Annotated in this window: 48 protein-coding genes and 3 pseudogenes (1 of these 51 only partly in view); 15 read left to right on the plus strand and 36 right to left on the minus strand. The window is 60.5% G+C overall.

Annotated features, from left to right (window positions below):
* The 3 genes in view from CXQ88_RS14635 to pdhA are tightly spaced (at most 2 nt apart) and all read right to left on the minus strand, a layout consistent with a single transcriptional unit that may run on beyond the window.
* Positions 1-263, minus strand: partial view of a dihydrolipoamide acetyltransferase family protein gene (locus CXQ88_RS14635; protein WP_104044882.1) — the start only. The gene continues 1,231 nt to the left of window position 1, outside the view; the window shows 263 of its 1,494 coding nt (coding positions 1-263); it begins with the start codon at positions 261-263; its stop codon lies off the left edge, out of view.
* 2 nt (positions 264-265) lie between these two features.
* Positions 266-1,378: an alpha-ketoacid dehydrogenase subunit beta gene (locus CXQ88_RS14640; protein WP_104044883.1), complete on the minus strand. Its 1,113-nt coding sequence runs from the start codon at positions 1,376-1,378 to the stop codon at positions 266-268.
* Positions 1,375-2,598, minus strand: a complete 1,224-nt coding sequence (pdhA, locus tag CXQ88_RS14645) for a pyruvate dehydrogenase (acetyl-transferring) E1 component subunit alpha (RefSeq protein WP_104044884.1) — start codon at positions 2,596-2,598, stop codon at positions 1,375-1,377. Before pdhA ends, CXQ88_RS14640 begins: the two co-directional genes overlap by 4 nt.
* Before the next feature lie 161 nt (positions 2,599-2,759).
* Here pdhA and CXQ88_RS14650 point away from each other — a divergent pair, with 161 nt between their 5' ends.
* Entirely contained in the window at positions 2,760-3,224 is a 465-nt protein-coding gene (locus tag CXQ88_RS14650; RefSeq protein WP_104044939.1) for an Lrp/AsnC family transcriptional regulator, read from the plus strand.
* Between the two features lie 34 nt (positions 3,225-3,258).
* Here CXQ88_RS14650 and CXQ88_RS14655 read toward each other — a convergent pair whose 3' ends face one another.
* From CXQ88_RS14655 to CXQ88_RS22150, 8 genes and pseudogenes are all read right to left on the minus strand, one after another.
* Complete coding sequence (locus tag CXQ88_RS14655; RefSeq protein ID WP_104044885.1) at positions 3,259-3,705, minus strand: hypothetical protein; 447 nt, start codon at positions 3,703-3,705, stop codon at positions 3,259-3,261.
* 110 nt (positions 3,706-3,815) lie between these two features.
* Positions 3,816-4,427 (minus strand): signal peptidase I, encoded by a 612-nt coding sequence (locus CXQ88_RS14660; RefSeq protein WP_104044886.1) that lies wholly within the window; start codon positions 4,425-4,427, stop codon positions 3,816-3,818.
* A 46-nt stretch (positions 4,428-4,473) separates the two neighbouring features.
* Positions 4,474-5,100, minus strand: a complete 627-nt coding sequence (locus CXQ88_RS14665) for a TasA family protein (RefSeq protein WP_104044887.1) — start codon at positions 5,098-5,100, stop codon at positions 4,474-4,476.
* 701 nt (positions 5,101-5,801) lie between these two features.
* On the minus strand, positions 5,802-7,148 hold the full coding sequence (locus CXQ88_RS14670; protein WP_104044888.1) for a MinD/ParA family ATP-binding protein: 1,347 nt from the start codon (positions 7,146-7,148) through the stop codon (positions 5,802-5,804).
* 207 nt (positions 7,149-7,355) lie between these two features.
* Complete coding sequence (locus CXQ88_RS21870; RefSeq protein ID WP_181037538.1) at positions 7,356-7,502, minus strand: hypothetical protein; 147 nt, start codon at positions 7,500-7,502, stop codon at positions 7,356-7,358.
* Positions 7,503-8,002: 500 nt separating this feature from the next.
* Positions 8,003-8,645, minus strand: a pseudogene (locus CXQ88_RS22690) (IS5 family transposase); the annotation flags it as partial.
* Positions 8,646-8,861: 216 nt separating this feature from the next.
* The gene (locus CXQ88_RS22145) at positions 8,862-9,104 is read right to left on the minus strand and encodes a transposase (protein ID WP_219816335.1); all 243 of its coding nucleotides are present in this window, start codon (positions 9,102-9,104) and stop codon (positions 8,862-8,864) included.
* Positions 9,105-9,113: 9 nt separating this feature from the next.
* Positions 9,114-9,659 (minus strand): tyrosine-type recombinase/integrase, encoded by a 546-nt coding sequence (locus CXQ88_RS22150; RefSeq protein WP_219816336.1) that lies wholly within the window; start codon positions 9,657-9,659, stop codon positions 9,114-9,116.
* 175 nt (positions 9,660-9,834) lie between these two features.
* On the opposite strand from CXQ88_RS22150, the gene CXQ88_RS21875 reads away from it, so the two are divergent.
* On the plus strand, positions 9,835-10,017 hold the full coding sequence (locus tag CXQ88_RS21875) for a hypothetical protein (protein WP_181037548.1): 183 nt from the start codon (positions 9,835-9,837) through the stop codon (positions 10,015-10,017).
* 316 nt (positions 10,018-10,333) lie between these two features.
* Here the strand turns inward: CXQ88_RS21875 and galE are convergent, their stop codons facing one another.
* Positions 10,334-11,365 (minus strand): UDP-glucose 4-epimerase GalE, encoded by a 1,032-nt coding sequence (gene galE, locus CXQ88_RS14690; RefSeq protein ID WP_104044889.1) that lies wholly within the window; start codon positions 11,363-11,365, stop codon positions 10,334-10,336.
* 271 nt (positions 11,366-11,636) lie between these two features.
* Between galE and CXQ88_RS14695 the strand changes: the two genes are divergently transcribed.
* The gene (locus tag CXQ88_RS14695; RefSeq protein ID WP_104044890.1) at positions 11,637-13,124 is read left to right on the plus strand and encodes a polysaccharide biosynthesis tyrosine autokinase; all 1,488 of its coding nucleotides are present in this window, start codon (positions 11,637-11,639) and stop codon (positions 13,122-13,124) included.
* Between the two features lie 310 nt (positions 13,125-13,434).
* Here the strand turns inward: CXQ88_RS14695 and CXQ88_RS22400 are convergent.
* Positions 13,435-13,723, minus strand: a pseudogene (locus CXQ88_RS22400) (IS701 family transposase); the annotation flags it as partial.
* A 430-nt stretch (positions 13,724-14,153) separates the two neighbouring features.
* On the opposite strand from CXQ88_RS22400, the gene CXQ88_RS14705 reads away from it, so the two are divergent.
* Positions 14,154-14,612, plus strand: a complete 459-nt coding sequence (locus tag CXQ88_RS14705) for an IS110 family transposase (protein ID WP_219816337.1) — start codon at positions 14,154-14,156, stop codon at positions 14,610-14,612.
* Between the two features lie 58 nt (positions 14,613-14,670).
* Positions 14,671-15,501 carry a transposase gene (locus CXQ88_RS21880; RefSeq protein WP_219816338.1) on the plus strand — a complete coding sequence of 277 codons (831 nt, stop codon included), beginning with the start codon at positions 14,671-14,673 and terminating at the stop codon, positions 15,499-15,501.
* An 817-nt stretch (positions 15,502-16,318) separates the two neighbouring features.
* On the opposite strand, the gene CXQ88_RS14715 is transcribed toward CXQ88_RS21880, so the two are convergent.
* The 8 genes from CXQ88_RS14715 to CXQ88_RS14750 form a co-directional block, all read right to left on the minus strand.
* Complete coding sequence (locus tag CXQ88_RS14715; RefSeq protein ID WP_181037539.1) at positions 16,319-17,608, minus strand: O-antigen ligase family protein; 1,290 nt, start codon at positions 17,606-17,608, stop codon at positions 16,319-16,321.
* A gap of 113 nt (positions 17,609-17,721) precedes the next feature.
* Positions 17,722-18,792, minus strand: a complete 1,071-nt coding sequence (locus CXQ88_RS14720; RefSeq protein WP_146069222.1) for a hypothetical protein — start codon at positions 18,790-18,792, stop codon at positions 17,722-17,724.
* A 123-nt stretch (positions 18,793-18,915) separates the two neighbouring features.
* Positions 18,916-19,428 (minus strand): acyltransferase, encoded by a 513-nt coding sequence (locus CXQ88_RS22695; protein ID WP_104044893.1) that lies wholly within the window; start codon positions 19,426-19,428, stop codon positions 18,916-18,918.
* The gene (locus tag CXQ88_RS14730) at positions 19,421-20,605 is read right to left on the minus strand and encodes a glycosyltransferase (RefSeq protein ID WP_104044894.1); all 1,185 of its coding nucleotides are present in this window, start codon (positions 20,603-20,605) and stop codon (positions 19,421-19,423) included. The genes CXQ88_RS22695 and CXQ88_RS14730 overlap by 8 nt, the downstream gene beginning before the upstream one ends.
* The gene (locus tag CXQ88_RS14735; RefSeq protein ID WP_104044895.1) at positions 20,602-21,789 is read right to left on the minus strand and encodes a glycosyltransferase family 4 protein; all 1,188 of its coding nucleotides are present in this window, start codon (positions 21,787-21,789) and stop codon (positions 20,602-20,604) included. Before CXQ88_RS14735 ends, CXQ88_RS14730 begins: the two co-directional genes overlap by 4 nt.
* 156 nt (positions 21,790-21,945) lie before the next feature.
* Positions 21,946-23,061 carry a glycosyltransferase gene (locus tag CXQ88_RS14740; RefSeq protein WP_104044896.1) on the minus strand — a complete coding sequence of 372 codons (1,116 nt, stop codon included), beginning with the start codon at positions 23,059-23,061 and terminating at the stop codon, positions 21,946-21,948.
* On the minus strand, positions 23,062-24,090 hold the full coding sequence (locus tag CXQ88_RS14745; protein ID WP_258061893.1) for a GDP-mannose 4,6-dehydratase: 1,029 nt from the start codon (positions 24,088-24,090) through the stop codon (positions 23,062-23,064).
* Positions 24,056-25,039 carry a GDP-mannose 4,6-dehydratase gene (locus CXQ88_RS14750; protein ID WP_104044897.1) on the minus strand — a complete coding sequence of 328 codons (984 nt, stop codon included), beginning with the start codon at positions 25,037-25,039 and terminating at the stop codon, positions 24,056-24,058. The genes CXQ88_RS14745 and CXQ88_RS14750 overlap by 35 nt, the downstream gene beginning before the upstream one ends.
* Before the next feature lie 432 nt (positions 25,040-25,471).
* Between CXQ88_RS14750 and CXQ88_RS14755 the strand changes: the two genes are divergently transcribed.
* The 5 genes from CXQ88_RS14755 (at position 25,472) to CXQ88_RS14775 (ending at position 31,500) form a co-directional block, all read left to right on the plus strand.
* Positions 25,472-26,857 carry a sugar transferase gene (locus CXQ88_RS14755; protein ID WP_258061904.1) on the plus strand — a complete coding sequence of 462 codons (1,386 nt, stop codon included), beginning with the start codon at positions 25,472-25,474 and terminating at the stop codon, positions 26,855-26,857.
* Positions 26,858-26,911: 54 nt separating this feature from the next.
* A complete protein-coding gene (locus CXQ88_RS14760; RefSeq protein WP_104044899.1) occupies positions 26,912-28,225 on the plus strand; it encodes a UDP-glucose dehydrogenase family protein in 1,314 nt (437 codons plus the stop codon).
* A 689-nt stretch (positions 28,226-28,914) separates the two neighbouring features.
* On the plus strand, positions 28,915-30,102 hold the full coding sequence (locus CXQ88_RS14765; RefSeq protein WP_258061905.1) for a DUF4012 domain-containing protein: 1,188 nt from the start codon (positions 28,915-28,917) through the stop codon (positions 30,100-30,102).
* Between the two features lie 176 nt (positions 30,103-30,278).
* Positions 30,279-30,890, plus strand: coding sequence for an LPXTG cell wall anchor domain-containing protein (locus CXQ88_RS14770; RefSeq protein ID WP_104044901.1), 612 nt, complete (start codon positions 30,279-30,281; stop codon positions 30,888-30,890).
* 211 nt (positions 30,891-31,101) lie between these two features.
* Entirely contained in the window at positions 31,102-31,500 is a 399-nt protein-coding gene (locus tag CXQ88_RS14775; protein ID WP_104044942.1) for a VanZ family protein, read from the plus strand.
* 16 nt (positions 31,501-31,516) lie between these two features.
* Here the strand turns inward: CXQ88_RS14775 and galU are convergent, their stop codons facing one another.
* The 14 genes and pseudogenes from galU to CXQ88_RS14840 all read right to left on the minus strand — a co-directional run bounded on the left by galU (position 31,517) and on the right by CXQ88_RS14840 (position 41,396).
* Positions 31,517-32,407 carry a UTP--glucose-1-phosphate uridylyltransferase GalU gene (gene galU / locus CXQ88_RS14780; protein ID WP_104044902.1) on the minus strand — a complete coding sequence of 297 codons (891 nt, stop codon included), beginning with the start codon at positions 32,405-32,407 and terminating at the stop codon, positions 31,517-31,519.
* 84 nt (positions 32,408-32,491) lie between these two features.
* Positions 32,492-33,403 carry a nucleotidyltransferase family protein gene (locus CXQ88_RS14785; protein ID WP_104044903.1) on the minus strand — a complete coding sequence of 304 codons (912 nt, stop codon included), beginning with the start codon at positions 33,401-33,403 and terminating at the stop codon, positions 32,492-32,494.
* Positions 33,404-33,406: 3 nt separating this feature from the next.
* The gene (locus tag CXQ88_RS14790) at positions 33,407-34,987 is read right to left on the minus strand and encodes a polysaccharide biosynthesis tyrosine autokinase (RefSeq protein WP_104044904.1); all 1,581 of its coding nucleotides are present in this window, start codon (positions 34,985-34,987) and stop codon (positions 33,407-33,409) included.
* An 89-nt stretch (positions 34,988-35,076) separates the two neighbouring features.
* Positions 35,077-36,282 (minus strand): hypothetical protein, encoded by a 1,206-nt coding sequence (locus tag CXQ88_RS14795; protein ID WP_258061895.1) that lies wholly within the window; start codon positions 36,280-36,282, stop codon positions 35,077-35,079.
* 37 nt (positions 36,283-36,319) lie between these two features.
* Positions 36,320-36,541: a PqqD family protein gene (locus tag CXQ88_RS14800; RefSeq protein ID WP_258061896.1), complete on the minus strand. Its 222-nt coding sequence runs from the start codon at positions 36,539-36,541 to the stop codon at positions 36,320-36,322.
* Between the two features lie 53 nt (positions 36,542-36,594).
* A complete protein-coding gene (locus CXQ88_RS14805; protein WP_104044906.1) occupies positions 36,595-37,152 on the minus strand; it encodes a hypothetical protein in 558 nt (185 codons plus the stop codon).
* Between the two features lie 291 nt (positions 37,153-37,443).
* Positions 37,444-37,608 (minus strand): hypothetical protein, encoded by a 165-nt coding sequence (locus tag CXQ88_RS21885; protein WP_181037542.1) that lies wholly within the window; start codon positions 37,606-37,608, stop codon positions 37,444-37,446.
* Positions 37,609-37,859: 251 nt separating this feature from the next.
* Complete coding sequence (locus CXQ88_RS14810; protein WP_104044907.1) at positions 37,860-38,639, minus strand: enoyl-CoA hydratase/isomerase family protein; 780 nt, start codon at positions 38,637-38,639, stop codon at positions 37,860-37,862.
* 14 nt (positions 38,640-38,653) lie between these two features.
* A pseudogene (locus CXQ88_RS14815) lies at positions 38,654-38,890 on the minus strand (2Fe-2S iron-sulfur cluster-binding protein); the annotation flags it as partial.
* Positions 38,891-39,024: 134 nt separating this feature from the next.
* Positions 39,025-39,645 (minus strand): hypothetical protein, encoded by a 621-nt coding sequence (locus CXQ88_RS14820; RefSeq protein ID WP_104044908.1) that lies wholly within the window; start codon positions 39,643-39,645, stop codon positions 39,025-39,027.
* Positions 39,646-39,675: 30 nt separating this feature from the next.
* Positions 39,676-40,257 (minus strand): DUF6286 domain-containing protein, encoded by a 582-nt coding sequence (locus CXQ88_RS14825; RefSeq protein WP_104044909.1) that lies wholly within the window; start codon positions 40,255-40,257, stop codon positions 39,676-39,678.
* Positions 40,254-40,649, minus strand: a complete 396-nt coding sequence (locus tag CXQ88_RS14830; RefSeq protein ID WP_104044910.1) for an Asp23/Gls24 family envelope stress response protein — start codon at positions 40,647-40,649, stop codon at positions 40,254-40,256. Before CXQ88_RS14830 ends, CXQ88_RS14825 begins: the two co-directional genes overlap by 4 nt.
* Positions 40,646-40,825, minus strand: a complete 180-nt coding sequence (locus CXQ88_RS14835) for a hypothetical protein (RefSeq protein ID WP_104044911.1) — start codon at positions 40,823-40,825, stop codon at positions 40,646-40,648. Before CXQ88_RS14835 ends, CXQ88_RS14830 begins: the two co-directional genes overlap by 4 nt.
* Positions 40,826-40,883: 58 nt before the next feature.
* Positions 40,884-41,396 carry an Asp23/Gls24 family envelope stress response protein gene (locus CXQ88_RS14840; RefSeq protein ID WP_104044944.1) on the minus strand — a complete coding sequence of 171 codons (513 nt, stop codon included), beginning with the start codon at positions 41,394-41,396 and terminating at the stop codon, positions 40,884-40,886.
* Positions 41,397-41,595: 199 nt separating this feature from the next.
* Between CXQ88_RS14840 and CXQ88_RS14845 the strand changes: the two genes are divergently transcribed.
* The 5 genes from CXQ88_RS14845 to CXQ88_RS14865 all read left to right on the plus strand — a co-directional run bounded on the left by CXQ88_RS14845 (position 41,596) and on the right by CXQ88_RS14865 (position 44,334).
* Positions 41,596-42,198 carry an RNA polymerase sigma factor gene (locus tag CXQ88_RS14845; RefSeq protein ID WP_104044945.1) on the plus strand — a complete coding sequence of 201 codons (603 nt, stop codon included), beginning with the start codon at positions 41,596-41,598 and terminating at the stop codon, positions 42,196-42,198.
* Complete coding sequence (locus CXQ88_RS14850; RefSeq protein ID WP_104044912.1) at positions 42,189-42,773, plus strand: hypothetical protein; 585 nt, start codon at positions 42,189-42,191, stop codon at positions 42,771-42,773. Before CXQ88_RS14845 ends, CXQ88_RS14850 begins: the two co-directional genes overlap by 10 nt.
* Positions 42,766-43,179: a hypothetical protein gene (locus CXQ88_RS14855; RefSeq protein WP_104044913.1), complete on the plus strand. Its 414-nt coding sequence runs from the start codon at positions 42,766-42,768 to the stop codon at positions 43,177-43,179. The genes CXQ88_RS14850 and CXQ88_RS14855 overlap by 8 nt, the downstream gene beginning before the upstream one ends.
* A gap of 20 nt (positions 43,180-43,199) precedes the next feature.
* Complete coding sequence (locus CXQ88_RS14860) at positions 43,200-43,625, plus strand: hypothetical protein (RefSeq protein ID WP_104044914.1); 426 nt, start codon at positions 43,200-43,202, stop codon at positions 43,623-43,625.
* 217 nt (positions 43,626-43,842) lie between these two features.
* Complete coding sequence (locus CXQ88_RS14865; protein ID WP_258061898.1) at positions 43,843-44,334, plus strand: LmeA family phospholipid-binding protein; 492 nt, start codon at positions 43,843-43,845, stop codon at positions 44,332-44,334.
* An 831-nt stretch (positions 44,335-45,165) separates the two neighbouring features.
* Here CXQ88_RS14865 and CXQ88_RS14870 read toward each other — a convergent pair.
* Positions 45,166-45,921, minus strand: a 756-nt coding sequence (locus tag CXQ88_RS14870; protein WP_104044915.1) for an enoyl-CoA hydratase/isomerase family protein, incomplete at its 5' end; no start/stop codon positions are given.

Below are 45,921 nucleotides of genomic sequence, written 5' to 3' on the forward strand. Positions count from 1 at the left end.
ACCGGAGCGGCAGGAACACCAGCCGGCGTCACCGAAATCAACGGCTTCCCCACGTCCAGCGTCTCGCCCGGCTGCCCGTGCAGCTCGGCCACAATGCCGGCATAAGGAGAAGGCACCTCAACAGTGGACTTCGCGGTCTCCACCTCGGCAATCGGCTGGTCAACAGAAATCTCGTCCCCCACCGAAACGTGCCAGGACACCAGTTCGGCTTCGGTCAGGCCCTCGCCCAAGTCCGGCAACAAAAACACACGCGTTTCACTCATGGTCAGTTCTCCCACTGAAGGTCGTCGACGGCGTCGAGGATGCGGTCCACGCCGGGCAGGTAGTACTTTTCAAGCTTCGGCGCCGGGTACGGGATGTCGAATCCGGTGACGCGGCGGATGGGCGCGGCCAGGTGGTGGAAGCAGCGCTCCTGCACCCGGGCCACGATCTCGGAGGACACGGAGGCGAACCCGTGTGCTTCGGCAATCACCACGGCCCGGCCGGTCTTGCGCACGGACGCGGCGACCGTCTCGTCGTCGAACGGCACAATGGTGCGCACGTCGATGACTTCCAGCGAGCGCCCCTCCAGCGCAGCCGCCTCGGCGGCGGCAAGGGCGGTGGGGACGGAGGGCCCGTAGGCGATCAGCGTGGCGTCGGTTCCGGGACGGGCGACGGCGGCACGGCCCTCCGAGGACGTCCCCGCCTGGGCAGCGGCGGAGTGAGCGGTACGGAGCTCGGCCAGGTCAACCAGGTCCTTGGACCAGTAGAGCTTCTTCGGCTCCATAAACACCACGGGGTCATCCGAATCGATGGCTTCGCGGAGCATCCGGTACCCGTCCGCCACGGTGGCCGGGGTGAAGACCTTCAGGCCGGCGGTGTGGGCGTAGTAGGCCTCGGAGGAGTCGCAGTGGTGCTCCACTCCCCCGATGCCGCCGCCGTAGGGAACCCGGATCACCATGGGCAGTTTCACGGCGCCCTTGGTGCGGTTGTGCATCTTGGCCACGTGGCTGATGATCTGCTCGAACGCCGGGTAGGCGAACGCGTCGAACTGCATCTCGATCACCGGGCGCATCCCGTTGATGGCCATGCCCACGGCCATGCCCACGATGCCGGACTCGGCCAGCGGGGTGTCGAAGCAGCGCTGCTCCCCGAATGTGGCGGTGAGCCCGTCGGTGATGCGGAAGACCCCGCCGAGCGTGCCCACGTCCTCGCCGAAGACCAGGACGGAGGAATCAGCATGCATGGCGTCGGCCAGTGCGGTGTTGAGGGCCTTGGCCATGGTGACCGGCTGGGGGCCGGTGGCTTCCGCGCTGGCGGCGGCCGAGGCGGCTGCCCGGGCGGTGGCGGCGCTGACGTTGCCGTTGGCCTCGGACGATGTGGTGATGGTGGGGCTCACTTGCCGGCCTCCTGGGATGCGGATGCTGCGTCGCGGGCGAGTTCGTCGGCGAGCAGGGCGGACTGTTCCTTCAGCTGGGGTGTGGGCGCGGAGAAGACGTGGCGGAAGAGTTCCTGCGGGTCCACCGGCACGTCCTCGCTGAGCCCCTCGCGCAGCTGGGTGGCCACGGCTTCGGCATGCTCGACGATCCGCGTCTCGACGGCGTCGTCCAGCAGGCCGCGATCTGTCAGGTAGGCACGCATCCGGTTCACCGGGTCTTTGGCCCGCCACTCCGCAACCTCGCTGTTCTCGCGGTAGCGGGTGTCGTCGTCGGCATTGGTGTGGGCCTGCATGCGGTAGGTGTTGGCTTCGATGAGCAGGGGGCCGGAGCCTTCCCTGGCCAGTTTCACGGCCCGGTCCAGCACCGCGAGGAGCGCCACGACGTCGTTCCCGTCCACGCGTTCACCGGCCATCCCGTAGCCCACGGCCTTGTGCGCGAGCGACGGCGCCACGGACTGGTGTGCCAGTGGCACCGAGATGGCGTACTTGTTGTTCTGGACGAAGAAGATGACGGGCAGGTGGAAGACGGCGGCGAAGTTCAGGGCCTCGTGGAAGTCGCCTTCGCTGGTGGCGCCGTCGCCGCACATGGCCAGCACCACGGTGTCCTCGCCGCGGAGCTTGGCAGCGTGGGCGACGCCGACGGCGTGCAGCAGCTGGGTGGTCAGCGGCGTGCACTGGATCCCCACTTTGTGCTTGAGGGGATCGAACCCGCCGTGCCAGTCGCCGCGGAAGATGGTCATCACCTGCACGGGATCAACGCCGCGGGTCATCACGGCCACGGCGTCGCGGTAGGTGGGGAACATCCAGTCGCCGTCGGAGAGGCACAGCGCGGCGGCCACCTGGCAGGCTTCCTGGCCGTGGCTGGACGGGTACACGGCCATGCGGCCCTGGCGGACCAGTGCCGAGTTCTGGTCATTGACGCGGCGGCCGACGACGAGCTGCTCGTAAGCTGCCAGGAGTTCGGCATCGCCGGGCAAGGGGTACTCGTGGCCGGGTTCGGTGCCCTGCTCGCCTTCGGGCTTGAGCCGGCCGTCCGGGTCCACCATTTCGATCTGGTGCCGGGCCGGGAGCATGTAGTCCTCAGCGGAGATGCCGAACTTTTTGGCAGTCTCCGAGAGGGCGTTCCCGGTAGGCGCCATGCTGGCCTGTTGCGGTGCGGTGTGGTTCGCGGAGATCGTCATCGGTTCCGTCCTTCTGTTGCCACTATTACTCCCCAGTATCCGCCCGGAGCAGGTTTCGTATCCAGCACCTCGAGGAATCGTGGAGAAGCTGCACGGTTCTGCCTACACTGGGAGACGAATTGTAAGTGTGAGGCAGGTTACTGACAGGGGCCGTGGACAAATTGGCAACCAGGGATGCGTCGACAGAACCCGTCCCGCTGGACGACATCGATCGCCGGATCATTTCAGAGCTCACCCGGGACGGGCGGATGTCCGTCACGCAGGTGGCCGAGAACGTTCATATCTCCCGGGCGCACGCGTACACCAGGATCGGCAGGCTCACGAGCGAGGGGGTGCTGTCCAGGTTCACGGCGCTGGTGGACCCGATCAAGGCCGGGCTCCGGTCCTCCGCCTACGTGACGTTGAAGCTAAAGCAGGACGCCTGGCGTGAACTGCGCGACCAGCTCGCAGTGATCCCCGAGGTGCACCACGTGGCCCTGGTGGGCGGCGACTTCGACGTGATCCTTCTGGTCCGGGCCGTGGACAACATCGACCTGCGGCGGGTCATCTTCGACCAGTTGCAGTCCATGCCGGGAGTGCTGGATACGCAGACGTTCCTGGTGTTCGAGGATCTGGATACTCGCTGAACATTGGAGAATTCATCGTGCCGGCATCATATGGTCAACGATCACATTTCAATGTGCCGGGAATTGCGTTTCCGGTCCAGACGTTCGTGGGGTTAGTGGGCACCGTGTATTTAGCGCGAAGTTCGTATCGCCAACCGGCCGCCGGCTTCCTCTCGGACCAGATCGTCAGATTCATGGTGTCGCCTTGGGCCTGAAGCTGGCCGCCGCCGTCGAAGATTCGGATCTCGTAGGAGGTGGCTCTTGGTACCTTGCCGAACGAATTGACGGTAACCACATTGTTCCACCCGAAAATCCCCAACAGCAGGTGGTTGCACTCCATGGTGACGTTGGCCGTGGCAGGGGTAGCGAGGCCGGTGGTAATCAGGGTTGAGGCCTGTTTGGTGTCCGTGAACTTGGCAAAAGCGGGAGACGGGGTGGTGATCAGTGCCAGGATGACGGCCACGCCGGTGGCGAGAGCACGCAGGGTGCTGACGTGGGACACGGTGTCTTCCTTCCTCCTAAGTTTCGTGCGGGACTGACTCCATTTTCACGAACGCTGCCAAAGCTCAAGCTCCAGGAGGATCAAGGTCGGGCAGTTGGCGCTGAGGGCATTCAGGCATGCGCCTCTGTGCGGCCACCCCTCGTTGCTTCCACCGGGGTTTCCGGATCTTTGCGCCAAATGGAGAACAACATGCCGATGACCAGGACGGCAGGAGCGCCGTACATCAGAGTATTCATCACCAGAGGCTGGCGCAGCGTGCGGATAACGGTCCCGAGGTAGGGAACAGTTGCGGCGTGCCGGTCCACCGTATGGCCGTCGAGCGTGGCGATCCAAGGATCCCTGCCGTTGTTGGCGTCGCCCTTGGTCTGCACCGCGACTTTGCCCTCGGAGGTGGTATCCATGTCGATGATGCGGTGGGTTTCCACACGATGGTCCTCGACCGGGATGTGGTACGTGATGATGTCGCCGACCTTCACGTCATCCACAGGGACGGGGATCGTCACCACAACATCACCCGGATTGATCAGTGGTGACATGGACCCGGTGAGCATCGTTGAGGTCTGATAACCCATGAACCGGGGTCCGATGGCCAGAAGCAGGAAGACAGCCACGGCGAGGACGAAAAACGCCGTGGCGAAGCCCTTTAGGATCCGTCGGACGGGCCCCGTGCGCGACTCGGTCTTACGGGCCGCGGCCCGGGCCGGTTCCTGTGCGCTGGTCACGGTTGTTGTCCTCTGTCTTGTTAGGGGCCGGGGCGGTGCCGGTTAGCTACTGGGTGACTGCGGCGCGCTGGGTGCCGGTGAAGCTGAACTTGATGGTGCTCGTCGGGTTGCCCGGAAATTCTGTCTGAAGTGCAGCTGTGGGGAAGCTGGTAGTGATCTTGAGGTGATCAATTCCGCCAGCAGTGAGGGAGGACGGAACGCCACCCAGAGCCGTGCTAGCCGTGCCCGTCGGAATCATCGGTTGCACGGGCACTACGGTCGTGGCGCCCCCTTTGCAGTCGTACGTGCCGGCAGTAGCACCGGGGGTCCAGGCTGCGGGGCAGCTCTCAATGGTGAGCTTCAGTCCATTCGTCTGGTTTGTGGTGAGCGCAGAGGGGTTGGCAGTCGAGGTGGTCAGCGTGACATTGTTCAGGGCCGAGGTTCCCGAGTTGGTCAGCGTAACGAACTTCGCCACGCTGTCCCCGGGCAGCATGTCCGTGATGGCCGTTTCCAGGGTGTTGGGCGCGCCCTTACCCAGGTCGATCGCCACGCTGCCGGCGGTGACGGCCTGGTCCGCCTGCGTCGTGGAAGTGAAGGCACCGTAGGTTCCCAGGCCGGCGACGGCGGCTGCGGTGCCCACCAGTGCAACGGAGGCGAGGATCTTGCCGGAAGTGGTCTTCATGCTGATGCCCATGTGACATTCCCTTTCGTGAAGGCCCACCCCCAGTGGGCCGGCCGAAGCTTTGGGTCAGACGCTCCCGGCCTGACTTGAATGACTATTCCGGTCGTCCCTCAAGGAGCGCACACAGAGCGGATCAAGAATGACTCAAGTTTGTTATCGACGCAGGTCAATGCCGTTTTGGGCCGATTATCACTGGGAATAGGAGCAGCTCAACGCGGACTGCGATCGCGTCTGCGAGAACAGGACGAGCCGCACTGGGGTGGCTGCCCCAGCCTCGCCCGTGCACTGAACAGTGTGGCAGACGGGGCGATACGGGGGCGTTACAAGCAAGCCCAGTTGCTCGCCGCACGTGTGCGGGCAGGGAGTTATTGCAGGAAACGGCAGCGGCTGCCGGGCTGGGGTGCAGCCCGGCAGCCGCGTGCCGCAAGGTTCCCAATCCAGCTAGTGGCGGGCCTTTGCCCGGATCAGTCCTGCCGCCAGGAGGCCTGCCGCGCCGAGTGAAGCCAGCATGCCGCCAAGAGCCACGGCGTAGTCAGTGATTGTCATGTCCTGCTCCCTCCGTACTGCCTGGTATTGCCTGATGGGCTCAAGCTACGCCCGGAAGGTTGGGAGTTTGTTGAGGATCGCCAGCACGTCGGGTCACGATTCGGGCACAGCAGAATCGGCGGTCATTCTTCGGAGCTGTCATGGGTAACCGTTAACGACGACAGGTTTTAGCGGTACCCGTCCACAATCGCGGCAGCAATTTCCTTGTAAGCCCGCCGGGTCTCGGGCTTCAGCACATCCAGGGTCACCAGGTCACCGTCGGCCACGCCGCGGTCGTGAGGCACGGCGATGAGCTCGCGGCAGATGCCGGAGAGGTGTTCCTCGATGGCGTCCTTGTCCACCCGGGAGGACACCTCGTCCTTGTCGGTGATGACCACGATGGCGTTCCGGGCCAGGTCCTCGTACCCGTGGCTGGCCAACCACTGCAAAGTGCTGCGGGCACGCTTGGCGCCGCTTACTGCGTAGCCGGCGGCGATTACGAGGTTGTCCGCCGACTGCAGGATCCCGCTCATGGCGTTGTGGGTGACACCGGTGCCGCAGTCCGTCAGAGCCACAGAGTAGTAGGCGGCGATGAGCTTGCGGATCCGCAGGTACTCCTCCGCAGTCAGCGAGTCCGAGACCTCGGGGTCCTGCTCCCCCGCAATGAGGTGCAGGCGGCCAGCGTGGTGCATGTACCGGGCAAGGGCGGTGAGCGAGTCAACGGACTCGATGTTCCGAAGCAGGTCCGTGATGGTCCGGGGACTTGACTGCTGGTAAATCCCCTCCCCCAATGCGCGCTCCACGAGGTCGCCGGAGTCGGGGTTCGCGTCGATGGCGCAGGGCGCGTCGCCGCGGTACTCGGCCAGGGTCAGGCCCACGCCCACCGTGGTGGAGGTCTTGCCGATGCCACCCTTGAGGCTGAGCACCGCTGTGTTGTAGCTGCCCTGCAACTGTCTGGAGATGCGGCGGCCGAGTTCTTCTTCCTGGCGCTGCTTCTGTCCGGGGCCCATGTTCCAGGCCCCGCCGGTCATGTTGAAGATGGCCCCACGGACACCGCCCACCGGCCGCGGTTTCTGTTCCTTTACAAACAGGCCGGGTGAGCTGGTGAAGTCCGGCATGGGCTTGTCTGCGATGGTGTCGGCAACAGTGGGCCGGGCACGCCGAAAGGCGGGTGCTTCAGAAGGAGCACCCGACGGCGCCTGCTCGGCATCTGCAGCAGCGGCATCGGGGAGTGAGGTGATGGTGTCAGTCATCGCGGGCTGCGCTGACGCCGGCGCCCGGGTGGGCGCCGGAACGGACGCGGCGGGCTTTACTGCATCCGCTGCAGCCGCCGCCTCCGCCCAGGAGGTCCGGCGCGTCAACGGCCTCCCGGCATCGGGCTGAGTCGAGGGGTTCGGTGTTACGGCTGGCATGGTTCCTGTCCGGGCATCCGTCAGCTCACCGTCGCCGTGACGGTTGTCACGGCGACGGCGCAGCTCAGGCTGCCCTGCATCCTCTGCATGGGCGCGTGCGTTCTGATCCGCCGGATCGGGCATGTATGTCCCCCCAGGACGTTCGGCAAACTGTTTTTGCAGCACTGGTTCAAACAGTAAGTCTAGGGGCTTTGCCTGGTAGGCCTGTTCAGATGCGGACGAGGGCAGCGCCCACCACGGCCGCGGTGAGGACAAGGAGGACGGCCAGGAGGGCGTAGGCCTGCCATTTGGGACGGGTTTTATGGGGATTAATGTCGACGTACGGCATGACTAGCGGCGGTTACCTCGGGGTGCGGCGGGAGCAGTGACCCTGATGGCTCGGCGCTTGAGCCGGAGCATCTGGTGCAGGACAAAGAAGGGAACCAGCAGGGTGCCCAGCAGCGCGCTCAGTGCAAAGGCGTACTCGGATATAGCCACAACAGCCTCCATCGGTCAGGTGATCCCCATTCATCCTGACCTAACCACGTGACAGGTCCTATGACAAGTCACGTCATCAACAGGCGCGCCGCCTGCAGAAGCTATCCGCGTAGAGCCATCAGCACGACGGGCACCGTCGCGACGGCTAAAGCGCTGATCAGGAAATAGGAAAGTACCCTTACATTCCGCTGCCTCAGCTCCCGCCGAGAGTACCGCGCGTGATAGGCGCCCCCGTATCTACCCATGCCGCGATGCTACAAAACACACCCTCAAGATTTGATCAAGTCACCTTAACTGTTACGAAAATCTTGGTGGGCACTGACGGGGCCAGCAGGGGCCAGCGGAACCGCTTCCATGCCTTGGCGGGGTATGCCAAAGCACCGCATCGTCCAGGTAATGCGCACATGGCCGCGCCAATGAGGCCCGAAAGGCTGGCTGCCACCCCGCATGAGCGGTGGCCTCGGGGCCATCGGGCCGGATCAGGGCTGTGCAGGCGAGCACTAAGGCGTGTCTCCTAAAGCTGGCAGCCCAGATTCTGACTGCGCGGAGAACTGCTCCTCCGCGGTACGTGAGTGCGAGTTTGTCGTAACGCGTTGCCAGGGCACGCCATTGCTCGATGATATTGAAGTTCCGTTCGACGACATTCCGGCCCTTGTAGTCCTCTTTGTCGAAGGCCGGAGGTCTGCCGCCAGTGATCCACGCCGTTCACGGGTGACCGACCTGATCGGCCGGCTGTGGGGTGACAGCCGCAATGCCGCGGTCGCGAATATGGGTCCGGATCGCCCTCGACGAGTATGCCTTGTCACCGCGGACACGGTCGGGGCGGGTGCGTGGCCTGCCCGGCCGGCTCGATTGATCTTCAACTGGTTCATCAGGTGGCTGAACATTGGAGCATCTCCACCCTGGCCAGGGGCCACCAGCACCACTAAGGGTCTGCCTTTGCCGTCGACCAGGGCGAGACTTTTGGTGCTTAGCCCGCCGCGGGAACAGCTAATTGCAGGATCGTCGGGTTCAGCAAACAGATTCATGTAGTTCGACGGGGCACCCTGTGGTGCGGGGAAGGTTGGTGCCATGCTCGTGGGCCCGGTTGACCGTTGAGGCAACCGAAACCGACCAGCCCACCTCACCACGGGCATCAGTTGCGCGAAGAGTGGCGATCTCGTCGGTGAGGCCGGTGAGAGTGCCGCTGGCGGTGGCGCAGTGACGGTTCTCCTCGATGATGGCCCGGATTATTGGGCCGGTAGAGAGCGGTCCTGCCCAGGCCTGTGCGGGCGGCAACGGCGGTGAATGTCACTGCCTGTCCGTTCCGGAGGAGCTCGGCACAGGCGCGCTCGAAGCTGTTGAGGGTGTTCGTGTTCGTCATCCTGCGGTGGCCTCGTTGATCAGGTTGTCGAGTCGTGTGATGAGCTGTTTGTGTCTGGCGGCTTCGGTGATCCAGCCCCGTTGTTCGGCGTCGCGGGCGAGTGCGTCTGCATCAACGCGTTGGGCGGCAAGGATCGGCAGTGAACTGCGCTCCGCGTTGAAGCTGGAGCAGTGCTCACAGATATTTGCGTAGGTGCAGGCGCCCTGGGCGGGTGCCCGCAGGCAGTACCCTCCGGCCATGCGGGGACTTCAGCAGCGGGGTGTCCTTCCAGTCTTTTCCGCCGTGATGTCTCTGAGCGGCAGGCTGGCTCTGCCGGTCGGGGGTGTGAGTGCCTGTTGTTTGGCCAGATCAGGGGCCCGTTCGTACTCAGTGCGCACGGTGGCCTCGAACAGCCGTCCGTAGCGAAGGCTCATCTCTGCGGACATGTGGCCGAGCAGCGCCATTAGGGCCTGCAGCGAGACACCGGCGTTGACCAAGGCGGTGGCGTAGGTATGCCGTAGCTGGTGCGGGGTGATGTGTGCGATTCCGGCGAGACCTGCGGCGCAGTCGAGTTCGGCGCGGACGGTTTGTTGCCCGAGGTGAACTCGACCGCAGTGGGTGAACAGGAACTGGGCAGGGCATCGGTAACGCGGGTGTGGCAGTGGCCGGCCGTGCGATCTCGTGTGGGTTATGTGGTCGATCAGTTCCAGGATCTCTTCATCGAGAGGAACCATCCGCTCGGTGTCCAGTTTGCCGAGGGGGACCTTCAGCCAGCTGCCGTGGCCGGGGACTTCGTGGACGCAGTCCAGTTTCAAGATCGAACAGTTCCCCGATACGCAGCCCGCAGGAACGTTGCAGCCGCAAGGCGGCCGCGGCCAGTGCGTTTCCCGGGGAATCGGTGAGGATCTGGGTGAGCCGGCGGTCGATGTCGATGGGCAGGTAGCGGGGCAGTGTTTGAGGGAGCTAGGGATGTCGTCACGGAACAGCAGCTTGCAAGCTGATGCTTCGGGCCAGTCCCACTCGGTGATGTCGGTCAGGAACCCCATCAGCGCGAAAAAGGCGTGTACTGACGGATTCGGGCCGCTCGGCAAGCAGATACACCTGGATGATGGAAGCAACGTCCGCGTCAAGCAGCACCCGCCGCTCACGCTGTCCCTTGCCGAGCACCCGTAACCAACACCCGACGGAATCAAAGTAAATTCCGCAGGCCCCGACCCGCCATGAATGCCAGCGCAACCAGCACCGAGCGTGGGATTGAGGGTCGCTCGCTGACGCGGCCGTAAAAACTTCACTGCGGCCAACACCGGGTCGCCAAACGGCAAAAAGACCTCTTGAGGTGAATGTGTCTTGTGGTACGTGTGACTCACCGCGCGATAGCGGAAGGCAAGAGCTCTCACAACATCCACACCCGAGCCAGTCGCAACCAATCAGCCATGAAGTGTGGACGTCGGGAAACGTAATCCCAAAATCACCAGCAAAGGTTGGGTGCCTAATCCTTTGCTCTCGCATCGGCTGAATAGCCGCCCGGGTTTGCGCTCTGCCAACCCCAGTGATCTGCACACATGCTTGCGAGGTCGCGTTGAGCCGACCACCCAAGGTCAGCCAGAGCCGCCGATGGATCAGCATAGCTCACGGCCGAGTCTCCGGGACGTCGAGGTCCAATTTCAAAGGGAACTAGACGTCCAGCAGCAGCGCTGAAGGCGTGAATGACTTCCAACACCGATGATCCCCGGCCCGTGCCCAAGTTCCACCGAAACGTTCCTGTCTTATTTGCGAGAAATCGTAGGGCAGATAAATGGCCGCCCGCTAGGTCGATCACATGGATGTAGTCCCTCACTCCTGTGCCGTCAGCCGTCGGGTAATCGCTGCCAAATATAGTGACTTTTTCCCTCCTTCCCACAGCCACCTGCGCCACAAACGGCAACAGATTGTTCGGCACTCCCTGCGGGTCCTCCCCAATCCGACCTGACTCGTGGGCGCCCACCGGATTGAAGTACCTGAGCAGCGCAATGCTCCACCTCGCGTCCGCATGGCCAACGTCGGACAAAATGTCCTCAATCTGCTCCTTGGTTCGACCGTAAGGGTTGGTCGCGTCCAAAGGCGTCTCTTCCGTGAGAGGCACGTTTTCCGATGCGCCATAGACGGTAGCTGACGAGCTGAAGACTAAGCGGCGAACTTCGGCCTTCTCCATGCTCTCAACAAGATTGAGCGTGCCCACAACGTTGTTACGATAGTAGGAAAGAGGCTTAGTGACGGACTCGCCGACAGCCTTTAAACCGGCGAAGTGAATAACCGCATCAAACCCTCCTCCAGCAAACACGTCGTCCAGAGCACGAGCATCCAGCAAGTCCACCTGAAGAAAGTCAACACTCCGACCTGTCAACTCTTCTACCCGACGCAGCGACTCCGCGTCCGAATTCGCAAGATTGTCGACCACCACAACCTCATGGCCCGCTTCAAGCAGGCAAAGTACAGTGTGCGATCCGATATAGCCGGCTCCCCCGGTGACCAAGACTTTCATACGACAATCTTAGAAGCCGAGTGACTGCGTCGATAATCTCGTGAACGACCTGTGACTTTCTTGTTCTTAGTAGCTACACCCTCAGAACTATTCATACTATGGATGCTCAGAGCCCACGTTTCAGGACGAGAACTTCGATTCCGTGCGATAACAACGAACGGTGCGGTCGGGAGAGAAATAAAGGCCGGTAGACTGGTCCCGATTGCAAAATTGACTCACATCGCAGCCCGACTGGTGCGCATTGACAAGACTTCTACAGGGGGACCCAAGGTTGGACCTACGCGATTACATGCGTGTACTGAGGCGCTACTGGATTTTGATCGTTGCCGCGACGCTGGCAGGCCTACTCATTGGCGCAGGAGTATCCGTGCTTGCGAAACCGACATACACCGCGCAAACCCAACTCTTCGTCGCCATCCAGAATTCGGGCTCCGTTCAAGAAATGCAGCAGGGTAACACATTCAGTCAAGCGCGGGTGCAGTCTTATGTTAAGGCGGTCAACTCGCCTATGGTTCTCCAACCGGTCATAGACACGCTTGGCCTGGGGGTATCGGCAGAACAACTCTCCGAATCCGTTAGGGCCACGACAGATCTCAATACGGTACTTATCAACATCGAAGTTACTGATGCCTCAGCTGTGAGTTCAGCAGCCATAGCCCAGGCCGTGGCAGACAGCTTGGTCAACGCAATCGAGAATCTAGAGCAGCCCAAGGCCGGGGGCGGGTCCCCATTCAATGTCTCGATCATCACGCCGGCAACGGCTCCATCCTCTCCGACTTCTCCAAACACACGATTGAATTTGGTGCTTGGTCTCATAATCGGGGCTGCAGCGGGTTTCGCCGCTGCAGTGTTGAGGAACCGACTCGATAACAAGATCCGCGGAGAAAGTGACCTGCGCGAAGTTACAGATGCCCCCATCCTCGGCGGCATTTCCTTTGATGCAGATGCCACTCGCAAGCCGCTCCTAACTCAAACCGGCCCCCAGAGCCCACGAGCCGAGTCGTTCCGACAACTGCGCACCAACTTGCAGTTTGCCAACGTCACCCAAGGCGCGAAAACAGTGCTGGTGACTTCCTCAGTTCCTGGTGAAGGCAAAAGTACTACTGCGACGAACCTCGCGATTGCTTTGGCCGAAGCGGGCCAGTCCGTCTGCTTGATCGATGCCGATCTTCGCCGGCCTATGGTAAACGAATACTTAGGGCTGGACCGCAGCGCAGGCTTGACCACCGCGCTTGTTGGATCTGCAGACGTCAACGAGCTCCTACAACCTTGGGGAGAGGGTCGGCTCTACGTACTGGCGTCTGGCCAAATACCGCCGAATCCGAGCGAGCTACTTGGGTCGGTCGCAATGAAGCAATTGCTCGAGGTCTTAGAGGACATCTTCGACTCAATCGTTATTGATGCTCCGCCCTTGCTTCCCGTAACCGATGCAGCAGTCCTGTCTCAGCACGTCGGCGGGGTAATTGTGGTCGTAGGGTCACAGAAGCTGCGTCAGCAGGAGCTTGAGAAGTCACTAAACGCTTTGAAGATGGTCGGTTCCAATATTCTCGGCATTGTCCTCAACGGATTGCCAGCGAAGGGTCCAGACGCGTACACGTACAGCTATTACCGAAACGATCAGCACAAATCGCCCAGCCATGTGAATGGGACCAGCGGTAGGCCTACGGACGGAACAGCTGACGTTGAATTTCCATCACCTCAACTAGGGACTTCCGACAGTCCTCCAAAGAATTTTCCCGCTGATCGTATAAGCCGGTAGCCAAAGCTCTATGCCGTGCCTCTCGATCAGGGGCGGCATCGGGACTAGGAGTCGATGCACTCCACCACCACGGTTCTGGCCGCCATTTGGGAGGGAACATCGTGGTGGTGGTGCCGCGTTGCCGGTATTCAGCCCTAGCACTACAGTCGCGTTTATGGGGTGTGTCCGCGGGCCTAGTAATGACAATATCGGGCGCTGTGTTGGTGTTTTCGTCGCCAGGTTGAGTGTTTCAGGACGTGCTTTGGGTTGGCGGTGCGGTGCCAGACCAGTCGGACGAGCAGGCGCCTGATTTCGGGCAGTGAGAGCCGGATCAGTTCCCCGCTTCCTGCGGAAGGGCCCCTTTTTCTGAGCGGATCACGGTCAGGAATGCCTGAGGCGAACATGGAGGGGGTGATGTGGCGGTACCAGCCGGTGTATTGGCGGACCTGGTAGTGGTTAAGTCCAGTTTCTCCCTTGGAGGTCTGGAAGGTTTCCTCGATCGCCCAGCGGGCGCCGGCGATCCGGACCAGTTCGGCCAGCGGGACCCGGTTCGGGCCGTGGCAAATGAAGTAAGCCAGTTCGATCGGGTCTTTCAGGGACCGGCGGGCCAGCAGCCAGTGTTCTCCGCTTTCGGGGCTTGTATCTCTTAAGTACCCCCTGTTGAGGTGGGGTGGTCGTCGTTTACGGTGGCCTTGGGAGGGGCGGGGGTGGTTCCGGTTTTCGGCTGGGCGTCATGGCCCGTGAAAGAGATCGTCGCCCCCGGCCTGTCTTCCAAGCGGACCCGATTTGAGGGAATTGGTGGCCGGAAGAGAACGGTGCACAGCACCGGGTTTCGTCCGGGCGGGCACCGGATGACTCACAAGCGCGGGAACTGTATCCGACGCTTCCTCAGCAGTTGCGGGCGTGTGAGGGAGGCCGCCGCCGGCGCTCAGAACAGTGCATGACGGTTCTCCCCAAGGATGGGTCAAGCCCGGCCTGGTGACTCGGCTGGTGGACCGGCAAAGACGGGTTGTCCCATCGCACGTATTCGATGCGAGGAGGAGAACCATCATGCAAAATCAGGATGAACCCGCTGAAGTCGTGCGCGCAGTGGCGGGTATCGACGCGGCCATCACGGCACGCCACCATATCGCGGTGCGGGAGTTTTTCGACGACGGAACAGAACACCTGAGCCGTTTCACGGTCGACCCCACACTGGCCGGGCTGGAGAGACTTTCGGCGCGGCTGGCCGCCGTTCCGGTACCTGTGACAGCGGTCGTGGAACCGACCTCGATGACCTGGCTGGCGCTGGCCCTCGCAGTCGAACGGGCCGGCGGCAAGATGGAAATGATCCGTGCCCGTCACTCCGCTCGGCTGCGCGGGGCCATCATGGGCAAGAACAAGTCCGATGTCACAGACTCCGAAGTCCTCACCCATGCCGGGAGATCTTCGACCCCCCACCCCTGGTCCTGGCATCTCCGGGACAGGTGGCGTTGCGGCGGGCCGTGGTCCGCCAGGCCGGCGCCGTGATTGACGGGAACCGTTACTGGCGGGGCTGCTGTCGCTGGCGAGGTGGGCCTTTCCCGATGTGTGGACCGCGTTCGCCGGATCCGAATCAACAGCCCTCGCCGTGCTGGGCCGCTGGCCCCACCTCCGTTCCCTGGCATCGGCACGCACTGCGACCCTGACGGCTGTGATCGCCGAGCACACCCGCGATGTCGCCGACACACCCGCCCGCGCCACGGCGATCAAGACCGCAGCCCGGGGATGGGCAGACTTCTGGGACGGTCATCTAGACCTGGACGCGCTGGCCGTCGACGTCACCGAACACCTCACCGACCTGCAGGAATCCAGGGCAAGGGTGGAGCGCTTCACTTCCCATGCCCGTCAGTGGTGGGAGCAGCTCTACGGCGACGACCCGCTGATCCTGTCCCTGCTCGGCGTGGGCCCGGCAACCGGTCCCTGCATCCGCGCCTACTTCGGTGACAGATCCGGGTTCGACAGTGCCAAGAAGGCCGCGAACTATGTCGGCATCACCCCTTCAAACTGGTCCTCTGGGACGATGAACCAGTCCCGTCGGGCCATCAGCAAGGAAGGACCTGCACCCCTGCGCCTCGCTTTCTACCAGGCCGGCAGCGTCGCCCGGACCATGGATCCCCAGCTGGCCGCCTTTTATCACCGGCTCATGACCGAACATGGCCACTGCCACACACAGGCCACGATCGCTGTCACCAGGAAACTGGCCGAAAGAACCTGGAAAACCCCGACCACCGGGCAAATGTATGAGCTGCGGGACCTCGAGGGTCAGCCAGTCACCAAACGGGTCGCGAAAGAACTCATCGCCTCCTACTACACCGTCACGCCCAAGCAACGCAGCCAGTCGCGGTCCCACACGATCGAAGCGAACGGGCCCGCCTGACACGGTAACATCGATCACCGCCACCCGTTTCCGAGGCCGCTGGCGATCTTCCGCCCCACCAGCCCGGGGTGCAGACCAACGACCCTACGACCCGGTCCCGTCCCGATGGACGCACTTCCCGTCACCGCGGAACACTGGTGAAGGTGCACTCACCCTGCCTGCCGTCCAGAGCTAAAAAACTGTTGACAAGCGTTAGGGAATCTTTAATCTGCTTCTCGTTCACCATGGAAACTGTGCCCTTCCTCGTCGTCGGGTGCGCAGCTCAGCTGGGCGTCAGTCAGTTCAATATCTGGGACTCGCCAGACTCCTATCAGGACATGACGGCCTGCCGGGCTGCACTTCGAAAATGAGCCAGGTCGGCCGACACGTCGTGGGCAGGACAATCACCACGGGGTGATGTCAGAAGAGCCGAGAGTCAGACCCGCCTCACCAGAGGATCCTGCGTCCAGCAAGCCGAGGCCGCCACGCCCATCAAGGAGCCAGACCAACCGGTCCACAACTCCATAGTGAAGAGCCCGAAAACCGGAACCACCCCGGCCCCTCCCAAGGCCACCGTAACCGACGACCACCCCCACCTTAACAGGGGGGTACTTAAGAGATACAAGCCATCAAACTCGTCAAACGCACCGCGCGCGCCTATCGCACCGCGGACAACTACAAATCACTTATTCTCATGAGAAGTGCCGTCCGGACGGCGGCATGACACTCATCCTGGACTCCCATTCCCCCATGAACTCAGCTCAGAGCTTCATTTCCCATGAAACGTGACGGGCCCGTTAGGATCCACTTCGCAGGTTCTAGCTCGGTCGATGGAACGCTAGTCACTGGAACTTGGCCGCCGATGCTTCTGCGCCAAGTGCACGAAATTGGGATTCGCTGCGCTCCGCAGCAAGTCAGGAGCAGGAGCGGGTCCATTGTTCAATGCACCGCGGTTCGTTGCAGCTCCTCCACCGATACTCGCTAGAGCGACCACAAGCGCCATCGAACCCGTCAGGCCCCAAAATGAGCCGGACACCATTATGGCTGCAAGAAAACAAATGACAGAACGAGGAGCGAGCCGTTCGTGCGGCACAGTGTCGAAGAACGTCCCGCTGAAACCCCAGGTAACCAGCAACAGAAAGAACAGCACCAACCCGGGAACGCCGATTTGGAGAGCGACGAAAAGATACCCATTGTCCGCAGCAATACCTCCCAAGGGATAGTCAGCGAGAGGCCCGCTCGGCACAAACTTTGCAGCCACCGGTCCCGAAGCACCCAGCCCATAACCTAACGGTTGCTCGGCGATTAGCTTCAGGGCAACCGGAAGTGTCGTATCCTGACGCACGTTGAATGAGTAGTCCGAAGACAGCCCAAAAAGGGACTGAAAGCGCGCCAGCGCCAAGTCGACACGCTCAGGCGCGAGAACTGCCAAAGCCACAATCGAGAGCATCGACGCGCCCGCTACTGCCCCGAACCTACGAGTGGCCGCGGCTCGTCGGCCTCTTAGCGAACCAGAATTAATGGAAAAGACCAGTATTGCCATCGCCACAAGTGCACCGATAAGCGCGCTGCGCTGAAGGACCACCAGGGTAACGACTGCCGAAGTAAGGCAGAGAAACCAGATAAGCGGCCCTGCAAGGCGAAATCCACGGCTGACCATCGTGGCGCAACTCCACACGAAGGCGCTCCCGGCGAGCATAGACAATTCTTGGCCAGTGGCTTGGAAGCCAAGCAAACGTGTCTGCGATTCCACCTGATAGCTGGCACCCGCTTCCATAAGGCCTTGCAACTCCACAGCGCTCAGACCCACGACTGCCTGAAAAAGAGCCAACAGCATATTCGCCAACAGCACAAATAAAAGAACCCTTCTTATGAAGTTCCTGCTCCATTCTGAAAGGTCCATGGTCTGCATGGTCATCGCAATCACGAGTCCCCACAACATGGCCCTTAGCCCGTACACTGCCTGCTCTGGCATGGCAGCGATGGAAGGGACGGATGCGACCGCCACCCACCCGATAAAAAGCCACGCCACTCCCCAAGCTAATGTCTTTGTTCCTCCCTTCCGTCGACGACTGAAGATCACAACTGCAAGGATTACCGCCACGCAGACATCGGGCAACAAGCTCATGGGCGTCTTGAGAGCCGCAACGTAGCGGGACACCCCCGGCCCGGCGCCGCATACAATGATGAGCGTCGCTGACGCAGCTGCAAAAAAGAACTGGGGCAACTTAGCCGTTCGCATCACAAATGACGACCCTTCGCACGCTGTGACGCAAGGAATATGATCACAAAGCACCCTACTGCCACGGCAATTGACCACGTCCCCAAGGCCACGGGCACCTGGCCCGATGCAAACATAAAGAGCGCCAATGCCGCAACCAATAGGACTCCAAATTGGATGCCGATGACGTGGCTAAGGGAGCGGCGTGCGGTCAAGACGTTGACCGCAGAAGCAGCAACCGCCTGCAACGCAACACCAAGGGAAAGGAGACCGACATACAGGGGCAGCGCACTGTACGCCTCGTCGAGCCAAATCCTAGCGACAAACGAAAGAAGGATGACAATCACCGTTCCAGGAAGTAGAGCCTTGATCGAAGACACTAGCTGTCGATTTGTGAGGCGCGGACGGCTAGTTGTACTAGCCTCCTTGAATGAGATTGCGGAGCGCATCTGCGGCAAGCTGGCCTGCAGCTCGGCTAAGCTCAACGCTATCGAGATTACCGCCGTCAACTGAGGCGGCAGCCAAATACCCGACGCAATGACCGGCGTGCGGGCAAGAACTAGAGACTCCGCCTGACACAAAAAGAACGCACTGGAATTTCTGTAGATGTCAATCATCCGCACATTTACGCGTTCAGTGTGCCGCTTTTTAAAGCTCAGAAGCGGAGCCATGCAGACCAACTGAGTTGAAACATAGATTACCGCCACTATTTCGGCGGAAACAGAATCGAACAAGAAGAACCCGAACGATACCACCAGGGTCACGAGAGGCGCAGCACCGCGGAGAGCTGTACTAAGAAGAAAATTCCCCTCGCCATACTGCCGCCAGCTCAGATTGTTGAACACCGAGCCAATGAAGATGCCCAGAGCAGCAAGGCATGCCAGCTCATCCGACATTCCCCTGAACGGCCTAACAATAAGCAAACCAACTAGGAAGAGTGCTGCGAAACCGAGCTGAACCACGATGTGCTTCCGCAACACAGTCCCAGCGCGTACGCCATCGCCCTGAGCAGCTGCCTGCAAAATTTCCGACTGTACACCAAAACAAGCTATGTAACTTCCGACGCTTAGAACCGCAAGAAAGATAGCCACCAGTCCGCGTTCATCAGGGACCAGAAATAGGGCACTGAAAAAGGTTAGTGCCGCGCTACCGCCCAAGCTAAAGAGCTGCGCGAAGTAAGGACTTGTGGAAATCCCCCATAATCGTTTCATCTATTAGCGACTTCGAATAAAACGTGCCGGCACTCCCGCGTAAACGCCACTATCAGCCAAGTCCTTCGTAACCACAGCAGCAGAACCTACAATAACATTACTACCTATTTTCGTCCCTGGCTGAATGACGCAACGGGTGCCGACCCAAGTGTTCGCACCAACTATCACCTCTCCAAAAAACATTCCTTGACCGTGGACGGGCGAGTCCAGCTCCTCAGAGACGTGGGTAGAAGTCAGGATGATGGACTCAAAGCCAATCAGCGCACCTCGCTCTAAAGTAAGGCCGCCTCTGGCATCCAAGACGGTGTCCCTCGCGATAGATACTTGATCCTGTATTTTCAGACGCGAGGGTCCCACGACCCTAACTCCCTGTGCCAGTACGACATCAAGCCCAATTTCAGCTCCAGCCACTCGGAGCAGACTAATGCGCAGCAGTTGCGAACCTCGACCAGGCAGATGTCTAAGGAGGCGTTCGTCCACGAGATTCAAGAGTCGGCGCGACGTCTTTCTAAGCATTGTTCGCTTCCTGGATAACGAGGCTGGCTAGGAATTGAGAATTCTTCCGATTATCGAACTTAGACACAGCCCATTCCGCTTGAAGTTGTCGAATCTCTTGTCGAAGATTCTCATCCTGCAGTTTGCGCAGACGTGCTCTCCAAACAGCAACATTTTCGCGATCGATCTTGGGCACCACCAGAAGATTGCGATTCTCGGGATGAATCGCCTCTATGCAGCCGCCCACGTCACAAACCAGGGGCACGATTCCCATATGGCTGGCCTCAACTAGAACCATGGGGAGCCCTTCGGATTTCGAGGTCATGACCAGCACATCCAGCCCGGAATAGATCTCCTCTTGGGGTCTAAATCCAAGTAATTCAACGTCTTGCGAAATCTCTTCAACTTGCGGTCTGAGCGGCCCGTCTCCGTAGATCTTGGCAGTGACCCCCTCGAAGCCGTCCATGATTGAACAGAAAAGGGCCGGATCCTTCTCCGGTGAGAGTCGACCCACAAACCCCACTCTCAGTTGAGATCCCGAGGTGAATTCAATCTTGCTGAAGAGTTCTTGATGATTACTCAAAGACGGATATACCGTATCAATCTTTTTATTGCCAACTTCTGGAGATATGATCTTTCCAATATAGTCACTAACTGCCACTATCCGGTCGGCTCTGCGCGCCGCTCGTAGCCATAACTTTTTCCAGATATGACGCTTCAAGCCGTTGGTCTGATCCGCCACGGGATACGGTTGACCGAGTACGTATATCGTCCAGTTAACCCTGACAAACCGACGAACGAATAAGCCGAAAATAATGTCGGACTGCGAAATGGAAGTAACCACATTTGCGGAACCCTCGCGTTTTATCAATCGCGTCAGGTCCGTAAGAGCCCATATCAGTGACACACGATTCAATTTGATCTGCGGATTTGGGAATGAATCTTCTTCATCATGCCCGCGAAGAAGGCCAACACGAGGAACGAACTCCGAAATGGATTCTCTATAATTCTCCCACAGTTGATAAGCTCCGGCACCTTTGGTCGACGGCGATGACCAAACCAATAGAGAGGGAAGAGGGGCAGTGCTGTCGCTTTGTCTTGTCAAATCTTCACAATTCCCATTTGATTCACTAACCGAATAGCCAGAACAACGAACTGCAGCCAATATCCGGTGCAGACTCTTGAACAAGAACTTCATCGAAGCATCTCCGCAAATATCACACCATGCGCTGTGGATATTTCGGAATCGGACATTAGCCCAGGTGTCGCCACTGCCGCCTGCTGCAGCCTGCGCAGAAGTCCTCTGTCAGAAGCCAACATTTGAAGGGCTCCGGCCAAAGAATGTTGATTACGGGGTTCAAACAACAGCCCGTTCTCGGAATTCCTGACCCATTCAGCGGGGCCGCCCTCGTTGGAGGCAATGACTGCTCTGCCAGCGGCTAGATACTGTAAGACATTCTGCCCCAAGGGTTCGGGCCGCGTAGATGCCTGCACACAAACATCCCAACGAGGGATTAGAGCGGAGATCTCATCGACATGGCCTAAAAAGTGCACACGCTCTTGGAGACCCAAAGAGATGACCTCACTTTTAAGTGCCGCAAGGTAGTCTTCATGCCCGAACAAACATCCACCGGCAAAGAACAGCTGTTCATTGCCTTTGGGAAAAGCCAATGCGAATGCTTGGATTAGCAAAGACTGCCCCTTCCAAGGATCAATGCGCGCAACCATTCCAATCCGTAGCGGATTCACCTCCGAAACCTCCGGAGATATATCAACCCTAACTTTTCCTATGGAACTAGGAATAACTGTACTTCGAATTTGTCGACGTCCAAGCGCGTGTGTAGCGGTGGCGAGAGTAGATTTTGAGTTTCCAATTAGTCCATCGGCGCGCCTTAGAGCAACATGTCTAAATGCCAACAGTCCAACTCTTCCGAGGCTTTCTTTAGAAACATGGTCCCTTAGATGGAGCACCAGCTTCTTATTTGATCCCAAGCAGGCAATCGCCCCGTAAAGGCTTGATCTGGAGGTGTTCGCATGGATTACGTCAGCGCTTTTAAACGCCTGTGATCGTCGAACTGCCAAGGCTTGGCCAAGAATTTGCCCCGAAAAATCTAACAGGCCTCGCAATGCGGTCTTCGCTGAAACTCCCGGACGCTGAGTCGGGCCGAGCTTTTCCATTGCGATGTCATCGTGAAGACCATTGAATACACCAACGCTGTCCCCCGGTTGCTGAGGTAGAAGGACTATTGGGTCCCAACCGTCTGCCTCATTCACGAGTCGAACCAGGGCTAGCTCGGCACCCCCAGCTTCCACGCTATGGTCCAGGTGCAAAACTTTAGGCAGACTGCGTACTTCCGCCCTAGCCATACTCAGTTCATCCATTCGTAAACTCGCTGTCCGAAAATAGATTCATCAGACTCGCCAGCGCTCTTCACGACATCAGTCCAATTAAGATTCGCTGCCGTTGATACGGCTTCTTTAGGGGCCTCTGACCCAGGGTTATCTCTCCGCCCATCCGGGATGACCGGAGCGCTCGCATCATTCGTTGTTGCCATGCTGGCCCTTAACCCACTGCTTTATAGCAGTATGAAAAACTGATTTATCAAATTCCCAAGCGCGCAGTCGACAGTTCTCCGGATCGATGGCCTCGGCAGCAAAAATAGCTTCTCGCATGACTTCGTCATCGAAGGAGTCAACTAGAATTCCCGTGACTCCATCGACGACGGTTTCCGCTGCACCACCGATTGTCGAGGCAATTACTGGAGTCCCCGTTGCCATGGCTTCCACTGGCATGATGCCAAAGTCTTCAACAGGCGGAAAAATGTAGACTTTACACCTTCGGTAGAGTTCCCTCAACAAAATGTGTGATGGGCTTGGAACGAAAGTTACTAACCCTGGGTATTCCAGGCTCAGCCGTTCAAGTTCACCACGAAGCGGACCGCTTCCAGCGAGCACAACTTTGATGCCTGCAGCTGCTCCCGCACGGATGACGACGTCTAGGCGCTTATATGGAATGAAGCGCGACGCACCGAGAACGAATGACTCGGGTAGACCGTCAAGTATCGCTTGCTCTACGTCGGTGAATGACGCTACCTCAGACGAGTCGAAGGCTTCGACGTCGACAGGCGGGTAGATGACTTGACTCTCGCGCTGCCATGTGTGCTCGATACGTTGCCGAACAAACTCGCTGATCGAGGCGATTTCATCAGCTTCGGAGGCTCGATTTCTATCCAGCTTCCGTAAGGGCTTGGAAGCAAGCCGCGCGGCCATGGACTGCCCACGTTGGTCTATTTCGGGAGTCCATATGTAACGAGCGCTTGTATATGCATAAACAAACTTTTTTGCCCCACGCGCGGCGCCGCTGAAACGAGCGTGATGGGCGAACAGATGCGAACTGCAAAGAATCCACTCCGCATCGCTATCTCCCAGATGCCGCCATGTCTCCGGCATAAATGGCAGCGCTAAGCTTTTCTTATGCCTCAGTGGCGTCGAGGCCAACCATGTTTCAGACACTCGCCCCTGCAGGAAGCGCTCAGGGGCATCATTCCAGAGGCAGGTTATGGGCGCATCCGGGAAAATCCCGGCCAATTCTTGGACGACTTTCTCTGCGCCGCCGTGCGGTTCCAGCCATTCGTGGACTATCACGCCGCTCATCTATCGCCCCGTCTCTCTCTCAACCGGAGCCATTCGGGAACGTTCCCGGCTCATGTCATACTCCACCATGCGTTTGACGATATCGTCGAAGCTAACTGTGGGATGCCATCCCAACTCTCGTTGTGCCTTAGTGGCATCACCTCGCATCTCGACCGGATCCGCAGGACGGGCAAATCGCTCATCAAACTCAACGAGATTCTCCCACCTCTCGACCCCCGCGGCTTCAAACGCAAGGCGTACAAAGTCACCGACTGTGTGGGACTTCCCCGTAGCGATTACGAAATCATCGGCCCGCGAATGAAGCGCCATTTTTATCATGGCATCCACGTAGTCGGGAGCCCATCCCCAGTCCCTCCGCACTTCGGTGTTGCCCAAACGAAGCCGTTCGTCGAAACCGAGCGCTATACGGGCCACTTGCGAGGTAATTTTTCGGGTCACGAATGCAGGGGAGCGCAAGGGAGACTCGTGGTTGTACAGGATGGCCGATGACGCAAACATCCCCCTCTCGCGGTATACGCCCACCAGTTGGTGAGCGAACGCTTTCGAGGCACCGTAAGGCGAAACGGGCTGAATTCGGGAAGCCTCATGTTGAGGAACGTCAGTGGCGTGACCGAAAATTTCAGCACTAGAAGCTTGTATGAACTTGATGCCCTTGTCCGTGCGAGTGCTTCGCTGCCAGGCTGCCTCGAGCAACGACGACGCTCCCACGCCATTGATCGCAATCGTGGCTGCAGGTTCTTCCCACGACCTGGCTACAGAACTGATGCCGGCTAGATTGAATATCACATCAGGCTGTACTTCATCAAGTAGGGGCGGAACATTTCCGGGGACGGACAGGTCAACTGTGTGCAGCAGAGGGACCACCCTCTCTGAATCCGCCCTCATGGGCCTTGGAGAAATGGTGGCGTGAACAGTCCAATTGTCTTGGAGCAGACGCTCAGCGAGATATTGCCCGTCTTGACCCGCGAAACCTGTAACGAGTGCTATAGGCATATCAGCGGCCAGGCGTCGATTGCTCGCGAAGGTCATTTTCGACCATCATCTGGACAAGTTCCTGAAAGTTAACCTTGGGTTTCCATCCGAGGACTGCCCCCGCCTTAGCTGGATCTCCAATGAGGAGATCTACCTCTGCCGGTCGCATAAAGCGAGGATCCTGCCTGACATATGGAGTCCAATCACCAATATCAACAGCAGCAAATGCTTCGTCCAGTAGATCTCGGATCGAGTGTGTTTCACCAGTAGCAATAACGTAATCATCAGCTACGGGCTGCTGCAGCATTCTCCACATTGCATCGACATAGTCACCGGCAAATCCCCAGTCGCGTTTGGCGTCCAAGTTGCCCAGAACGATTTCCTGCTGCAGCCCCAGCTTGATCCGGGCCACGGCCTGGGTGACTTTTCGAGTTACAAATTCGGGTCCTCGGCGCGGCGACTCGTGATTGAACAAAATCCCACTGGAAGCGTGCATTCCGTAAGACTCACGGTAGTTAATTGTCATGTAGTGGCCAAAGACCTTTGCCACTCCGTAAGGCGAACGAGGCCAGAGAAGCGTTGTCTCACTCTGAGGCACATCTTGTACTTTCCCAAACATCTCGGAAGACGACGCCTGATAAAACCTTACTTTCTCAATTGACTCACCCGCATATTGCCGCGTCGCTTCCAGCATGTTGAGAACGCCCTTGCCCGTGATGTCAGATGTCAATGACGCGTTTTCCCAGGAGTACGCAACGTACGAAATAGCACCAAGGTTGTAGATTTCGTCAGGCTGAGCGGTTTTTAGAACACGAGTGAGCCCAGCGACGTCGGAAAGGTCTCCGGTCAGAATATTGACCTCAGGCGCAACGGTCTTGACCAAATCGAGCTTAGGGTTGTTTTGCCCACGGATGAGGCCAAATACCTCGTAGCCCTTTGAGATCAGAAGCTCCGACAGATAGAGACCGTCTTGTCCTGTAACGCCAGTGATGAGTGCCCTAGGCATTCTGCCCCCTGTTGAGATTGTTGACGGCCACGGATGCGCGCCGAGGACGTCGAGAATTTGATGAAAGCGTCAGTAGTCAGGGACCGGCCAGCAGCGCGTACACCCAGCGAAAGCCGGCAACCGATAGATACCGCGACGTCACACGCTGGCAGGTCGCCAGCGCCCTACCCCCGTGGCAATAGTAGCGGCTCCGTCGGCGGTAGCAGAAAAGACCTTCCGGCCGTCATACCGGGGAAACGAAGCCGCGACTGACCCAATCAGATGACTCATTCCAAGAGCGCTCCGTTCAGGTCACGTACGGATTTGTGGTCCAGATGTTCGTTATGATCGCTGTGGGGCAAGCACGTCCATAACAGTTTGGTTGCAAGAGATGGGGACAATTTGGGGGGCAGCACGAACTGGCGAGCACGCTACTCACGGCGATTAGCATTCATCGATGCCTTTGTAATTATGTGGGCGGTAGCGGGCGCCTACATCGTGAGGTTCGGTCTCGAAAGCGAACCGGGAGCCGAACGCGAGGACGCAGCGTACGCTCTAACCTCGGTGGCATTGGCAACGGCCTGGTGGTTGATGTTGGGCGCGTGGAGCAGCCGTGAAAGCCGCATACTAGGATCCGGCGCAGAAGAATACAAACGCGTTGCCGCCGCGTCTTTGTGGCTTTTTGGTTTCATCGCCATCATCTCTTATGTCCTCCGCATCGACACGGCGCGGGGATACGTGGGGGTGGCTCTTCCCGTCGGGCTAGTAGGCCTGTTGATTTCCCGTTGGCTTATTCGCCAGCACCTCACGCTTGAGCGAAACCGGGGACAGAGCATGTCAAGTCTGCTTCTACTCGGAGGCCCCAGCGCGATTGCCCATCTAGCTGCATCACTTGAACGCTCAACGCACGCTGGGTATCTTCCAGTGGCGGCCTACACACCAAGCAATGCACAGGACTTCTCACCTCTCCCAGTTGCAGGGCTCCCTGTTCTGGGTCACAGGCCTGATGCACAGTCCATTTTGACGGCAATAGGCCAGTGTGATGCAGACGCTGTAGCCGTCTCCGCTGGCGTCCAATTACATCCTCAGACCCTTCGCCATCTCGGTTGGGAGCTGGCGGCGCGTAACATTTCATTGATAATGGCCCCGGCCCTCACCGACATTGCTGGGCCTCGCATTCATACTCAGCAGGTGGCGGGCCTTCCGCTCATTCATGTAACCACACCTACGCTTGAGGGCGGCCAGCGAGTTGCAAAGCGACTGTCGGACGTGCTCTTGTCAGGCGTATTGATTTGCATAAGCTTTCCACTGATGTTGATCCTCGCAATCCTCATCAAGGTTGACAGCCCTGGGCCCATTCTCTTCAAACAAGGGCGAGTGGGTATTGAAGGCGCTCCCTTCAGAATGTTGAAGTTCAGGTCTATGGTGGTCGACGCCGAAGCTAGGCTGTCCCAGCTCGCCGACCTCAATGAGGGGAGCGGCGTCCTTTTCAAGATGAAAAGGGACCCACGAGTGACGCGATTAGGTCGGATGCTCAGGAAGTACAGCCTTGACGAGCTGCCTCAGCTGTTCAACGTCTTTGCAGGTTCAATGAGCCTAGTCGGCCCTCGACCGCCCCTCCCCAGCGAGGTCCAAGCATATGAATACGAAGTTCGTAGGCGCTTGTTGGTCAAACCAGGCTTGACAGGCCTGTGGCAGGTGAGCGGAAGATCGAATCTATCTTGGCAAGACTCGGTCCGGCTGGATTTGTACTACGTAGAAAACTGGTCGCTAGCGGGCGACCTCATCATCCTGTTGAGAACAGTCCGAGCCGTCTTCGGCGGTTCCGGTGCCTATTGAGGCCTATCTTTCTCTACACCTAATAATAATTGCCCTTTGGGGAAGGAATCTTTAATGCGCATTTCTGTCATTGGTTGTGGCTATCTAGGGGCGGTACACGCGGCCTGCATGGCGAAGCTAGGCCACGAGGTCGTTGGCATTGACGTGGACGCACGGAAAATCGAAGAACTATCAGCGGCACGTGCTCCGTTTTATGAGCCGGCTCTCGAGGATCTACTGAGGGAGGTCCAGGAAACGGGAAGGCTGTCGTTCACTACCGATTTAGCTGCTGCAGCAGGGAGCGCTGTGCACTTCATTTGTGTGGGCACGCCTCAGAAAAAGGGAGAAAACGGCGCTGATCTGACGTACGTGGACGCCGCCGCAACGGGACTCCTTCCTTACCTCTCCCCAGGCGACGTCGTGGTAGGAAAATCGACGGTTCCGGTGGGAACGGCTTCTCGTTTGGCGGATCTTCTTCATGCCGAGCAACCTGAGGCGCACTTAGTTTGGAATCCGGAATTCCTTCGCGAGGGCCACGCAGTTGCGGATACGCTCCACCCCGACCGATTCGTGTATGGAGTTTTTGGCGGCTCGGAAGACCATCCTGCAGTTGCCGTCCTGGACGCCGTATACTCGGCTCCGCTCGCATCAGGCACTCCCCGTCTCGTGACCGACCATCCAACCGCCGAGCTCGTCAAGGCGGCCGCAAATTCCTTCCTCGCCACAAAGATTTCATTCATCAACGCCATGGCTGAAGTTTGCGAAGCAGCAGGAGCCGACGTAACGCAACTCGCTGACGCCATAGGCATGGATGATCGGATCGGCCGGAAATTCCTCAATGCGGGGATCGGCTTCGGCGGAGGCTGCCTTCCCAAGGACATCCGTGCCTTCATGGCGCGAGCTGGAGAGCTAGGCGCTGATCAAGCGCTAACCTTCCTCCGCGAGGTCGATGCTATCAACATGCGTCGCAGAACTCGTGTGGTTGAGCTTGCCCGTGATTTGTGCGAAGGGTCCCTACTGGGGAAACGAGTCACGGTCCTCGGCGCCGCATTCAAGCCAGAAAGCGACGACGTTCGCGATTCGCCCGCCCTCAGCATCGCGGCACAACTGCAGTTGCAGGGCGCCGTGGTTACCGTTACAGACCCGAAGGCTTTGGCGAATGCGGCGCGAAGATTTCCTGAACTCCACTACGAAGAAGACACTTCCTCCGCGGTCGAGATGGCGGACGCTTTACTTTTGCTTACCGAGTGGCAGGAGTACCGAGACCTAGACCCTTACGAGTTGGTGGGGTCAGTTGCCTCTCCCCGGATCCTCGACGGCCGCAACGTTTTGGACGCTGCCAAGTGGCGGGCTGCTGGCTGGAACTACCGCGGGCTGGGTCGACCCTGACAATGAATGTACCTCAGGACACCTTGGCCGATGATGCGTCTTCTAGGACGCCGCAGCCTTCAACTTCTGCCCGGCAGCGTACCCGCCGACGGCGCATAGTCGCCCTGGCCTGGTGTGGCGGCATGTCCCTAGTTGTTCTGGCCGGGGGCGCTTGGCTGGGAGTCAAAGCGTCAGAGATTAACTCGGAACTCACCTCTATGACCCGCTTGGTTCCCTCACTTAAAGAGGCGATCGCTTCTAACAATGCTGAAGAGGCTACGGCCAGAGTTAACCAACTTCGCACACACGCGGCTGCCGCGAAACAGGCAGCCGGCGACCCCTTATGGACCTTGGCGTCAAACTTGCCCGGACTCGGGCCCAATTTTAGCGCTGTATCTGAGGTCGCACGCTCAGCGGACGATGTGACTACACTAGGTCTTGCGCCGCTCGTGAAGGTTTACGGCTCCCTCAATTGGGAATCACTTCTCCCCAGTAGCTCCGGTACCGATTTATCACCGCTCGAAGCAGCCTCTCCAAGCATTTCTGCTTCCGCACAGGCCGTTCGACTTTCGGCCGAAAGGCTAAGTCAGATTGATACCACGAAGCTAGTCACTCAAGTGGCCGGCCCGCTGACTAGTGCTAGAGACCAACTGAAAGACATTACGGGGGCCCTAGATATAGCCGCCAACGTCTCAAACATCACGCCCAGCATGCTCGGTGCGGAAGCACCACGCGATTATCTCCTTATCATTCAAAACAATGCGGAAGCCCGATCTTCCGGCGGGATACCTGGGGCTCTCGCCGTTCTCAACGTCGACAAAGGCAAACTGACACTAGGGTCTCAGAGCAGCGCTGGGGCCCTCGGCGTCATGTCGCCGAGTGTCCCAATAGATCCCGAGCAGCAACAGATTTACTCTCACCGCGTGGGCAAGTTCATGCAGGACGTAAACCTGACGCCCGACTTTCCAACGACAGCGAGCACCGCGCAGGCTATGTGGGAAAGGAAGTTCGGGCAGCGTGTAGATGGCGTTGTTTCCATCGACCCCGTGGCATTGGGCTATATCTTAGAAGCCACCGGTCCCGTTCGGATCACAAACCCCGACCTTGTGTCGGCGGCAGCGGCGCGCTTACCGACGGAGCTGAACGGCAAGAACGTGGTCCAAACTCTATTATCAGACGTGTATGCACAAATTGAAGAGCCCCGACTTCAAGATGCCTATTTTGCCGGGGTGGCTCAAGAAATTTTTGCAGCACTTTCAGACGGAAGGGGCAATGCCAAGGGCTTGATCGAAGGGATCACGCGTGGCACTGCCGAGGGCCGTGTCCTCGTTTGGTCGGGCTTCGAGGCAGAACAGTCGGTAATACGTAAATATGCCTTAAGCGGATCCGTATCTGGACCGAGCGTGGCCCCCGCGCAATTCGGCGTCTACTTCAACGACGGCACCGGGGCGAAGATGGACTATTACGTCAAGCGGACCGTGCAACTCGTGAAGGAATGTCCAAAGGATGGCTACGAACGGACAACCGTCCGGGTATCTAGCACAAACACCGCCCCGAAGGATGCTGCTTCATCGTTACCGGCTTATGTGACTGGGGGCGGCGTTTTTGGAGTGCCCGCAGGGTCAGTTCAAAGCAACATCGTGGTCTACGGTCCTGTTCAAGCGAACGTAGAGTCTGCCGAGGTCGACGGTCAGAGCACTAACTTTGCTTCTTTCGGGCATAGCAACCGGCCTGTCGGTACTCTCGCCCTCAGGCTTGCCCCAGGAGAGAGCAGTACGATCGATTTCACTTTCTCTAAAATTGTGCAACACACGGAACCTAACGCCGTTGTCACGCCTACTGTTCAAGATGTCAAAGATGTGATTCTGCCGACAGCAACGTCTTCTTGCGATCAGTAGTCAAAGACGCCGCGTTAACAGTAAGTAAACCGTGTGGAAGCACGTTGCTCGCCACTCGACGGGGATGGTAATCTTTTCTTGGGATATCTATCCGGGATTACCGTACAGGTCTCGTGCGGAGAGGAAATCTCCTCAATTCGGGTACACCAAAACACAACGTCTCCGGGGGGACACTAATGAAAAAAACGCTTGCAGCACTCGCCATCGCAGGATCACTCGCTTTCGTCGGCACCGCGCCGGCACTGGCCACTTACCCGGCTCCGGCGCCAGTCCCGCCGCAGGCAGCAGTCTCAGACAACGAAGTTGGCCCCGGTGAGCAGTTCGTCTTCCGCGGCCGTGGTCCCTTTGCTGGTGAATCCCTTACAATCCGGGTAACGCCCGGCACCCCGCCTGCAGCCTCTGGTGCCGGTGTAGGTAACCGTGCAGTGGGTTCCAGGATCAACGTGTTTGTAGAGGCACAGACCCTTTCCAGTCAGGCAGACGCACAGGGTAACTTCTCTGTCCCGATCACCCTCCAAGAAGCCGGCACATACCTCATCACTGCTACGGGCAACACCACCGGTGCAACCGTTGGTCCCGTGACGGTCGTTGTGGATCCGAGGTTCGCCAGCACCCTTTCCAACACTTCCGGTGGTGCTGCACTCGCAAACACCGGAGCTGGACTAGCCAACACCGGCGCCGATTCGGGCCTGATTCTCTGGACCCTGGTTGGAGCCGGCGCGCTGGCCGCTGGCGCAACATCCGTAGTAGTAGTTCGCCGCCGCGCCAAGGCAGAGGTTGCTGCCTAGCAGCACCCCTACGAGCACCAACGAAGGTGGGTGGTTCTCCGGCAACGGGGAACCACCCATTTTCTGCATTTAAGGTTTCGACAACCTCAACTCCTCGCACTCCTAGCGGCTGCTGAACCCGGCATGGCAGTAATCGCCCTGCTGAAGACCTCCTAAGGCAAACTTGAGACACCTTGACAATCGCAGGCCCTGGCAGCTCACGCTCGCGGTCTTGCTGGTTCCGCTGGCCTTTGTTGCCTTTTGGCCCAGTCCCATGGACCAGCCCGTTCAAAATCAGCTAGCAAGCGTGCTGCAATTCCTTCATCGGCGGGGAATTCCGGGCTGGTTCAATTACCAATTTGTCGAGGCCTCAGGTAACGTTGCCCTCTTTATTCCGCTTGGATTCATAAGCTCACTTGCTTTCCGTGAGAAGCAGTGGTGGCGGATTGGCGCATTTGGTTTGTTGATTTCGGGGTGCATGGAGCTGGGCCAGCTCCTCTTTCTTCACAGCCGGTTTGCCAGCCCGTTAGACCTCGTCACAAACTGTTTCGGCACCGTCCTCGGGGCCCTCCTCGCCACTGCAGCATTAACAAAAATAGAGGCCCACCACCTTTCGGCAGCGGACCTCTGACGAGTCGAAAAGCGCCCTAGTTGACGAAGCCCTTCATCCAGGTCTTCAGATCCTCGCCGAACTCTACGCGCTCGGACGCCAGGGTAATGACGGCCTTGAGATAGCTCAGCTTGTCGCCAGTGTCGAACCGACGGCCCTTGAAGACCACGCCGTACACGCCGGAGCCTTCGCCCTTGCCGGCCGCAAGAGTTTGCAGTGCATCCGTCAGCTGGATCTCGTTGCCGCGGCCGGGCCCGGTGTTCTCCAAGACGCCGAACACGGACGGGTGCAACACGTACCGGCCGATGACGGCTAGGTTGGAGGGAGCCTCAGCCACGGCCGGCTTCTCCACCAGGCTGTTGACGCGGACGTAGTCCTCGCCGTCCACCGCGGTGATGTCCGCACAGCCGTAAGCACTGATCTGGGACGGGTCCACCTCGATCAGGGCAATGACGGAACCGCCGGTCTTCTGCTGCACCTCCATCATGATGCTCAACAGATCCTCGTCCTCATCAATGAGGTCATCGCCCAGCAGCACAGCGAACGGCTCATTGCCCACGTGCTGGCTGGCGCACAGCACCGCGTGGCCTAGGCCCTTGGCCTCGCCCTGGCGGACGTAGTGGATGGGGCCCAGCTCCGACGCGTAATGCACGGACTCCAGGCGGTCTGTGTCGCCCTTCAGCTCAAGCGCACGCTCCAGGCCCGGCTCGCGGTCAAAGTGGTCCTCGAGGGAGCGCTTGTTCCGTCCTGTGATCATCAGCAAGTCGGTGAGGCCGGACTTCACGGCTTCCTCAACGACGTACTGGATGGCCGGCCGATCCACCACCGGTAACATCTCCTTCGGCATTGCCTTGGTGGCGGGCAGGAAGCGAGTTCCCAATCCGGCAGCAGGAATGACGGCTTTGGTTATAGCTTTCCCCATAGTCATAGCTGAACCTTACAAATCAGCGGGAGCTAAAGGCAATTTACGGCGGTCTTCTGTGTTGCTCCCAGGCGCAACCCGGCCCCCTCTTCAACCACCGGGGTGCCTCAAATCCCGCAGGATGCGCGGTACTGCGCGGAGAAACCGGGCCCACCTGTCCCGGTGCTGCAGAAGTCGTCCTAATAAGGACATGTCAGCGTAGATGTTCCCGCTCAGGAAGACTTCAGGTCGAGGGAAGACCGCACGCCACAGCATCTTTGGTTTGTCATGCCAGGGGGCCTGGACAATAGCAATGAGCCGGGCGCTTCCCGGTTCCCTGGCCATTACTCGATTCCGCCATTCGGCAGAAGGCTGCGGCCACCCCAGCTCAGTGGTCTCGGGAAGGAGGTCCTCGAGGAACGGGCGCAAGGCCGCCAGAGAACCGGTGGCCGTGGCGATTTCCAGAATGGCTGGCGCGTGCGATTGCCGTTCGGTGAAACCGGCCAAGAAGTCGAGCTCCTGCCGGCAAGCAGGCAACTGGGGCGACCGGAGGGCGTGCAGTGCCAAGACCAGGATTCCCAGCGCCGGTGACGGGACCCGCACCTCTTGTCCTGCAAGCTCCAGATAATCGGTGTTCGCCCACATAACCTCAAAGCAGTCAGCGGCCGGACTTTCCATCCCTGGGAAGCGGAAGTGGACATCGATGCAACAAGGCCATTCAGGGTGGTCGAGGGTAACCGAGTGCTTTGGAAATGTCGTGGCATCCGGATCTACAGGACGTTCACGCCAGCCCCGCCCCCTCAGGCCTTGTAACATCTGTTCAAGGCTGGATGGTGACACGAAGACGTCGATGTCAACGGAGGTCTTGGGCTGACGAAGGCCCTGCATCACACTCGCAGGTCCCTTGATGAAGAAGGCCCGGAGTCCCAGACCATCCGCCACCCGCGCGGCCATAGCGTGACCCAGGAGCACGCCCTCGGCAATGCTGAGCTGCGTTTCACCGCCAGTGTCCCTCGCCGGCATTACCTAGTCCTTGGCCCTGCGGCCGCCGGGCACCGCTTCGAGGGCGCCTTCGACTTCGGTGCCCCGCCGCGCGCCAGCGCCCGGTACTTCTGCCACGGGCGTCGGACCGGGCGCGGAGGTATACGTTCCGTAGTAGGAGTAGGCGTCTGTTCCCCGGGTTGGCAGGTAGTTGAGAACCGCGCCCAGGATTCGGCCCTTGACCTTCTCCAGGTTCCCCAGGGACTGTGAGAGCTGTTCCTGAGTAGTTTTGCCCGTCCGGATCACCACGATGGCGCCGTCAGCCACGCGGGAGAGGACGGCTGCGTCAGTCACCGGCAGCAGCGGCGGGGCGTCAATCAGGACGATTGCATCCTCGGCCAAGGCATTCAGCATGTTCTTCATGGCCCGGGACCCCAGGAGCTCGCTGGGGTTCGGCGGGATGCGGCCTGAACCAAGGATTGCGAGATTCGGCAGGGCACCCCAAGGCTGGAGGACATCCGCCAACTCAGCGGTGCCGGTGAGGACATCGGTAACCCCCACTCCCGGAACGAGATTGAAAACATCCACCAAAGTTGGCCGGCGGAGGTCGCCGTCGACCACCACGACGTTTTCGCCGGCAGCTGCCATCGTGACCGCCAGGTTAGCCGTGACAGTGGATTTACCTTCTGACTGGACGGAGCTGGTCACCACGATGATCCGCGGCGGCTGATCCACATCGAGGAAGCTGAGGTTGGTGCGCAGTTCCCGGAGGGCTTCGGCCATCGCTCCGCCGGCGTCGTGAACTTGTGATGCGGGGCCAGAGTCCAAGACGGTGCTCTTCTCGTCCAGACGATGGTCCAACGGAAGAGTGCCGATCACGGGGACACCAAAGAGCCGTTCGATTTCGGCGGCCTTGCGGAGGCGCCGGTCGAGGTGACGGCGGACCACCGCGTAGGCCAGACCGAGGGCGAGGCCGACGAGTGCGCCCAACGCCAGGTTGAGCTTGGTGTTAGGTGAAGTGGGGCTGGTGGGAACGACAGCCTTGCCCAGCGGAAGCACACGGACAGCCGTAGCCGTGGCATTTGCCGGCGAATTGGTGCCGGGCGTCGCCGCCGTACCGGACTCCGCAATTGTCTCGGCGGGAGGAACCGTTTCGATCGCTTCCACCTGGGCGGCGAGGCCGTTGACCCAGGCGTCGGCCACGCGCTGCGCAGTGGCAGGGTCGGTCGATAGGGCGGTCACCCGAATCTCGGCGGTGTCCAGCGGGACCTTCACACTGATGGTGCCGAGCAGGGCGTCCGCAGTGGTGTTCAGCTCCAGGGCGGCAATGACCCGGTCGGCCACGAGCCGAGACTTTGCCACAGACTCGTAGTTTTTGACCTTGGCCTTGGCCAGGCTGTCTCCGGCCAGAGACAGGCTTACATTGTCGGACCCCGGCGTGACCACGATACCGCTGGAATCAGAGGAGTAAATTTTGGGCTGGAGGACGGTCCAACCGCCCGCCGTTACGGTGCCCAACAGGGTGAAAGCGACAATGGCCTTCCAGTAGACGCGAAGTACCCTCAGGTAGTCCGTCAGGTCCATTCCGGCAGGTGTTTCCGCGGGCGGCGTCGCTGTTGTGCTCATGGTGGTTCCTTCCACTCAAATTCTCTGTTTCCTGTCCCGGCGTTCATGACCGGGGTGTTGCTTCGAGTGGTCCCCCACGCGGTTTGCGGCTACGTGCGGCCCTGGTCCAGGACCGATTTCGCGATCAGCTGTTCTGCGGCTGCGGCGACGGCGTCCCGGTAGCCTTCCGGCCTGCCGTGCATGTTGCCGACTTCTTCTGCGAGCTGGTCCAGCCTGACTGGGTTGGCGGATGCTTCCCAGATGGCCGGGCCGATCCCGCTGACCCGCACAATCTCGTTGTCCAGCATCACTAGCAGGTCACCGCCGATGGCCACAGCGTCCTTTGGTATTGCGCGCCGAACGCAGCCGTTCGGAATGTGCCCGGATTGAGTACCGGCTACTACGCGAGGTTCCCATTCCGACTGCGTTCCTGGCTGCGTCCGGAACATAGGTTTCAAGGCTGCGGGCAGATCAGCGGCTTCCGAATAGGTCACCTGCCAGACTCCCCCAACGCTGTCGATCAGGCGGCAAAGCGATTGCAATGGCTCCTCAATCTCGCCCTGCGAGGACGAGTCTGGGATCAGCGAAAGCACAGCATCGGCTAGCGGGACTCTCTGCAGCACCGGGGTCACCGGACGGTCACTGCGGACCCGGTCCAACAACACGATGGACTGGATGAAGGGGTTGACGGGGGCTGGCTCAAGTCCGAACTCGTCCGGTCCCACCTGTCGTTTGGGTATGCCGGACCCTTGCTTCACGGACAGCGGTTTGGGGTAGGGAATTACAGAACCGTCCGGGCCAATGGCCACGGTTTCGTCCGTGACATACCCATACGTTCTTGCGAGTACCGAAGCCGCAGTTGTCTTGCCCGTTCCCGACTTGGCCACGAGCGCCACCACCGCCCCTGTGACGGGATCCGCCACTCCACAGGCGTGGAGCATCATGAGTTCACCGGCGTTGGCCAAGATGGCGGCCACCGTCAGCCTGGAAGTGAGGTTCTCAGCCAACTCCTCGAAGGTGGCAGCCTGCAGGGTGAAAGTGCGGACGTCCTTTGCCCTCGGCTGATGAGTGACCGACGCCGAAAACGGCTCTCCATCCGTCGGCTCCATCGGCAGCGGCGGACTTAGGGGCCCGCGGCTGCTTGCGCACCGTGCCCAAGCCCAGCGCATTGCATCCCGCTGCTCCCGGGTGACTTCGCGACCCCAACGAACGGCGAACTCCACGCCCAAGACCTCGACGCCCAGCAGATCCCCGTCGCCGAGCATTGCTTCCAGTGCCAGCGAATGAAGCGCCGTGTGTATATTCCCGCCGCTCATGAATCCCCCCGGATCTGGCGCTAGTGGTGTGAAGTTGCTAGTTCGTTGTTCTGGCCGGCTCTATCAGTCGCTGTGCTTCCAGGCTGATCAGAAAGGACTCAACCTGCGCGCCGAGGCGCCCGGCAGCATCCTCGAAGGAAGCTTCCAGTTCGGCGATGACCCCTGCCTGCGCGCGACGGCCGTCTATAAGATCCCAAATGGCAGCCGCAGTTCCTTCGAGGACCACGGGCCGGGCTGCATCCAAGTGGAGCAGCGCCACCCGGCTCCCGCGTTGAGTGCGAACTTGGGCAACGTGGTCGCAATGGTGCCAAATCATTTGAACCTGATGGTGAGGCTCGTCTCGGCGCGCACCGAACCACTGTTGGGACCTGTGAGGAGCACGGTCATCGAGTAGCTGTATACGTCATTGGGTCTTGGCTTGTTGTTGCCAGCTGTGTCTTCCAAGTTGAAGAAGCTAACCGGAATGTCCAGCGCCTGCCCGGTCCCGGTACCGGCTGCAAATGTGGTGGTCGAAGTATTCCCGCTGAAGTTGGACGCGGAGAATACGCTGGTTGAAGAAGGCTGGATCCCGATACTGGCGCGGACAGCGCCTACGGGTGCGATGATTACGCTTCCGCTGATGGCACCCACGACGCCCGTGATCCGGATCGCCGTGGGACCCGTGCCCCCGCGGTTCCCCTGGCTATAGGTGATGGGAGTTCCTGGATTCAGAATTGTCACCGTCGCGGAACCCGTCGAGGCCGATGCTGGCGGGACCGCAATCGTGGTCATGATGACGGGGACGGACCAGGCCACGCCCTTGACCACCCTGCGGCGGCTGAAATGGTTCTCTTCGCTGGCAATAACCTTCGCGTTCAAAACTTCAGACAAGTGTGTGCCCCCGTGGAGTTTTAGCTGCGCCCAGTCCTTGAAAGCCAGCTGCGTGGTTTTACCGGGTTTCTCCCGGCTTCTCCTACTCTTACGAACGGGAACAAAGATTTCCGCAAATGAGACTCAAGTTTCAGTCAATATTGGGACTTTTTGCTTTATATGGGGTTTGACCTGCGGTTATGAGAAGAACCAAAGGCCAAGGGGCGGCCGGTGGGCCGCTAAGAGGCTAGACAGCTTAACCGCCGAGGCGGATGAATGTTAGCTCCCGCTTCTCCTTATAAGCAAGTGGCGCTAAGGGCCGGACTCAGCCGAGAACGTAGTTCCGCCTTCATCCGTCACCATCTGGTCCGATTCGCTCAGGCCTGCTGCCGTGGAACAGTCGTCGCATCGGCCAACGAATTGGTGCGGGCAGGTGGCAAGGGTGATGCCGTCCCCGGTGGATAATCTGATTCGCATGGATTCCGCCGTTCCTGAATCGTCCCGGCTGGCGGGGGACTCATTGTTTCAGCCGCTGCGATGAGGGTGCCGGCGAATGCTGGGGCGGGAGCCTTCAATCGCGAAAGCCCTCGCCTCGCCGGCACTTCCCAGTAAACAACCAAGCGAAGCGGGAAACACGAGTAAGCAATACCCGTTCCTTTAGGCAAACCGTACCTACCTAGCCCAGATAGGCGGGACCTCCCAAAGCCCCCACCGGAGTTCCGACGGGCTCAGCCGCGGAACTGCGGCTGGCCCTTTTCTTGGAAGGCCCGGAAACCCTCAGCATAGTCGTCGGTCTTGCAGAGCCGTGCCTGCTCAACGTTCTCCTCCGCCATGGCCTCCCACAGGCCCAGGCGCTGGTCGCGAATGTGAGCCACCAGCTCCTTGCTGGCGGTGAACGCACCCGTAGCACCGGTAGCCACCTTGGCAACGATCCCACGCGTCGTCTCCAGCAGCTCCTCTGCTGGCATAGCCCTACTGAACAGCCCCTGCGCCACGGCCTCGGTCCCGCTGATCAGCTCCGCCGTGTAAATCAGGTCCAGCGTCCGGTGCATGCCCAGCCGCTCGGTGAAGTACCAGTGCCCGCCCGAATCCAGCGTGGCACCCAGCTTGGCGAACGGCGAGCCGAACTTCGCGTTCTCCGCCACGTACACCACGTCCGTGGCCAGCAGCAGCCCCAGCCCCACGCCCAGGCAGGCACCGTGGGCGGCAGCGAACGTCGGTGCCGGAAACGCGCTCATCTTCTTCAGCAGCGGCTCCACCAGCCCGCCCAGGTACGCGGCGGCGTCGTCATTCTCCGGCGTGACGTTTTGGATGTCCCGCCCAGCGCAGAAGGCGCGGCCCTCTCCTCGAAGCAGCAACGCCCGCACCTCACCTCGGGAGGCGGCGGCAGCAGCGTCGTCGTACGCCTGGGACAAATCCGCCAGCGCCTGCTCATCCAGCGAGTTCAGCTTGTGAGGTGCATCCAGCACGACCTCGGCGACGCCATTGTTGATGGAGAGGGAAATCATTCGGGCTCCTTTCGTTAGACGTCGAAGTCGACCGTGACTTCCTTGCTGGTGGGGTGGCTCTGGCAGGTCAGCACGTACCCCTTGTCCAGCTCATCCTGCTCCAGCGCATAGTTCTCGTCCATGGTCACGCTCCCGGTGACCACCTTGGCGCGGCACGTGCCGCACACTCCCCCGGCGCACGCGAACGGCACATCCGGCCGGACCCGCAGCGCGGCGTTGAGGATGGACTCGCGGGCGTGGGTGGTAGGCGCCGAGGTTGACCAGCACGGCGAAATTAGACTCTCCCAGGAAGACCTTGACTTCATCCGGGCGAAAGCGGAGACAGGACGGACTAACATCAGCCAGACACTGCTATCCTCCTGCGTTTCCGCCGGCGTGCTTGTTCTCAGTAGACGACGGTGCCGGTGGTCTCCACGGTGGTGCCGGAAATGGCGTTGCGGCCACTGACCTCAAGCTGGATTCCTGTCCTCCGCAACGGCGTTTCCAACGCCGTTGCGAGGTCCGGAATGACCCTGGTGTTGATGCTGTGAAGGACGTCCTGGATGTCGGCGCGGTTGTTTACCGTAACTTTCATCGCGAGCTCCGGTTCCGTGGCTGTGCCTCGCAGCAGCGCGGATGCACCCACAACCCCGGGAAGGGTATTGATCTGGCTTTCCACCGCAGAGCCCAGGACCGAGGCATCACATAGCGTGGTGCCGGAGGCGGGGTCCTGATGCAGCCGGTACCTGTCGGCGGAATTCCTTCGTGGAATCTGGGCCAGGATCCACAACAACCCCAGGGCGCCCATGGCAACGCCGGCCACCAGGACCATGGCTTTAGCAGAGGCAGGGCCGAAAACCGCGTCCAGGTCCCCTGTCACCACGGGACTCTCCGCGGCCACCGTTGCGGGGTTCATGGCCTGCAGTGTTCCGCTGGCCATCAGCAGAATCAGGACGCCGCCGGCCAGGGCGAGAATGCCAAGGATGACCAGGCACGTGCGGTTCAGCGCTCCGGCGTGTTGTCGCATGGGTGCCTTCTTTCCGTTATGCGGCCGCGGTCATTCCTTTGACCGGACGGACGCCGTGATCTTCGGGACCGGGTTGAGTCCGGCACTGGCCAGTTGAGTACTGACCTTGGCGATGACACGGTTGCGCAGCTCCCCTGTTTCATGCAGAGCCGTGGCCACGTTAAGGTGGACCGCGCGTGTCGAGGCTGTGGCCGATGCTGAACCGACGCCGTCGACGTTTTCACAATGGGCAGCCGCATAACGCGCAACCGCCCTCCGCGTCATAACAATCTCCTCCGGGCCTGCCACCTCGACCGGCCCCTCGTCCCCGAGCGCCATCAACCGCAAGGCGTTGAAGCGGCCCGGAATTAGTGCTGCCGCCAGCAGGACCAATCCCACGACCGACGCTGCGGCCCCGATAGCCCAGACTCCCGGATCGTTCCAGGTCAGCCCGGTCAGCCAATCCCGCGGTCCGGCCAGAAACGCCGGCCACAAACCCGTTACCAGCACGGCCAGCGCCGCCCATACCAGTGCCACGCCGGCGGCCAGAAGCAGCGTTCCCAGGATTAGAGAGGGCACAGCACGGCTGGGACGGTGCCGCAGGGGCGTGGCTTTCCCATCGCGCCGGCTCACAACAGCCTCCGGCGCCCGGCGTATTCATCGGCGGGTTTCAGCCAGGTAACCGTGATGTCGACCTGGCGCACCTCCACCCCGGTCAGGGCGTTGACGCGTTCGCTGATCCGGCGGCGCAGCTGTTCGGTTGCCTGACGCAGCGGCACCGGGTACAGCAACCCTATTTCCACGCTGAGTACGGCGATATTGCCCGCAAGCTCCACCGTAACTCTGGGCCTGGCGGAAAAGTCCGAATGTGCTCCAATGCCCAGAAACCCTCCTGAGGACCCACCCGCAAAGGACTCTTCGCTGGCCACCTGGCTGGCGATCTTCTCCAGCACCTTTCGGTCAAGGACAGTGCGCCCCCGCGAATCCAAGTCCCGGGAGCCGGCGGCTGCTGCGGTGGCATTCATCGGCTGGATGCTTTGCCGAACAATGCCTGCAGGTCCAGTTTTCCTTCCGCAACACGGCCTACTACCAGCCCAATCAAGCCAAAGAGGACTGCCAGCACCAGGGCATTGAAGCCGCCGAAGGCCAAAACGATTCCTAGTACCAGACCGACTGCCAGGCACCATCGTGTAGTGGACATGCGGCACTCCTTCCAAAATCGGTTACCGCCCTGAAGCGAGGCAGAGCGGGTGACGGGGTTATTCCAGAGTCTTCTTGGCGTCCTCTTCGGGCCGCTGCTCTTCATCGGGCAGATGGACATCGGTGACGTGGACATTCACTTCCAGCACTTCCAGGCCGGTGGCGCGCTCCACCGATTGGATGACATTGCGCCGGATGTCCTGGCTTACGTCAACGATGGACGTTCCGTACTCGACGACGATGCTCAAGTCGATGGCGGCCTGGCGTTCACCCTTCTCCACGCTCACCCCACCGCTGACATTCGTCTGGGAACCGGGAATGCGCTCTGTCATCGCGCCGAACGCGCGCCGTGCAGCGCTGCCCATCGCAAAAACGCCGGGAACCTCACGCGTGGCAATGCCGGCCAGTTTCTGGACCACGGTTTCCTCAATGGTGGTATTCCCCCGGTCCGTGTGCAGCAGGTCGGTGGTGCGGCGCGTCTCTACCGGGGCGTTCCGTTTCTGCCCCTCCTCGGTAGCCACCAAGCCACCGGACTGTCCAGGGAACTGCGGGGCTTCTGTCACGGGAACCATCTCCTCAATCACCGATGCGATGTTGCTTACATGGTTAAGGACGCACGCCACCGCCAAACGTCACGCGGACAGGCAAACTGTTTTGTCCCTGTTTCCCCGCACCGGGGAATTCCCATTACCGGCGCCGTCTGAAAACATTAGTCAATATGCCCCGGAAGCGTGGGTGGCGCGGTTCCGGGCAAAGGGGACGGCGGCGGCGATGGATGAACGGGAACCCGTTGTCCTGGCACGGCTCGACGATCTGGACGAGGCGACCGTCGTCGCCCGGGCCCAGGACGGCAACCTGGACGCCTTCGAATACCTCGTCGAGGCGTATCAGGGCAGACTTTTCCGTCTCGCTTTCCGGATGCTGCATGACCGGGGCGACGCCGAAGACGTCGTACAGGACACCCTCGTGGCCTGCTGGAGAAAGCTGCCGCTGCTGATAGACGTGCAGGCTTTCAGCGGGTGGCTTTACCGGATGGCCACCAACCGATGCCTGGACAGTCTGCGTCGACGGTCCAGTCACGCGGAGGTTGTCCAGGAACCGGCAACTCTGCAAATAACTGCGGAGGCCTCCACCGAACCGGGAGTCGTAGGCGATCCTGCGCGCGAAGCGGAAATCTCCTGCGAGATGGACGGCCTGGCCACAGCGCTGCTGGCCCTCCCGCCCGAGCAGCGCGCCTGCTGGCTCCTGCGGGAAATCCACGAACGCAGCTACGCTGAAATAGCCGCAACGCTGAAGGTCAGCGAACAGACGGTCAGAGGCCGCCTAGCCAGAGCACGCGCACAACTCACGGGAAAGATGAGTCAATGGCAATAGACGAAACCATTCCCCGCCTGGGCTGTGGCCGCAGCATCGACGAGGCCTGGGCTGGCATCAAACAGCCCCCGACCGCCCATGAGAACGGCTGCGTCCAGTGCCGGACGGCACGGGCCAGCCTGGCAAAGCTCGCGGAGGCTACCCGCACGCTTCGGTACAACGATGCCGAAGATGCTTCCCTGCGGCCGCATCACGGCGTCAAAGATGCCATCATGAACCTGGCCCGCGCCGAAGTCCGAAGGGGCAACCTGCTACCCGCATACCAGGCGGACCAGGGGGCCATCACGATCAGCGAACAAGCCATCACCTCAGTCATCTGGTCCGGCGCAGATGCCCTTCCAGGAGTACGCGCACGCCGCTGCCGCATCCACCCTGCCCCGGACACCACGGACGGTCCCCGCTCGGCGGGGACCGCCAACATCTCGGTGAACCTTCGAATCGCCGTGGCCTCCAGCACCGACATCCCCGGGACCGCCGAGCTGTTGCGTCAGCGGATCATCAGCATGATCACAGCACACGTTGGGCTCAACGCCGGAGCCGTCAACATCACCGTGGAGGATCTCTACGATGTCTGACCACCCCCTCGAAGCCCGGCTGATCAGCCACCACCTCGTTGCCGACCTTGCTGCCCGCACGGCCCTCGATACACCAGGTGTCCTCCGACTCGAACCAACCCTGAAAAGCCTTCTCACCCGATTGGGAACAGGAACAATCCAAAATCTCCGCAGGGCAGACACGCGTACCACTCCGGGCCGGCACGACGGCGTCTTCGTCACCGTCCACAGCGGCATCGCCGACGTCCAGCTCCAGATCGCTACCGATATCGGCTTCGCAGCGCTGAATGTCGCCCAGGCCGTGCGGGAGCAGATCGCCGTGACCATCAGCCACACCGGCCTCACCCCCGGGCGCATCGACATCTCGGTCCTGGCCATAGAGCACCCCACTACCGCCACAGCGGCCCACCCTCCCAGCCCCCTCTAAGACATCAGCATGGAGCCGGCATGAACTCTGGACCCAACAACCCTCAAAATCCGGCCGAAGGAAACACGGACGGAAACGGCCGCCACCAAGGCAAGGCGTTCTGGGCAGCGGCCATCCTCCTCCCGCCGGCGCTGCTGCTGTGGGGCGTCTGGATGCTGCTGACTGCCAACTACCTTCTCGGGGGGCCTGTTCGTCTTCGCTGCCATGGCCTCTCTGGCCTACTTCGCGGCCAGGCGCCGACGTGGCCGCCCTCCGCCAAGACCCTGACCGATCAGGTGAGGTCCGTCGTCGTCAAGCGCAGCCGTAGCCTCTTTCCGACGGCCAGAAAGGGTGCGGTCATCAACGCTTCTCCACTCATCCACCGGGTCATACATGCGGACGCCCGTGTCCATCCACTTCAAGCCTTGCAGCGTGGCCGGCTTTTAGACTCGTGTTCCAAAGGGTGAGCCATCAGACTGTCCTAATGAAGTGGACGCGTGCGAAGGACTGGCTGATTGGTGCTACTGCGATGGTCCTTGTCCTGGGGGTCGCGGTTGCGGTCCTCTGGTGGGCGGTGAGCGACCCGGCCAGCGGAAGCGAATCAGGACCTATGCCGTCGCCAACCCTGGGCGCCGAGCGCCCGCCGAGGGCTGAGTCTCCCGCCGACCTCCACGAGGACGAGGTGTGGCTCGCCGACCTCGAGCTGGACGCTGGGACAGTTGTGGCTGCGGGCTCGATGCTCCGGGACGTCCGGGCCGTCGGGCAGGACGTGGTCACGAGACCGGACGGGCTGATCGCCGCACGGCTCACCGTGGACGCGACCGTGCCGTTCGAGGCTATCGCCGACGAGCTTGGTGGCGGGACCGTATCCGCGCCGCCGACGGCGGCCAGGCCATGGTGGTCCGCACCGTCGAGGCCCTGGGCCGCGAACTGCGCGTCATCGCCACCGGTACGGTCGAGGTCGAGGCCGGCAGGCTTGTTGTCGAGCCGCGTTCAATTGACTTTGGCGGGCCGGACTTCCTCTCCGACGCCACCGCCGCCGTCGTGCGCAGGCTCGTGGCGATCGAGCACGACATCGAGGGCCTGCCCGAGGGCCTCGTGCTCCAGGATGTCGCCGTCCAGGGCGACGGTTTCCGGGCCAGACTGCTGGGCGAGGACGTCCAACTTGTCCCGTAGCTTCGCCAGCCCTGCACTGCTCTTGAAATTTCCATTTCTGGGCCCGAAGGCTATACCTATGACAGGTCGCCCGCCTGCGGGGATCCCCCTGGGACAGGGTCAAGTGGGGGGCCGACGACGGCTGCGGTGAGCGCCTGCGCTTGGGATGCCGCTAGGAGACTGGCGGGTTGTGCTGGGAAGCAAGCACGGCGAGGTCGTAAATGAGTTGTTGCACCTCACGTTCCCGGCCCCGGGAAGGTAATGCTCGAGATGCTGTAGGAGTTTTATTAGGAGGAGAGGGAACAGGCCGCTTTCTTGGCACAGGCAGCGCGCCAGTCAAAGCCGAATCAGTAAAGCTCACTCGTTCCATCCAACGTCCCCTCGTTGACCTTATTTCCCGCAGACGCGTCCACGAGTACTCGCAATTCCGCCTAGACGAGCTTGTAAGAACACACTAGGAAGCAGTTGGGCGGGACGGAAGAGTATTTATTCATCAGAATGATTTATTAGGCAAATCTTGAGGTGCGATCTGTGTCGCATGGATCCTGCCGTTCCTGAACGGTCCCGGCTCGCCGGGAGACCCATTAGTTTCAGCCCGCCGCTATGAATGGTGCCGGCGAGTGCTGGGGTGGGAGCCTTCGTTGCGAGAGCTCTCTCCTCGCCGGCACTTCCCAGTAAACAACCACCCGAAGCGGGAAACACGAGTAAGCGATACCCGTTCCTTCAGGCCGGACATACCTGCGTTCGCCCTTCCGGGTGTCGCTCTGCACCGACTCCCCACCTTCGCAAGCTCAGCTGGGGACCCCTGGCTGCGTGGGCCCAGGCTCAACTATCGGGTTGGGTTCGACAGGCTCAGCCGCGGAACTGCGGCTCCCGTTTCTCCTGGAAAGCCCGGAAACCCTCTGCGTAATCGTCCGTTTTGCAGAGGCGCGCCTGCTCGGCGTTCTCCTCCGCCATGGCTTCCCAGAGCCCCAGGCGCTGGTCCCGGATGTGCGCCACCAGTTCCTTACTGACTGTAAAGGCACCCGTGGCGCCGCGTGCCACCTTGGCCACGATCCCCCGAGTGTTCTCCAGCAGCTCGTCCGCCGGCATGGCCCGGCTGAACAGCCCCTGCGCTACTGCTTCGGTGCCGCTGATCAGCTCGGCGGTGTAGATCAGGTCCAGCGTCCGGTGCATCCCCAGCCGCTCGGTAAAGTACCAGTGCCCGCCAGAATCCAGCGTGGCGCCCAGCTTGGCGAACGGCGAGCCGAACTTTGCGTTCTCCGCCACGTACACCACATCCGTAGCCAGCAGCAGCCCCAGCCCCACGCCCAAGCAGGCTCCGTGGGCGGCAGCGAACGTCGGCGCCGGGAACACACTCATCTTCTTCAGCAGCGGCTCCACCAGCCCGCCCAGGTACGCGGCGGCATCATCGTTCTCCGGCGTCACGTTCTGGATGTCCCGGCCCGCACAGAACGCGCGGCCCTCTCCCCGAAGCAGCAACGCCCGCACCTCACCTCGGGAGGCGGCGGCAGCAGCGTCGTCGTACGCCTGGGACAAATCCGCCAGCGCCTGCTCATCCAGCGAGTTCAGCTTGTGAGGTGCATCCAGCACGACCTCGGCGACGCC

The sequence above is a fragment of the Arthrobacter sp. ZGTC412 genome (genome assembly GCF_002929215.1).
GTDB lineage: Bacteria > Actinomycetota > Actinomycetes > Actinomycetales > Micrococcaceae > Arthrobacter.

Bases quoted from the DNA above. Each gene is read 5' to 3' on its own strand.
- CXQ88_RS14665 (WP_104044887.1), bottom strand. From the start codon at position 5,100: ATGGGCATCAGCATGAAGACCACTTCCGGCAAGATCCTCGCCTCCGTT.
- CXQ88_RS14840 (WP_104044944.1), bottom strand. From the start codon at position 41,396: ATGGTTCCCGTGACAGAAGCCCCGCAGTTCCCTGGACAGTCCGGTGGC.
- CXQ88_RS14750 (WP_104044897.1), bottom strand. From the start codon at position 25,039: ATGCCTAGGGCACTCATCACTGGCGTTACAGGACAAGACGGTCTCTAT.
- CXQ88_RS14760 (WP_104044899.1), top strand. From the start codon at position 26,912: ATGCGCATTTCTGTCATTGGTTGTGGCTATCTAGGGGCGGTACACGCG.
- CXQ88_RS14860 (WP_104044914.1), top strand. From the start codon at position 43,200: ATGAACTCTGGACCCAACAACCCTCAAAATCCGGCCGAAGGAAACACG.
- CXQ88_RS14790 (WP_104044904.1), bottom strand. From the start codon at position 34,987: ATGAGCACAACAGCGACGCCGCCCGCGGAAACACCTGCCGGAATGGAC.
- CXQ88_RS22695 (WP_104044893.1), bottom strand. From the start codon at position 19,428: ATGCTTAGAAAGACGTCGCGCCGACTCTTGAATCTCGTGGACGAACGC.
- galU (WP_104044902.1), bottom strand. From the start codon at position 32,407: ATGACTATGGGGAAAGCTATAACCAAAGCCGTCATTCCTGCTGCCGGA.
- CXQ88_RS14745 (WP_258061893.1), bottom strand. From the start codon at position 24,090: ATGACCTTCGCGAGCAATCGACGCCTGGCCGCTGATATGCCTATAGCA.
- CXQ88_RS14820 (WP_104044908.1), bottom strand. From the start codon at position 39,645: ATGCGACAACACGCCGGAGCGCTGAACCGCACGTGCCTGGTCATCCTT.
- CXQ88_RS14770 (WP_104044901.1), top strand. From the start codon at position 30,279: ATGAAAAAAACGCTTGCAGCACTCGCCATCGCAGGATCACTCGCTTTC.
- CXQ88_RS14845 (WP_104044945.1), top strand. From the start codon at position 41,596: ATGGATGAACGGGAACCCGTTGTCCTGGCACGGCTCGACGATCTGGAC.
- CXQ88_RS14835 (WP_104044911.1), bottom strand. From the start codon at position 40,825: ATGTCCACTACACGATGGTGCCTGGCAGTCGGTCTGGTACTAGGAATC.
- CXQ88_RS14735 (WP_104044895.1), bottom strand. From the start codon at position 21,789: ATGGATGAACTGAGTATGGCTAGGGCGGAAGTACGCAGTCTGCCTAAA.
- galE (WP_104044889.1), bottom strand. From the start codon at position 11,365: ATGAAAGTCTTGGTCACCGGGGGAGCCGGCTATATCGGATCGCACACT.
- CXQ88_RS14830 (WP_104044910.1), bottom strand. From the start codon at position 40,649: ATGAATGCCACCGCAGCAGCCGCCGGCTCCCGGGACTTGGATTCGCGG.
- CXQ88_RS21885 (WP_181037542.1), bottom strand. From the start codon at position 37,608: ATGCGAATCAGATTATCCACCGGGGACGGCATCACCCTTGCCACCTGC.
- CXQ88_RS14795 (WP_258061895.1), bottom strand. From the start codon at position 36,282: ATGAGCGGCGGGAATATACACACGGCGCTTCATTCGCTGGCACTGGAA.
- CXQ88_RS14670 (WP_104044888.1), bottom strand. From the start codon at position 7,148: ATGCCCGATCCGGCGGATCAGAACGCACGCGCCCATGCAGAGGATGCA.
- CXQ88_RS14715 (WP_181037539.1), bottom strand. From the start codon at position 17,608: ATGAGCTTGTTGCCCGATGTCTGCGTGGCGGTAATCCTTGCAGTTGTG.
- CXQ88_RS14740 (WP_104044896.1), bottom strand. From the start codon at position 23,061: ATGAGCGGCGTGATAGTCCACGAATGGCTGGAACCGCACGGCGGCGCA.
- pdhA (WP_104044884.1), bottom strand. From the start codon at position 2,598: ATGACGATCTCCGCGAACCACACCGCACCGCAACAGGCCAGCATGGCG.
- CXQ88_RS14785 (WP_104044903.1), bottom strand. From the start codon at position 33,403: ATGCCGGCGAGGGACACTGGCGGTGAAACGCAGCTCAGCATTGCCGAG.
- CXQ88_RS14810 (WP_104044907.1), bottom strand. From the start codon at position 38,639: ATGATTTCCCTCTCCATCAACAATGGCGTCGCCGAGGTCGTGCTGGAT.
- CXQ88_RS14855 (WP_104044913.1), top strand. From the start codon at position 42,766: ATGTCTGACCACCCCCTCGAAGCCCGGCTGATCAGCCACCACCTCGTT.
- CXQ88_RS14765 (WP_258061905.1), top strand. From the start codon at position 28,915: ATGCTCGGTGCGGAAGCACCACGCGATTATCTCCTTATCATTCAAAAC.
- CXQ88_RS14850 (WP_104044912.1), top strand. From the start codon at position 42,189: ATGGCAATAGACGAAACCATTCCCCGCCTGGGCTGTGGCCGCAGCATC.
- CXQ88_RS14705 (WP_219816337.1), top strand. From the start codon at position 14,154: ATGCAAAATCAGGATGAACCCGCTGAAGTCGTGCGCGCAGTGGCGGGT.
- CXQ88_RS22145 (WP_219816335.1), bottom strand. From the start codon at position 9,104: ATGGCCGGAGGGTACTGCCTGCGGGCACCCGCCCAGGGCGCCTGCACC.
- CXQ88_RS14730 (WP_104044894.1), bottom strand. From the start codon at position 20,605: ATGAAGTTCTTGTTCAAGAGTCTGCACCGGATATTGGCTGCAGTTCGT.